Source organism: Methylogaea oryzae, from assembly GCF_019669985.1.
Classification (GTDB): domain Bacteria; phylum Pseudomonadota; class Gammaproteobacteria; order Methylococcales; family Methylococcaceae; genus Methylogaea; species Methylogaea oryzae.
This window is the reverse complement of the sequence record NZ_AP019782.1, coordinates 523423-581093: the sequence shown is the minus strand read 5'-3', so window position 1 is coordinate 581093 and position 57671 is coordinate 523423. Positions and strand designations below refer to the sequence as shown.

The 57671-nt window shown below is 57.9% G+C and carries 54 protein-coding genes (2 of these 54 only partly in view); 9 read left to right on the top strand and 45 right to left on the bottom strand.

The window, feature by feature from the left end:
* Positions 1-1459, top strand: the 3' portion of a protein-coding gene (gene ettA / locus K5607_RS02910; RefSeq protein WP_221048138.1) for an energy-dependent translational throttle protein EttA. Its footprint begins 209 nt before the window's first position; 1459 of the gene's 1668 nt are visible here — the last part of the coding sequence; its start codon lies off the left edge, out of view; the stop codon is at positions 1457-1459.
* A gap of 155 nt (positions 1460-1614) precedes the next feature.
* Here ettA and K5607_RS02905 read toward each other — a convergent pair whose 3' ends face one another.
* Genes K5607_RS02905 through mrcB form a run of 3 tightly spaced genes read right to left on the bottom strand, consistent with a single transcriptional unit; the run spans position 1615 to position 7153 of the window.
* A complete protein-coding gene (locus K5607_RS02905; protein WP_221048137.1) occupies positions 1615-1965 on the bottom strand; it encodes a cupin domain-containing protein in 351 nt (116 codons plus the stop codon).
* Complete coding sequence (locus K5607_RS02900) at positions 1952-4774, bottom strand: 2-oxoglutarate dehydrogenase E1 component (protein ID WP_221048136.1); 2823 nt, start codon at positions 4772-4774, stop codon at positions 1952-1954. Before K5607_RS02900 ends, K5607_RS02905 begins: the two co-directional genes overlap by 14 nt.
* 57 nt (positions 4775-4831) lie before the next feature.
* The gene (gene mrcB / locus K5607_RS02895; protein ID WP_221048135.1) at positions 4832-7153 is read right to left on the bottom strand and encodes a penicillin-binding protein 1B; all 2322 of its coding nucleotides are present in this window, start codon (positions 7151-7153) and stop codon (positions 4832-4834) included.
* 105 nt (positions 7154-7258) lie between these two features.
* Here mrcB and K5607_RS02890 point away from each other — a divergent pair, with 105 nt between their 5' ends.
* Positions 7259-7591: a DUF4156 domain-containing protein gene (locus K5607_RS02890; RefSeq protein ID WP_221048134.1), complete on the top strand. Its 333-nt coding sequence runs from the start codon at positions 7259-7261 to the stop codon at positions 7589-7591.
* 28 nt (positions 7592-7619) lie between these two features.
* On the opposite strand, the gene tilS is transcribed toward K5607_RS02890, so the two are convergent.
* The 7 genes from tilS to K5607_RS02855 form a co-directional block, all read right to left on the bottom strand.
* Complete coding sequence (gene tilS / locus K5607_RS02885; protein ID WP_221048133.1) at positions 7620-8951, bottom strand: tRNA lysidine(34) synthetase TilS; 1332 nt, start codon at positions 8949-8951, stop codon at positions 7620-7622.
* Positions 8952-8963: 12 nt separating this feature from the next.
* On the bottom strand, positions 8964-9932 hold the full coding sequence (gene accA / locus K5607_RS02880) for an acetyl-CoA carboxylase carboxyl transferase subunit alpha (RefSeq protein ID WP_221048132.1): 969 nt from the start codon (positions 9930-9932) through the stop codon (positions 8964-8966).
* Between the two features lie 33 nt (positions 9933-9965).
* A complete protein-coding gene (locus tag K5607_RS02875; protein ID WP_221048131.1) occupies positions 9966-10682 on the bottom strand; it encodes a dienelactone hydrolase family protein in 717 nt (238 codons plus the stop codon).
* A 27-nt stretch (positions 10683-10709) separates the two neighbouring features.
* Complete coding sequence (gene zwf, locus K5607_RS02870; protein ID WP_221048130.1) at positions 10710-12152, bottom strand: glucose-6-phosphate dehydrogenase; 1443 nt, start codon at positions 12150-12152, stop codon at positions 10710-10712.
* 5 nt (positions 12153-12157) lie between these two features.
* Entirely contained in the window at positions 12158-12532 is a 375-nt protein-coding gene (locus K5607_RS02865; protein WP_221048129.1) for a Dabb family protein, read from the bottom strand.
* Between the two features lie 41 nt (positions 12533-12573).
* Positions 12574-13065, bottom strand: coding sequence for a low molecular weight protein-tyrosine-phosphatase (locus tag K5607_RS02860; protein ID WP_054773765.1), 492 nt, complete (start codon positions 13063-13065; stop codon positions 12574-12576).
* Between the two features lie 142 nt (positions 13066-13207).
* The gene (locus K5607_RS02855) at positions 13208-13525 is read right to left on the bottom strand and encodes an HPF/RaiA family ribosome-associated protein (protein ID WP_054773764.1); all 318 of its coding nucleotides are present in this window, start codon (positions 13523-13525) and stop codon (positions 13208-13210) included.
* Positions 13526-13700: 175 nt separating this feature from the next.
* Between K5607_RS02855 and K5607_RS02850 the strand changes: the two genes are divergently transcribed.
* Genes K5607_RS02850 through K5607_RS02830 form a run of 5 tightly spaced genes read left to right on the top strand, consistent with a single transcriptional unit; the run spans position 13701 to position 16212 of the window.
* Positions 13701-14015 (top strand): DUF6763 family protein, encoded by a 315-nt coding sequence (locus K5607_RS02850; protein ID WP_054773763.1) that lies wholly within the window; start codon positions 13701-13703, stop codon positions 14013-14015.
* A 10-nt stretch (positions 14016-14025) separates the two neighbouring features.
* Entirely contained in the window at positions 14026-14259 is a 234-nt protein-coding gene (moaD, locus tag K5607_RS02845) for a molybdopterin converting factor subunit 1 (RefSeq protein WP_054773762.1), read from the top strand.
* Between the two features lies 1 nt (position 14260).
* Entirely contained in the window at positions 14261-14731 is a 471-nt protein-coding gene (locus K5607_RS02840) for a molybdenum cofactor biosynthesis protein MoaE (RefSeq protein WP_221048128.1), read from the top strand.
* A 32-nt stretch (positions 14732-14763) separates the two neighbouring features.
* The gene (locus tag K5607_RS18270; protein WP_082411555.1) at positions 14764-15288 is read left to right on the top strand and encodes a DUF2782 domain-containing protein; all 525 of its coding nucleotides are present in this window, start codon (positions 14764-14766) and stop codon (positions 15286-15288) included.
* Positions 15289-15291: 3 nt separating this feature from the next.
* Entirely contained in the window at positions 15292-16212 is a 921-nt protein-coding gene (locus K5607_RS02830; RefSeq protein ID WP_221048127.1) for a homoserine kinase, read from the top strand.
* Positions 16213-16230: 18 nt separating this feature from the next.
* On the opposite strand, the gene K5607_RS02825 is transcribed toward K5607_RS02830, so the two are convergent.
* Positions 16231-17190, bottom strand: a complete 960-nt coding sequence (locus K5607_RS02825) for a YbgA family protein (protein WP_054774081.1) — start codon at positions 17188-17190, stop codon at positions 16231-16233.
* A gap of 63 nt (positions 17191-17253) precedes the next feature.
* Here K5607_RS02825 and ubiG point away from each other — a divergent pair, with 63 nt between their 5' ends.
* Positions 17254-18021, top strand: a complete 768-nt coding sequence (gene ubiG / locus K5607_RS02820; RefSeq protein WP_156302703.1) for a bifunctional 2-polyprenyl-6-hydroxyphenol methylase/3-demethylubiquinol 3-O-methyltransferase UbiG — start codon at positions 17254-17256, stop codon at positions 18019-18021.
* Here the strand turns inward: ubiG and K5607_RS02815 are convergent.
* Positions 17963-18448, bottom strand: a complete 486-nt coding sequence (locus K5607_RS02815; RefSeq protein ID WP_054774082.1) for a hypothetical protein — start codon at positions 18446-18448, stop codon at positions 17963-17965. The genes ubiG and K5607_RS02815 overlap by 59 nt on opposite strands.
* 158 nt (positions 18449-18606) lie before the next feature.
* On the opposite strand from K5607_RS02815, the gene K5607_RS02810 reads away from it, so the two are divergent.
* Positions 18607-19383, top strand: coding sequence for a response regulator (locus tag K5607_RS02810; protein ID WP_221048126.1), 777 nt, complete (start codon positions 18607-18609; stop codon positions 19381-19383).
* A gap of 13 nt (positions 19384-19396) precedes the next feature.
* Here K5607_RS02810 and grxC read toward each other — a convergent pair whose 3' ends face one another.
* The 33 genes from grxC to K5607_RS02645 form a co-directional block, all read right to left on the bottom strand.
* The gene (gene grxC, locus K5607_RS02805; protein ID WP_221048125.1) at positions 19397-19657 is read right to left on the bottom strand and encodes a glutaredoxin 3; all 261 of its coding nucleotides are present in this window, start codon (positions 19655-19657) and stop codon (positions 19397-19399) included.
* Positions 19658-19711: 54 nt separating this feature from the next.
* Complete coding sequence (locus tag K5607_RS02800; RefSeq protein ID WP_054774085.1) at positions 19712-20299, bottom strand: sugar transferase; 588 nt, start codon at positions 20297-20299, stop codon at positions 19712-19714.
* Positions 20292-21269 (bottom strand): NAD-dependent epimerase/dehydratase family protein, encoded by a 978-nt coding sequence (locus tag K5607_RS02795; protein ID WP_246598938.1) that lies wholly within the window; start codon positions 21267-21269, stop codon positions 20292-20294. The genes K5607_RS02800 and K5607_RS02795 overlap by 8 nt, the downstream gene beginning before the upstream one ends.
* Before the next feature lie 39 nt (positions 21270-21308).
* Positions 21309-22049: a glycosyltransferase gene (locus tag K5607_RS02790; protein ID WP_246598937.1), complete on the bottom strand. Its 741-nt coding sequence runs from the start codon at positions 22047-22049 to the stop codon at positions 21309-21311.
* 96 nt (positions 22050-22145) lie between these two features.
* Positions 22146-23066 (bottom strand): glycosyltransferase family 2 protein, encoded by a 921-nt coding sequence (locus K5607_RS02785; RefSeq protein ID WP_221048124.1) that lies wholly within the window; start codon positions 23064-23066, stop codon positions 22146-22148.
* Positions 23067-23096: 30 nt separating this feature from the next.
* Positions 23097-24395, bottom strand: coding sequence for a glycosyltransferase family 4 protein (locus K5607_RS02780; RefSeq protein ID WP_156302452.1), 1299 nt, complete (start codon positions 24393-24395; stop codon positions 23097-23099).
* A gap of 94 nt (positions 24396-24489) precedes the next feature.
* A complete protein-coding gene (locus K5607_RS02775; protein ID WP_221048123.1) occupies positions 24490-27444 on the bottom strand; it encodes a glycosyltransferase in 2955 nt (984 codons plus the stop codon).
* Between the two features lie 232 nt (positions 27445-27676).
* Positions 27677-28273, bottom strand: coding sequence for a DUF5989 family protein (locus K5607_RS02770; protein WP_054773630.1), 597 nt, complete (start codon positions 28271-28273; stop codon positions 27677-27679).
* A 1-nt stretch (position 28274) separates the two neighbouring features.
* On the bottom strand, positions 28275-30110 hold the full coding sequence (locus K5607_RS02765) for a carbamoyltransferase family protein (RefSeq protein ID WP_221048122.1): 1836 nt from the start codon (positions 30108-30110) through the stop codon (positions 28275-28277).
* The gene (locus tag K5607_RS02760; RefSeq protein ID WP_221048121.1) at positions 30107-31954 is read right to left on the bottom strand and encodes an SGNH/GDSL hydrolase family protein; all 1848 of its coding nucleotides are present in this window, start codon (positions 31952-31954) and stop codon (positions 30107-30109) included. The genes K5607_RS02765 and K5607_RS02760 overlap by 4 nt, the downstream gene beginning before the upstream one ends.
* 82 nt (positions 31955-32036) lie before the next feature.
* A complete protein-coding gene (locus tag K5607_RS02755; protein ID WP_221048120.1) occupies positions 32037-32960 on the bottom strand; it encodes a class I SAM-dependent methyltransferase in 924 nt (307 codons plus the stop codon).
* Positions 32947-33405, bottom strand: a complete 459-nt coding sequence (locus K5607_RS02750; RefSeq protein WP_054772501.1) for a hypothetical protein — start codon at positions 33403-33405, stop codon at positions 32947-32949. Before K5607_RS02750 ends, K5607_RS02755 begins: the two co-directional genes overlap by 14 nt.
* A 16-nt stretch (positions 33406-33421) precedes the next feature.
* Positions 33422-37357, bottom strand: coding sequence for an asparagine synthase (glutamine-hydrolyzing) (gene asnB, locus K5607_RS02745; protein ID WP_221048119.1), 3936 nt, complete (start codon positions 37355-37357; stop codon positions 33422-33424).
* Positions 37358-37413: 56 nt separating this feature from the next.
* On the bottom strand, positions 37414-38607 hold the full coding sequence (locus K5607_RS02740; protein WP_221048118.1) for a glycosyltransferase: 1194 nt from the start codon (positions 38605-38607) through the stop codon (positions 37414-37416).
* Between the two features lie 106 nt (positions 38608-38713).
* Positions 38714-39847 carry a DegT/DnrJ/EryC1/StrS family aminotransferase gene (locus K5607_RS02735; protein WP_221048117.1) on the bottom strand — a complete coding sequence of 378 codons (1134 nt, stop codon included), beginning with the start codon at positions 39845-39847 and terminating at the stop codon, positions 38714-38716.
* The gene (locus tag K5607_RS02730; RefSeq protein ID WP_221048116.1) at positions 39844-40872 is read right to left on the bottom strand and encodes a dTDP-glucose 4,6-dehydratase; all 1029 of its coding nucleotides are present in this window, start codon (positions 40870-40872) and stop codon (positions 39844-39846) included. Before K5607_RS02730 ends, K5607_RS02735 begins: the two co-directional genes overlap by 4 nt.
* Positions 40869-41564 (bottom strand): WbqC family protein, encoded by a 696-nt coding sequence (locus tag K5607_RS02725; RefSeq protein ID WP_221048115.1) that lies wholly within the window; start codon positions 41562-41564, stop codon positions 40869-40871. Before K5607_RS02725 ends, K5607_RS02730 begins: the two co-directional genes overlap by 4 nt.
* A gap of 11 nt (positions 41565-41575) precedes the next feature.
* Positions 41576-42781, bottom strand: coding sequence for a M20 family metallopeptidase (locus K5607_RS02720; RefSeq protein ID WP_246599004.1), 1206 nt, complete (start codon positions 42779-42781; stop codon positions 41576-41578).
* Positions 42782-42826: 45 nt separating this feature from the next.
* Complete coding sequence (locus K5607_RS02715) at positions 42827-44224, bottom strand: NAD(P)-binding protein (RefSeq protein WP_221048113.1); 1398 nt, start codon at positions 44222-44224, stop codon at positions 42827-42829.
* 22 nt (positions 44225-44246) lie between these two features.
* Positions 44247-45020, bottom strand: a complete 774-nt coding sequence (locus K5607_RS02710) for a class I SAM-dependent methyltransferase (RefSeq protein WP_162232243.1) — start codon at positions 45018-45020, stop codon at positions 44247-44249.
* A gap of 514 nt (positions 45021-45534) precedes the next feature.
* A complete protein-coding gene (locus tag K5607_RS02705) occupies positions 45535-46239 on the bottom strand; it encodes a class I SAM-dependent methyltransferase (RefSeq protein ID WP_162232244.1) in 705 nt (234 codons plus the stop codon).
* Between the two features lie 301 nt (positions 46240-46540).
* Positions 46541-48394: an asparagine synthase (glutamine-hydrolyzing) gene (gene asnB / locus K5607_RS02700; RefSeq protein WP_221048112.1), complete on the bottom strand. Its 1854-nt coding sequence runs from the start codon at positions 48392-48394 to the stop codon at positions 46541-46543.
* A gap of 49 nt (positions 48395-48443) precedes the next feature.
* A complete protein-coding gene (locus K5607_RS02695) occupies positions 48444-49508 on the bottom strand; it encodes a radical SAM/SPASM domain-containing protein (protein WP_221048111.1) in 1065 nt (354 codons plus the stop codon).
* A 24-nt stretch (positions 49509-49532) separates the two neighbouring features.
* Positions 49533-50552 (bottom strand): radical SAM/SPASM domain-containing protein, encoded by a 1020-nt coding sequence (locus K5607_RS02690; RefSeq protein WP_221048110.1) that lies wholly within the window; start codon positions 50550-50552, stop codon positions 49533-49535.
* Positions 50553-50726: 174 nt separating this feature from the next.
* Positions 50727-52109, bottom strand: a complete 1383-nt coding sequence (locus K5607_RS02685; RefSeq protein WP_221048109.1) for an ABC transporter ATP-binding protein — start codon at positions 52107-52109, stop codon at positions 50727-50729.
* An 18-nt stretch (positions 52110-52127) separates the two neighbouring features.
* Complete coding sequence (locus K5607_RS02680) at positions 52128-52937, bottom strand: ABC transporter permease (RefSeq protein WP_054772518.1); 810 nt, start codon at positions 52935-52937, stop codon at positions 52128-52130.
* A gap of 150 nt (positions 52938-53087) precedes the next feature.
* Positions 53088-53459 (bottom strand): MarR family EPS-associated transcriptional regulator, encoded by a 372-nt coding sequence (locus K5607_RS02675; protein ID WP_246598935.1) that lies wholly within the window; start codon positions 53457-53459, stop codon positions 53088-53090.
* Positions 53460-53556: 97 nt separating this feature from the next.
* Positions 53557-54171 (bottom strand): adenylyl-sulfate kinase, encoded by a 615-nt coding sequence (gene cysC / locus K5607_RS02670; RefSeq protein ID WP_054772519.1) that lies wholly within the window; start codon positions 54169-54171, stop codon positions 53557-53559.
* Complete coding sequence (gene rfbD / locus K5607_RS02665) at positions 54168-55073, bottom strand: dTDP-4-dehydrorhamnose reductase (protein WP_221048107.1); 906 nt, start codon at positions 55071-55073, stop codon at positions 54168-54170. The genes cysC and rfbD overlap by 4 nt, the downstream gene beginning before the upstream one ends.
* Positions 55070-55615, bottom strand: a complete 546-nt coding sequence (gene rfbC / locus K5607_RS02660; protein WP_054772520.1) for a dTDP-4-dehydrorhamnose 3,5-epimerase — start codon at positions 55613-55615, stop codon at positions 55070-55072. Before rfbC ends, rfbD begins: the two co-directional genes overlap by 4 nt.
* A gap of 5 nt (positions 55616-55620) precedes the next feature.
* Entirely contained in the window at positions 55621-56496 is an 876-nt protein-coding gene (gene rfbA / locus K5607_RS02655; RefSeq protein ID WP_221048106.1) for a glucose-1-phosphate thymidylyltransferase RfbA, read from the bottom strand.
* Positions 56497-56500: 4 nt separating this feature from the next.
* The gene (gene rfbB, locus K5607_RS02650) at positions 56501-57559 is read right to left on the bottom strand and encodes a dTDP-glucose 4,6-dehydratase (protein ID WP_054772521.1); all 1059 of its coding nucleotides are present in this window, start codon (positions 57557-57559) and stop codon (positions 56501-56503) included.
* Positions 57560-57629: 70 nt separating this feature from the next.
* Positions 57630-57671: the 3' end of a thioredoxin domain-containing protein gene (locus tag K5607_RS02645; protein ID WP_221048105.1), read on the bottom strand. It continues 2043 nt past the right edge of the window; 42 of the gene's 2085 nt are visible here — the last part of the coding sequence; its start codon lies beyond the right edge, outside the window; the stop codon is at positions 57630-57632.

Below are 57671 nucleotides of genomic sequence, written 5' to 3'. Positions count from 1 at the left end.
GGTGGGCTACCTACCGCAGGAACCGCAGCTGGACCCGGCCAAGACCGTGCGCGGCAACGTGGAAGAAGCGGTGGCGGAAATCAAGCAGAAGCTGGCCGAACTGGACGCGGTGTACGCCGCCTACGCCGAGCCCGACGCCGACTTCGACGCCATCGCCGCCAAGCAGGCCGAGCTGGAGGCTTTCATCCAGGCCTGCGACGGCCACGAACTGGACCGCAAGCTGGAAATCGCCGCCGACGCCCTGCGCCTGCCGGACTGGGACGCGGACGTGACCAAGCTGTCCGGCGGCGAGAAGCGCCGCGTGGCCCTGTGCCGGCTGCTGCTGTCCAACCCCGACATGCTGCTGTTGGACGAGCCCACCAACCATTTGGACGCGGAATCCGTCGCCTGGCTGGAGCGCTTCCTGCACGACTACCCCGGCACCGTGATCGCCGTGACCCACGACCGCTACTTCCTGGACAACGTGGCCGGCTGGATTCTGGAACTGGACCGCGGCCACGGCATCCCCTGGGAAGGCAATTACTCCTCCTGGCTGGAGCAGAAGGAAAAGCGCCTGGAGATAGAAGAAAAGCAGGAAACCGCCCGCATCAAGGCCATGAAGGAAGAGCTGGAATGGGTGCGCACCGCGCCCAAAGGCCGCCACGCCAAGAGCAAGTCCCGTCTGGCGCGTTTCGACGAATTGGCCTCCCAGGAATCGCAAAAGCGCAACGAAACCCAGGAAATCTACATTCCGCCCGGCCCGCGCCTGGGCGACGTGGTGGTGGAAGCGGAAGGCCTGAAGAAAGGCTTCGGCGACCGGCAGCTCATCGACGGCCTGGATTTCCGCCTGCCCAAGGGCGGCATCGTCGGCGTCATCGGCCCCAACGGCGCCGGCAAGACCACCCTGTTCCGCATGATCGCCGGTGCCGAACAGCCGGACGCCGGCACGTTGCGGGTGGGCGACACGGTGCAACTGGCCTACGTGGAGCAGTTCCGCGACGGCATGGACGACAAGAAAACCGTGTGGGAAGAGATTTCCGACGGGCTGGACATCATTACGGTGGGCACCTACCAAACCCCGTCCCGCGCCTACTGCGGCCGTTTCAACTTCAAGGGCGGCGACCAGCAAAAGCGCATCGGCGACTTGTCCGGCGGCGAACGCAACCGCGTCCATTTAGCCAAGTTGCTCAAGGCCGGCGGCAACCTGCTGCTGTTGGACGAACCCACCAACGACCTGGACGTGGAAACCCTGCGCGCCCTGGAAGAAGCCTTGCTGGCCTTCCCCGGCTGCGCCGTCATCATCTCCCACGACCGCTGGTTCCTGGACCGCGTCGCCACCCACATCCTGGCTTTCGAGGGCGATTCCAAAGTGGTGTGGTTCGAGGGCAACTATGCCGACTACGAGGCGGATCGCAAGAAACGCCTGGGTGTGGACGCGGACACCCCGCACCGCATCAAGTTCAAGCCGCTGGAGCGCTAGCAGCCAAGCCTCCCTCCCGCCGGGAAAGCCGCCGCGAAGCGGAATAATTAAGGCTGCTTGCGGGGGTAGGGCGAAGGGGGATTAAAAGGCCGCAGCTTTTCGATCCCCTCCTCCCTGCCTGCTCCCTAAGGGAGAGCGCAGCGAGGGTTTAGGCGCTAATCCGGGTGCTGGCCGCAATGCAGCGCCAGCCACACCGTTTCCCGCGCCGGGTCGGTCCACTCCACCCGGTGACGGCAGTGGGCGGGCAGCCAAACGTAATCGCCCGCCGTCAATTCCAGGCAGTCCGCCTCGCCTTCCACACGCAGGCGCGCCGCGCCGGACAGCAACGACACCCACTCGTCCCAATCCTGGTCGTACCACTGGCCGGGCGGAGTGACATGCCCCTGGGAAACGATGCGTTCGACGCGCACGCCGGGCGCCCGCATGAGGGTTTGGAAACATTCCTGCTGCGGGTCGTGCTCGACGCCCGCCAAGTCGTACAGGTTGCCGCGCCTAATCGAGGGCATCCGCCACCAGCTGCCGCTGCTGCTCCATGTGCAAGCGATGGCTGCCCACCGCCGGGGCGGCGGACATGGGCCTGCCGGCGTAGCGCAGTTCCACGCCGCCGCCGACGGAATCCAGGAAGCGGTGCTTGATTTGGTGCCAAGCGCCTTGGTTTTCCGGCTCTTCCTGGCACCACACCAGCTGTTTCATATTGGGGTAACGGGCCAGGATGTCCTTGAACTGGGTTTGCGGGAAAGGATAGAGCTGTTCCACCCGCACGATGGCGATGTGATTGGATTTCAGCGCCCGGCGCGCGTCCAGCACGTCGTAATAGACCTTGCCGGCGCACAGCACCACCCGGGTCACGGCCTGCGGATCCAAGGGGTCGATTTCGTCCAACACCGGCTGGAACGCGCCTTCCGCCAGCTCGGCCAGGCTGGAAACGGCCTGCTTGTGACGCAACAGGCTCTTGGGGCTCATCACCACCAGCGGCAAACGGCAAGGCCGCAGCACTTGGCGGCGCAGCAAATGGAAAATTTGCGCCGGCGTGGTGGGCACGCACACCTGGATATTGTGCTCGGCGCACAGTTGCAGGTAGCGCTCCAAGCGCGCCGAGGAATGCTCCGGCCCTTGCCCCTCGTAACCGTGGGGCAGCAGCACGGTGAGATGGCACAGCAATCCCCACTTGGCTTGGCCGGAGCTGATGAACTGGTCGATGTACACCTGGGCGCCGTTGGCGAAATCGCCGAACTGGGCCTCCCAAATCACCAAGGATTCCGGCTCCGCGGTGGAATAACCGTACTCGAAACCCAACACGCCCGCTTCCGACAGCAGGGAGTTGAACACCTCGAAACGCGCCTCCCCTTGCGTCACCGTGCGTAGCGGCGTGTAGGACTGGCCCGTTTCATTGTCGTACACCACCGCGTGGCGGTGGAAAAACGTGCCGCGCTCCGAATCCTCCCCCGACAAGCGCACGCTGAGTCCTTGCGCCAGCAAGCTGGCGTAAGCGAGGGTTTCCGCGTATCCCCAGTCCAGCGGCTCCTCGCCCAGCATCATGCGCCGGCGCGCATCGCGGATGGCGACCACGCGGGGATGGGCGACAAAGCCCTCGGGCAAGTCCAGCAACCGCTCGCCCAACGCGCGCAGCGTCTCCGGCGCGACGGTGGTATCGGCCGGGGCGTCCCAGCCATAGCCGAAATAGGGCCGCCAACTGCGCTTGTAGTGCTCGGGGTTGGGGACGATTGGGCGCGACACCACGTCCGCCGTTTCCAGCGCTTGCCGATAGGCCTGCTCCATCTCCGCCGCCTCGCCCGGCACGATCACCTCCTCCCGCTCCAGGCGTTCGGCGTACAAGCGCCGCACCGAGGGATGGTTGCGGATGAAGCGGTACATGAGCGGCTGGGTGGCGGCGGGCTCGTCCGCCTCGCTGTGCCCCTGGCGGCGGTACCCGATCAAGTCGATCACCACGTCCTTGTGGAAGGTCATGCGGTAATCCAGCGCCAGCTGGGTCACGAACAGCACCGCTTCCGGGTCGTCGGCGTTCACGTGGAATACCGGCGCCTGCACCATCTGCGCCACGTCGGTGCAATAAGGCGTGGAGCGGGCGTCGTTGACGCGGCTGGTGGTAAAACCGATCTGGTTGTTGATGACGATGTGCAGCGTGCCGCCGGTGTGGTAGCCGCTGGTTTCCGCCATGTTGAGGGTTTCCATGACGATGCCCTGGCCGGCCATGGCGGCGTCGCCGTGGATCAGCACCGGGAGCACCTCCTTGAGGCGGTTTTCACCCAGCCGGTCCTGCCGGGCCCGCACCGAACCCTGCACCACGGGATTGATGAATTCCAAATGGGAGGGGTTGAACGCCAGGGCCAGGTGGACGATGCCGCCGCGGCTGGCCACGTCGGAAGAAAAACCCATGTGGTATTTCACGTCGCCGGACGTGGCCTGGGACGCTTTCTCCGCCGTGCCCTCGAACTCGCGGAACAACTGCGCCGGTTGCTTGCCGAGGATGTTCACCAGCATGTTGAGCCGGCCGCGATGGGCCATGCCGATGACCATTTCGCGCGTGCCCTGCTCGCCGGCCCGCTGGATCAGCTCGTCCATGAGCGGGATCAGGCTTTCGCAGCCTTCCAGGGAAAAGCGCTTCTGGCCGACGTATTTCTGGTGCAAATACTGCTCGATGCCCTCGGCGGCGGTCAGCATGCGCAGCAGCCAGCGCTTCTTGGTCAGGTCCAGCACCACACGGCCGCGGGCCATTTCCAAGCGGTCCTTGATCCAAAACTTGATGCCGGTGTCGGCGATGTGCAGGTACTCGCTGCCGATGCTGCCGCAGTAGGTTTCCTTGAGCAGCGCCAGGATTTCCCGCAGCGGCAGGCGGTCCGGGCCGTAGAGCGTGCCGGTGTCGAACACCGTGTCCAAATCGGCCTCGCTCAGGCCGAAATAGGCCAGTTCCAAGTCGGGCACGGCCGGCTTGGGCAAGTATTTAAGGGGATTATTGTCCGCCGCCTGATGGCCGCGCAGGCGGTAGTGGTAGATCAGCCGCGCCACGCCGGACTGCTTGCGGATGTTTTCTTCCGACAGGGTGAATTTCAGGTCGCCCCGGTAGCGGACGGCGTTGGCCTCCTTGGCCTCCTGCACCAGCCGCTTGCGGATCTTGCTGTGGGCCACCTCCGGCTGGCCGTGGGCGCTTTCGTGCAGCACGGCGAAGTGGACGCGCCAGCTTTCCTCCACCGAGTCCGGATCCCTCAGGTACTGCTCGTACATCTGCTCCAGGAAAGCGGCATTGGCGCCGGAAAGGGCGGAGTCCTGCTCGAGTAGATCGGTGGGATGGCTCATGGGGCGGCAGCGATATGAATCCGTGGATTACGCCATGGTAATGCAAGTAGCCCTTTTTCAGAACAACGACTGCACCGCGTCCAACGCCCGCTGGGCCGGTCCCACGCAATCGGCCGTTTCCTGCGGCGCGGAGCCGGCCACATAGGCCAGTTGCCGAGCGCCGGGACAGCTTTCCGCGGCGCGTTTGCCGCTGGCCGTGTCGGTCCACACCAGTTCGATTTTCTCCGGCGGTGTCGGCTCCAGCGGCTCGCGGCTGAAACGGCGGAAAGCGTCGATCCAGATGGGCAAGGCGCCGCGCGCGCCGGTCAGCTTGGCCGGCTGGTTGTCGTCGCGCCCCACCCACACCACGCCCACGTAGTCGCCGCTGAAACCGGCGAACCAGCTGTCGCGCAGATCGTTGGTGGTGCCGGTCTTGCCGGCGACGTTGAAATCTTCCGGCAACACGGAGTAAATCGAACGGGCCGTGCCCTCCCTCGCCACTTCCTGCAGCACGGTGTTGAGCACGTACACCGGCGCCGCGTCCACCCCGGCGTGCACGTCCAAGCCGTAGCGCTTGAGCGGCTGGCCTTCGCTGTCCAGCACCGCCAGGATGGAGCGCAGCGGTGTGACGAAGCCGTCGTCGGCCAGGGTCTGGTACATCTGCGCCACGTCCAGCACGGACATTTCCGCCGCGCCGAGCAGCAGCGACGGGAAGGCGTCCACCGGGCGGTTGACGCCCAGGCTGCGCAAGGTCTTCACCGTGTTGGGCACGCCCAGGTCCAGGCCCAGGCGCACGGTGGCCAGGTTGTAGGATTCCGCCAGGGCTTGATGCAGCGGCACCAGGCCGTGCTCCTTGCCGTCGTAGTTTTTCGGCACCCACAGGCCGCCGCCCTCGTTCTTCAGGTGAATGGCGTTGTCCTTGAGCAGGGTGCCAGCGGTGTAGCGACGCGATTGCTCCAGGGCGGTGAGGTAAACCACCGGCTTGTACAGGGAGCCGATGGAGCGCACGGCATCCACCGCCCGGTTGAAGCCGGCGTCCTCCGGATCGCGCCCGCCCACCAGGCCGGCCACCTCGCCGTTGACCCGCTGGGTAACGATGGCGGCGGCTTGCAGCTGCTCCAGCCGATTGGCTTTTTCCAAGCGCGGCAGGGTGTCCTCCACCGCCGCTTCCAATTGGCGCTGCACTTCCGAATCCAGGGTGGTGATGATGCGCAGGCCGGTGGAGGCCAGGTCCTCGTCCTTGTACTCGTCGTGCAGCTGGCGCCGCACCAGGTCGAGGAAGGCCGGGTGGCGCGCCACCGAGCGGTGGGTGGCTTTCACCACGTCCAAGGGCTGGCGCTTGGCCGCTTCCGCGTCGCCTTCCGGGATGACGCCGGTGGCCACCATGGTGTCCAGCACCAGATTGCGGTGGCGCAGGGCTTTCTCCGGATCGCGGCGCGGATCGTAGTGGGCCGGGCCGCGCACCAGGGCCACCAGCATGGCCATATGCTCCAGCTTGAGGTCGTGCAGCGGCCGGCTGAAATAGAACTCGCTGGCGAGGCCGAAGCCGTGGATGGCGCGGGCGCCATCCTGGCCCAGGTAGATTTCGTTGAGGTACGCTTCGAGGATTTCGTCCTTGGGATAGCGCGCGTCCATGATCAGCGCCATGAAGGCTTCGTTGATCTTGCGCCCCAGGCTGCGCTTGGAAGTGAGGTAGAAATTCTTCACCAGCTGCTGGGTGATGGTGCTGCCGCCCTGCACCAGCCCCATGGCCTTGGTGTTGGCCCACATGGCGCGAGCGATGGCGCGGGGCGAAACGCCGTGGTGGTGGTAAAAATCGCGGTCCTCCATGGCCAAAAGGCCCTGGATCAGCAGGGGCGGCACTTCCGCCAGCTTCACCAGGATGCGGTCTTCCTTGCGGCTGGGGTAGAAACTGCCGATCTGCACCGGGTCCAAGCGCACCAGCGCCGCGTCCTTGCCGTTGGCCAGGTCCTGCATGGCGGCGACCCGGCCGCCCTCCAGCACCACTTTGACGCGGCGATTGGCCTCCTCCTTGTCCCAGAAACGGAACGGCCGGCTGCTGAGCCAGAATTCGTCGCCCCGCCGCACGTAACTGGCCGGGGTGGTCAGGCGCGTATCGAGGCGGTAATGCAGATCGTCCAAAGTGGCTTGCAACCGCTCCGGCGTCACCGGCGCGCCGGCGTACAACTCCAGCGGGCGGGCATAAACATAGGACGGCAGCTCCCAACGCTGGCCCTGGAACTGGTAGCGCACGGTGTAGTCCAGGTAGCCCAGGTAGGCGAGGAACAACAGCAGGCCCAACGCGTAGGCGGGCCACAGCCTCAGCCAAAAGGACGGGCGTCCGCCGCGGGGTTTGCGAGCGGGCGGCGGAGGAGGTGCGGCTTTTTTTCTTGGGGGCATGGGGTCAACCGATAAGGCGGCGGCAAAGGGCCGGGACGGGCCGCGCCGTTACGCCGCTACTGACATTCAAGTTACAATGGCTCAATCGTTCACAAGGAGACTGTCATGCAATTCACCGCTATTCGCCGCCTGGCCGCCGCCCTGGCGTTGACCGCGCCGCTGGCCGGTTGCTCTTTCGTCGACCTGACGCCCGGCGGCGACAAAGTGCGCGTGCTGAGCCTCAACGAAGTGGGCCGCTGCACGCTGTTGGGCCGCGTCAGTTCCAACACCAAGGCCTCCATCGGCTTTATCGCGCGCAGCAAGGAAGCGGTGCAGGAAGAGGTCAACCGGCTGTCGCGCAATAACGCGGCGGATATGCACGGCGATACCATCGTTCCCCTGGGCCCGCTCATCGACGGCGAGCAGGGCTTCAACGTCTATCGCTGCATCAATCCCTGATCCGCCCTTTGCGGCGGGCTCACGAACGCTAGCGGGCATAGCTTAACCCATGCCCGCTCCAGCTTAGCGTGACGCCGCTCCCAGGCCCGGCGAAAGGCTCGCACAACCACAAATCCCCCACCGCAGCCAAGCAGCCGTCGACATAAACCAGCGGCACGCGCTCGCGCACCCAAGGCGGCAACAGCGCCGACTCCTGAAACAGCTTTTTCAACGCATGGCTGCCCTGCCGGCCCGGCAGGCGGCAGCGCTCTCCGCCCCGGCGATAGCGCACCTGCATGGCCCCATGCCAGCCTACCGGCAGCGGGCCGTCGCCGCTGAGCAACCGCAACACGCCGTTGCCCGGCAAAACCAGCGGCCGGCGGCCGTCCCAAGGGTAAACCACCTGCGCATCCAGCGGCGGTAGGGGGCGCAAGGCGTATAGCCGATCGCGGTAGCGCCGCACCTCCCCCTCCCGCCAAGCCACGTGGGGATTGCGGTGTTCGGCGGCGGTCAGGACCTCGGCGACGATGCGCTGCAGCACCGCCGCCGACGGCGCGCGAAACCCGGCATGCCGCAACCAATGGCGCAACGCCAAACGCTGCTCCGGCGCTTGCCATCGGCGCAGGCAGGCCACGCTCAAGGTTCCTTCCGGCCCGCCCGCGCCGGCCGCCAGCAGCAAATCCTCAGCCAACCGCTCTAACTGGCTCTGGGCTTCGGCGCAATGGCGCGCCGTGCGCCCCAAAGTGGCCGCCACGCCCGGCCAGCGGCCGGCCAGCAAAGGCATCACCTCGCGGCGGATAAAGTTGCGGTCATAGGAAGTGTCCCGGTTGCTGGGATCCTCCACCCATCGCAAGCCGTGAGCCTCGGCGTAGCCTTGCAACGCCTCCCGGCTCCACGCCAGCAAAGGCCGTAGCAGCCTGCCTCTGCCCAGCGCCATGCTTTCCGGCATGGCGGCTAGCCCGGCCAGCCCGGCGCCGCGCAGCAATTGCAGCAACACCGTTTCCGCCTGGTCGTCGGCGTGCTGCGCGGTGAGCAGGGCCTCGCCTTCTTCCAGCAACGCCTCGAAAGCCCGGTAGCGGGCATCGCGCGCCGCCTCCTCGGGGCTTTGCCCGGGCGCCGCCCGGGCATCCACCCGCATCAGGCGGAACGGGACATTCAACTCACTGCAAGCCTTCGCGCAGTGCTCGGCCCAGGCTTCCGCCGCGGGCTGCAAGCCGTGGTGCACGTGCACCGCCGCAAAACGAAAGCGCCCGTCGGCCAAGCCGAGACGGGCGCATTGGTGCAGCAGGACGTGGGAATCCAGGCCGCCGCTGTAACCGATCCAATAGCGGTTGGCGAGCCCCGAGGCCGTCAGCCTACCCGCCAGTTCCGCCGCATCCATGGCGAAAGCGGATTAGGAGTTGTCCCCTTCCAGGTACACGCCGTAATCCATCAGGCGTTCGTAACGGCGTTGCAACAGCACCTCCAGGGATTGCTCCTGCAGCTCCTGCAAATGGCGCTTGAGGGCGGTCTTGAGGTTGTAAGCCATTTTGGCGCGGTCGCGATGGGCGCCGCCCAGGGGCTCCGGCACGATCTCGTCGATCAGGTTGAGTTCCTTCAGGCGGTCCGAGGTGATGCCCATGGCTTCGGCCGCCAACTCGGCCTTGTCGGCGCTCTTCCACAAAATGGAGGCGCAGCCTTCCGGCGAAATCACCGAATAAGTGGAATATTGCAGCATCAGCAAGCGGTCGCCCACGCCGATGGCCAGGGCGCCGCCGGAACCGCCTTCCCCGATCACCGTGCAGATGACGGGGGTGCGCAGTTTGGACATTTCGAGCAGGTTGCGGGCGATGGCCTCGCTCTGGCCGCGCTCTTCCGCGCCGATGCCGGGATAAGCGCCGGGCGTGTCGATGAGACAAATCACCGGCAGGCGGAAGCGCTCCGCCAGCTTCATCAAGCGCAGGGCTTTGCGGTACCCCTCCGGACGGGGCATGCCGAAGTTGCGATAGATTTTTTCCTTGGTGTCGCGGCCTTTTTGCTGGCCGATAACCATGATCGGCTGGTCGTCCAGGCGGGCCAAGCCGCCGACAATGGCCGGATCGTCGGCGAAAGCCCTGTCGCCGTGCAGTTCATGGAACTCGTCGCACATCGCCTCGATGTAATCCAGCGTGTACGGCCGCATGGGATGGCGCGACACCTGGGAGATTTTCCAAGCCGACAAGTCCGAGAACAATTGCTCGGTGAGCTTGCGGCTTTTCTCCTCCAGCTTGCCGATCTCGTCGGAAATATTGATCTGGTTGTCGAAGCCTACGTGGCGCAGTTCTTCGATCTTGGCTTCCAGCTCGGCGATGGGTTGTTCGAATTCGAGAAACTTGAGATCCATTTTGTACTTATATGTAGTGCGGGCAATGGGAGGTCAATCGAGAACTTCCGCCAGGAAATTCACCAAGCTCCGCCAGGAACGGCGATCAGCCGCAGCATTATATACCGTGCCGAAGCCGGGATCATTGGCTAAGGGATTGGTAAAAGCGTGAACCGTGTTGCCGTACACATGCACCTGCCAATCGGCGCCGGCGGCGGTCAGTTCCTCCTTCAAGGCCGTCACGTCTTCCACCGGCGCCATGGGATCGTCGTGGCCGTGCAGCACCAGCACCTTGGCCTGGATGGCGTTGCCGTCGGTATTGCCCGGCGGCTTGAGCAGGCCGTGGAAGCTGACCGCGCCGCGCAAATCCGCCCCGCTGCGGGCCAAGTCCAACACGCACAGCCCGCCGAAGCAAAAGCCCATGGCGGCGACGCGGGCTGCATCCACTTCCGGCTGGCGGCGCAGCGCTTCCAGGGCGCAGGCCATGCGCCGCTGCAACAGGGCGCGATCCTCCATGAACGGCATCATCAGCGCCGAGCACTCTTCCGCGCCCTCGCCCACCCTGGCATCGCCGTACATGTCCAGGGCGAAGCCGGCATAACCCAACTCCGCAATACAGCGCGCCTTGTCCATGACGAATTCGTTGCGCCCGGCCCACGGATGGGCGATGAGCACCCCCGGCAGCGGCCCCGGCTTGGCGTCGTCGTAGGCCAGATAGCCTTGCAGGCGCGTGGCGCCGTCGCAATAATCGATGGTCTTGGTTTGCAGCATAGGGCTCCCCTCAAATAAAAACGGCGTTCAATCGGCCAGGGAGTTGCGCCAAAACCGCCCCTCTCCCTCGAACAACCGGCGGCTGTCCTCCGGCCCCCAAGTGCCGGCGGCGTAAGTGTCGATGCAGCCGCGCTCCCGCCCCCACGCTCGCAGCACCGGCTCGATCACCCTCCACGCCCACATCACCTCGTCGTAGCGCAGGAACAGGGAGTGGTCGCCTTCGATCACGTCCAACAGCAAAGCCTCGTAGGCCTCCAGATGGTAAGCGGCGCAGCCGCAGGTTCCGGCGTCCAATTGGCTGTGGCGAGTGGTCAGTTTGAGCCCCGGCTCGCGCACTTGCACCTCGGCGCGCAGGCATTGTTCCGGCTGAATGCCCATCAGCAGCCAGTTGGGCTCCCGGCCCACGCCGGTGGACTGGAACAATTGCTGCGGCGGCTGCTTGAAGCGCACGGCGATCAGGGCGCTGTTGGCGGCCATGCGCTTGCCGGTGCGGATGTAAAACGGCACGCCGCGCCAGCGCCAGTTGTCGATGTGCAGCCTCAAAGCGGCATAGGTTTCCGTGACGCTGCCGGCCGCCACGCCCGGCTCCTCCAAAAAACCCGGCATCCCTTGCGCGGCGGCGTACTGGGCGCGGTAAGCGCAGGATGCCGCCTCGCTCTCGGCGATGGGCCGGATGGACTTGAGCACCTTGACCTTCTCGTCCCGCACCGACTCCGCGTCCATGGCGGCGGGCGGCTCCATGGCCACCAGGGTCAACAGTTGCAGCAGGTGGCTTTGCACCATGTCGCGCAAGGCGCCGGTGTTGTCGTAGAAATCGGCCCGCCCCTCGACGCCGGCGAGTTCGCCGTGGGTGATCTGCACGTGGTCGATGTAATTGCGGTTCCACAACGGCTCCCAGATCAGGTTGGCGAAGCGGAACACGAAGACGTTCTGGACGGTTTCCTTGCCCAGGTAATGATCGATGCGGAAGATCTGTTCTTCGCGGAAATGGCTGTGCAGCAAACGGTTCAAGCCGTCCGCGCTGTCCAGGTCGCGGCCGAAGGGTTTTTCCACCACCAGCCGGCGCCAGCCTTGCGACTCGTCCGCCAGCCCCGCCGCTGCCAGGTTTTGCGTCACGACGGGGAATTCGGCCGATTTGACCGCCAAGTAGAACACCGCGTCGGCCGAAATCGCCGCTTGCAACCGGCGGTAGCTGTCGGCATCGGCCAAATCGCCGCGGAAGTATTCCAAGCGCTCGGCGAAACGCTCCAGCGCGTCGATATCCATGCGATTGCCGTAACGGGCCTGCAAGGCCTCCACCGCCATGCCGCGCCAACTCTCGTTGTCGTAGGGCCGGCGGCCGAAACACACCACGCTGAAATCGACCGGCAAGCGCCCCGCCGCCTCCAGACGGTACAGGGCCGGCAACAATTTAGTGCGCGCCAGATGCCCGGTGGCGCCGAAAATCACGAAACGACAAGCCCGCGCCATGGCCGTTACTCGACGAAGTCGTAAACCACGAGTTTTTGCACCAGCGGACGCATGTCGTCCACGGCTTTCCGGTGAGCCGGATTGGCGTTGTAATCCTCCAACGCCTTTTTGTCCTTGAACACCGCCGCCACCGCCACGTCGTAGGAATCGTCCGCCAGGGCATGGGGGCTGGGCACGGCGGCGCCGACGCTGTAACTCACCACGCCGGGCAGCTTGGCCAAACCGCGGCTGATTTCCACATAGCGGCTGCGCGCCGAATGACTGCCCGGCTCCTTCAACCAGGCGACCACCACGTGATGCACCTGCCCCGGCTCGGCCCAAGCGCTACCCATGCCGCCCAGCAGCGCCAGCGAAACCAACCCTCCGTAACAGCGTTTCATAAGCCCCTCCGAGAAATCGAATCGGCCGCGCAGCAGCCGGGTCAACGCCGCAACAAGTCCTGCAACTCGTCCAGCAAGCCTTTGGAAGCGTCCTCCACCATGTCCAGCACCCGCTCGAAGCCGTTGACGCCGCCGTAATAGGGATCGGGCACCTCGCGGGTACTCAGGTGCGGCGCGTAGTCCAAGAAGTATTTCACGCTGGCCTCGGAGTCCGGCGGGCGCATTTCCATCAAGTCCGCGTAATTGCTCGCGTCCATGGCCAGGATATGGTGGAAATGGTAGAAATCGCCGTGATCCACCCGCCGCGCCCGCAGCAAGCTCAGATCGATGCCCCGCGCCAGAGCCGCCTTGCGCGACCGGAGATCGGGCGCCTCGCCCACGTGATAGGCATGGGTGCCGGCGGAATCCACCCGCAAATAAGGACTCAACCCCCGTTCGTCGGCCAAGCGCCGAAACACGCCTTCCGCCGTGGGCGAACGGCAGATATTGCCCATGCAGACGAACAAAATCCCGATGGTTTCTTTGTCTTTCATAATCGACCGACTACTTCGGAACCCCAAAAAACACGGTACGGAAAGCGTAGCACGAAACCCGCCCGCCCCAGGAACGCCAAGGCCAAAACAACAAAAAGGCCCGCACTGGCGGGCCTTTTTCCATCCGGCGTCGGAGTCGACTCTAGCGGTGGATGTACGCTTCGAGCTGGCGCTTGGCGGCGTCGAAAGCGTCGCGCAGGGCGACGTAGACGTCTTCGTGGGCCTGCTTATCGTGATGGTCGCGGCTGACGACGATCTGCTTCTGCGGCACGCTCAGGTCGATGCGGACATGGAACAAATTGCCTTGGTGCTGATGATGATGTTCGGCTTCCACGACCACCTTGCAGCTGATGATGCTGTCGCACAGTTGCTCCAGCTTGGCGGTTTTTTCGCGGATTTTGCCTTCAACGGCATCGGAGTGCGGCAGGCCGCGAAAGGTGATCTCAAGAGGTACTTGCATAGCTCATCCCGACGTTTAATAAACGGTCTTCAGTTTCAACCATTATGGTCTTGCAGCTAATGATACACCAAACCGGCCGCAAGCCGCGCCTAGCCCGTGACAGCGGCACGGAATCGTAGTAAAAATGCCCCCTGCGGCCCCGCCGCCTTGCCAGCAATCAGCACGGGATACCACCATGTCTATCAGCGAACAACCCATCCTCGGCCAGTGGTATCAGGACCCGGCTTCCGAAAGAAGCTTTCGGGTGGTCGCCCAGGACGAAGAAAGCGACTCCATCGAAATCCAATACGCCAACGGCGACATCAGCGCCTTGGACTACGCCTCTTGGACCGACTCCGAATTCGACTCCATCGAAGCCCCGGAAGATTGGGCCGCGCCCTTCGACGACGTGGAAATCGACGATTTGGGCTACAGCGACCCGGACCTGCACGGCCCGGATCTGCACGACATCACCCTCACCGACCTGCTCAACGAAGACGATCAGCTGTAAAGCCGCGTCCATGAGCATTCGCGTCGTCTATTTCGCCAGCCTGCGGGAAAAAATGGGGCGCACCGAGGAGAGCTTGGTGGCCGAGGGCATCGGCACCGTGGCCGACGTGTGGCGCGCCGTGGACCAGAACCGCCCCATGCCTTCCCACCTGCTGTGCGCGGTCAACCAGGACTATGCCAAGCCCGAGACCCCGGTGCGCGACGGCGACGAAATCGCTTTTTTCCCGCCGGTTACCGGGGGCTGAGATGGCCGTCCGCCTGCTGCACGGCGCTTTCGATCCTTGGGAGGCGATGCGCCGCCACGAAGAACGGCAAGCCGGCTTGGCGGCCAAATACGGCGCCACCGCCAGCTTCGTCGGCACCCTGCGGGATTTCAACGAGGGTGCCTCCGTCAGCGGCATGTTCCTGGAACACTACCCCGGCATGACCGAAAAGCAGCTGGAACGGATCGTCGCCGAAGCCGCCCAGCGCTGGCCGCTGCTGGACAGCCTCGTCCTCCACCGGGTGGGCCAGATCGAACCGGGCGCAGCGATCGTCCTGGTGGCGGTGTGGACCTCCCATCGGGGCGACGCCTTCGACGCCTGCCGCCACATCATGGAAGCCTTGAAGAGCCAAGCGCCGTTCTGGAAAAAGGAAAGCCTGGAGCAAGGCGACCGTTGGGTGGAACGCAACAGCGACGGCTACGCGGCGAAAGCGGACAAAGCCGCCTTGGTGTAAACTGGCTCCAGCATCCCCAGAGAGCCACGCCCATGAAAGCCGCTGCGAAGCAGAACAACACAGGCTTATCAAAAGCCGCCGCAACGCGGAAAAATTCAGGCTTCAAAGCCGGCCGCCGCGCCCTCCTGCCGACCGTGCTATTGGCCGGCCTGTTTCCCCTGGCTGTCCTGGCCGCTCAACCGGCCTATGCGCCGCCGCCGCCGGACATCGGCGCGGCCAACCCCGCCGAGGATGAAAAAATCCCTCCCGAAAACCTGCAACCCGTGGACGACAGCGTTCGCGTGGTGCAACCGGAAGCGGTGCCGGAGCAGCCGGATTTGCCGGCGCCGGTGCAAAACGGGGAAAACATCGAGCCGGACATCACCATCGTCAAGCGCGGCAAGGACACCATCCAGGAATACCGCGTCAACGGCAAGCTCTACATGGTGAAGATCATCCCCTCCATCGGCCCGGCCTATTACCTGCTGGATACCGACGGCGACGGCAATATGGACGTACGCCGCAGCAACCTGGAAAGCGGACTGAAAACGCCGCAATGGGTGCTGTTCAGCTGGTAGACCGTGTCCGCCTACACCGCCCTTTGCCCCACGGCCCTGCAAGCCTTTCTCGCCGACCATGCCGTCGGCGCGCTGCTGGATAGCCGGCCGATCCACGACGGCGTCGAAAACAGCAATTACCGCCTGCGCACGGAACGGGGCGAATACGTCCTCACCCTGTTCGAATCCCTGACCGCCGCCGAGCTGCCGCCCTATTTGGCGCTGATGACGGGCCTGGCGGAACAGGGCCTGCCCTGCCCCCGCGCGGTGCCGGACCGCAACGGCCGGCTGCTGGGCGAGCTGCACGGCAAACCGGCGCTGCTGGCGGCGAGGCTGCCCGGCGCCGGCGTGACCGATCCCGCGCCGCACCATTGCCGCGTCATCGGCGCGGCTCTGGCGGTGGTCCACGGCGTCGGCCGACAACTGCCGGCCATGCCCGCCAACCGCTGCGACGGGGCTTGGCGGCGGTCCATCGCGGCGCAACTGCGGTTGCCGCGGGACTGCGCCGCCCTGCTGGCCGACGAACTGGCCTTTCAGGACAAGCAAAATCCCTCCGCCCTGCCCCAGGGCTTGGTGCACGGGGACTTGTTCCGCGACAACGTGCTGTTCGAAGGCGACCGGCTCACCGGCCTGTTGGATTGGTACGAAGCCGGCTCCGGCGCCTGGCTTTACGACGTGGCGGTGACCGCCAACGATTGGTGCGGCGAGGACCCGGACCGTCTCCGCGCCCTGCTGGACGGATACGCGACTATTCGCCGCTTCACCGACGCCGAACAGGACGCCCTGCCCGCCATGCTGCGCGCGGCCGCCCTGCGCTTTTGGCTGTCGCGGCTGCTGGCCCGGCAAACGCCGCGCAGCGGCGAGCTGGTGCAGACCAAAGACCCGGAAGAATTCAAACGCTTGCTGCTGCACCGGCGCGATAGGGATGCCGCGCCGGCGATTTAAACCCGCCCGCGCTGCGCCCTACAACCCATTGCGCAGCATCAGCTCCTCCGGGTGCGGATCCAGATAATACTGGCGCGCCACATAAGCATGGGGATGCCGGCGGAAATGGTGCTTGAGCAAGGTGATGGGCACGATCAACGGCACCCGCCCCAAGCGATAGGCGTCAAAGCACTCCAACAGCTCCGCCTTGTCGCCCGCGTCCAGCTGCTTTTTCAAATATCCCATCAAGTGCTGCAACACATTGGTATGGGACTGGCGGGTGGCTTTTCGTTGCAGGGACGCCATCAGGTCGGCGAAATATTCTTCCGCCAACGGCGCCAAAGGCCGCGTTCCCGTCTGCGCCACGAGCCTTCCCAGGCGGCGGTAGGCCGCCTGGCTGTGGGCCATCACCAGCAATTTGTGGCAACTGTGGAAGTCCACCAGAGCCGCCGCCGTCAACCCCTCCGCCGTCAATTCCAGCCAGCGGCGATAGACGAATACGCGTTCGATGAAGTTCTCCCGCAGCACCGGATCGCCCAGCCTGCCCTCCTCCTCCACCGGCAGGGACGGCAACGCCTCCATCAATACCCGCGCGTAGACGCCTCGGCCGTCGCGGCGCGGCATGCCGCCGTCGCCGTAGACTTTGACCCGCTCCATGCCGCAACTGGGGGATTTGCTTTTGAAGATATAGCCGCACACACCGGCTAAACGCCCGGCGGTTTCGCGCCCCAACGCCGCCAGCCGATCGGTGACGTCCAAATCGGCGTTGCGCACGCCCCTGGCGCGGGGCAGACCGTTCTGTTCCCCCACCAAACGAATCGGTTCGCGCGGCACCCCCAAGCCGATGGCCATTTCCGGACAAATAGGGAGGAACTCGAAATGCCGGCTCAGCGTGCCGTTGATATAAGCGTCCTGTTTATGGCCGCCGTCGTAACGCACCGTGGCGCCCAACAGGCAACTGCTGATTCCGACGAGGATTTTGCCGTTGTCGCCACGCATGAATTCGCTCCCAAAGTCGTTTTAGTCAGTGTAGCCTAGCCGCCTCAACTCAGGAGCCGCGCCGTGACCATCACCGCCCCCAGCATCGATCCGCAGGAAGCCGCTCGATTCGAAAAGCTCGCCGAGCGGTGGTGGGACGCCGGCGGGCCCTTCTGGCCTTTGCACAGGCTCAACGCGCTGCGGACGGATTATTTGCGCAACGCCCTGGCCCGCCGCTTCGGCCGCGACCCGTGCGGCGAACGGCCCTTGCAGGGCGTAAGGGTGCTCGACATCGGCTGCGGCGGCGGCATACTCAGCGAATCCATGGCCCGGCTGGGCTGCGCGGTGCACGGCATCGACGTGGTGGAGCGCAATATCGCCGTCGCCCTGCGCCACGGACGGGACCAGGGACTGGATATCCGATACCAAGCCATCGATGTCGAATCCCTGGCGACGCAAGGCGGCAAATACGATGCGGTGCTGAACATGGAGGTGGTGGAGCACGTGGCCGACTTGCCCGGCTTCATGGCCGCCTGTTCGCGGCTGGTGCGTCCCGGCGGCTTGATGGCCGCCGCCACCATCAACCGCACGCCGGCCTCCTTCCTGGCCGCCATCGTCGGTGCCGAATACCTACTGCGCTGGCTGCCGCGCGGCACGCATCAATGGCGCCGGTTCGTCACTCCGGCCGAGCTGGAAAGCCTGCTAAACGACAACGGCATGGCATTGTCCGCGCGAACCGGGGTGCGGGTGAACCCGCTGACCAAGCGCTTCGATTTGACTCCGAGCCTGGCGGTCAACTACATGCTGATCGCCGCAAAACCCGCAGCAAACGGTCGAACCACGGCCAACTGACGCACCAGCAGTCGTCGCGGCCCGGCCGCATGTGATGGGCATAGTGCCAAGGCAGATGCCGGCGCGCCCAGTCGGCATCCAAATGGGCGCGCCGGTGGCGCTGGTAATAGCAGGCGACACCGAAATAAACGCCCGCCGCATAAGCCGGCGCCAGCCAGAACAGCGGCAGGTGCAATGCCAAGATGACGGCCAGCACCAAGGCTTCCTTCCCCTGCGCGTTCCAGCGCAGCGGCCATTGCCGATAACCGGCGTCCACCATGTCGTTGGCGGCGGCGACGGCATGGTGCTCGTACAAGTGGTAACTCCAAAAGCTGCCGCGCCGGCTCCCCCAGCCGTGCAGCAAATACTTATGCACCGCCCACTCACCGCCGTTTTCGGCCAACAGCCCCACACCAAATCCCAGCAAACTGCTCAACAAAACGTCCATCTTTTTCCTCGGGCCCAGCCTGCGGCAGGCCGCGGCGCATAACGCGGTGTTTATCGATCCGGCCATTCAACCCTTGGTGCGACCTGGTGAATTCTTATACACTTACGCCTCGGCTCCAGCCCTGCGGCGACGTATTCCGCTCTTAACCAAGTCCATCGATGTTTACGAAACATACCGCCCTCATCGCCGACGACTCCGCGCAAGTGCAGCGCATCGTCGCCCGCATTCTCAAGCAGGACTTGAACTTCGGCCACGTATTAATCGCCGCTAACGGCAAGCAAGCGCTGGACTTTTTCGAAACCCAACACGTCGATTGGATCATCAGCGACTGGGAAATGCCCACCATGGGGGGGCACGAGTTTGTGGAAACGCTGCGCAAGCATCCCAGGGGCCGCGAGGTGCCGTTCATCCTCATGACCGGCCATGCCGACAAGGATACGCTGCGGACGGCGATGGCTTCCGGCGTCAACGACTTTATCGCCAAGCCCTTTTCCCCATCCACCCTGATACAAAAAATCCGGCGCATCGCCACCGCCATTGAACGACGGGCCGCGGCGCGCATTGCGCCGAGGGGAAGTTACCAGGCGCAAATCGCTTTTCCGGGCGGCGCCAAATATCCGGCCGAACTGGTGGACATTTCCGATTCGGGCTGCCTGCTGCGCACCGTACCGCTACAGCAAGGCGGTACCGTTTGCGACCCGGCCAAGCTGACCTTGAAACTGGACACCAAAACCGTCGCCGTCAACAGCACCACCATCCGCATCGCCTTGGACGGCGCCGCCGACAAATCGGTGGTGCCGACCATCCTGGTGGCCTTCCAATTTCAAGTCGACAGCGATACCCAAAGCGCCATCAAGCTGTTTATCGCCCAGCAACAGGCGCAGGAATCGGGACAGATGGATGACTCGGCCGGCGATTTCGAGCTGATTTCGTAGCCCCAACGCGGCCTCAGTCCTGCCCCAACAGCGCCTGCAAGCGTCCGGCGCGATCGCAAGCCACCAAATCGTCGTAGCCGCCCACGTGCACGTCGCCGATATAAATCTGCGGTACGGTGCGGCGACCGGTTTTCTCCATCATCGCCAACCGCAGCGCCGGGTCCTGATCAACCCGGATTTTTTCTATCTCGCCCACGCCCTTGGCCGCCAGAAAACGCTCCGCCGCCACGCAATAAGGGCAGATGGCGGTGCTATACATGAGTACTTTGGGCATACAACCTTCCGCTCGGATCGATGGCGCCGCCGGCGACGGCCGCGCCTGTAATCATCAATGCGACACGCCGTCGCGACGCAACACCTTGAAAAACGTCATGGCGAGGATACGCACGTCCAGGACGAAGGAAATATCGCGCAAGTATTCGGCGTCCAGCCCGACCTTGACCGGGATGGGCAGCTCGTCTCGCCCGTTCACCTGGGCCCAGCCGGTGAGCCCGGGCACCAAACAATGCACGCCGCGCTCGGTCCGCAACGCCACCAGATCGTCCTGATTGAACAGCGCCGGGCGCGGCCCCACCAAGCTCATATCCCCCTTGAGGATATTCCAGATCTGCGGCAGCTCGTCCAGGCTGCTCTTGCGCAGGAAGCCGCCGATGGGAGTCAAATAAGCATCGGGATTGGACAGCAAGTGCGTCGCGACAGCGGGGGTATCGATGCGCATGGTGCGGAATTTCGGCATGGGGAACAAACGGTTGTTCCGCCCCACGCGGTTGGACCAATACAACGCCGGCCCCTTGGAGGTCAGCTTCACCGCCAAAGCGATGAGCAACATCGGCAACAGCGCCAACAACAAGCCCCCCGCGGCCAGCAGCAAGTCCATGGCTCGCTTGCCGGCATAGGTCACCGCTTTTTCATGCATGTCCCGACTCCCCCTTAAACCAAGCCGCCGTCTCCGCCAAACCTTGCGCCGCATCGAACGGCGCGCGCCAGTGCAGCTCTCGGCGGATAACGCTGGAATCCAACTCCAGGGATCCCGCCAGCCGTTCGATCTCGCCGCTTTTCCCCAGCAGCCGGCCGGCCAGCGCCAACAACGCCGGCGGACATGGCCATAAGCGCGCGCCCACGCCCATAGCCGAGGCCAGGGCCCGCAACAGCTCCGGCGTCGAAAAGACTTGGTCGTCGCTGACCAGATACGTTTTGCCGGCGGCTTCCGGCCGATCGACGCAGGCCATCAGCGCATCCGCCAAATTGCCCACGTAGACCAGGCTGCGCCGATTTCGCACCGAGGCCAGCGGCAGCGGCACGCCGAGCCGCACCCAACGCAGCAGCCGCAAAAAGTTACCGCCCACGCGCGGGCCGTAAACCAGCGGCGGGCGCACCACCACCACTTCCAAACCGGTTTCGGCGGCTACCCGCCAAAGGGCCTGTTCCGCCTCCCACTTGGAAATCGCGTAGGGATCTTGCGGCCGCGCCGGATCGGCCTCGCGAAACGGCGAGCCGAGGGCGGTGGCCTCGCCGTTGACCTTCGCCGTGCTGACATAAACGAACCGCCGCACGCCGGCGCGAACGGCCGCGCGAGCCAACCGTTCCGTGCCGTCCGTATTGACGCGCCGAAACTCGGCCAAGGGATCCGCCGCGGTTTCGCGCATCACATGCACCCTCGCGGCGAGGTGAATGAGCGCGTCCAGACCGCGCAAGCCGTCCGAAAAATCCTTCCCTTCGGCGATGTCCCCAATGGCGCGCACTTCCGTGGCGGCGCCCAATGACGCGGCCGTCGCCCCGCGCACCAGGGCGACGGCGCTACGCTGCCTGGCCGCCAAAACGCCGCCTAAACGCTGCCCCACCAACCCCGTCGCGCCCGTGAACCCGACCACCGGATAATGTTCCAACAGTTTCAGCCCTCTAGTTTTTACGCGGCGAGCGGCGTTTTACCCCGAACGCTTGCGCCCCATGCGCCAATGCAGCAGAAAAAAGCGCAGCATACTCGTCAAATGCCAGCGTAAATATTTCACGTTACGGTGGCTCGCCCGCTGGGCATTATGAATAACGCGGATATCGCGAACAAGAACGACGCGACGGCCGGCGGCACGCAGGCGCGCGCATATGTCCACGTCTTCATAATAAAGAAAATACCGCTCGTCGAAGCCGCCGATAGCCGCATAGGCATCCCTCGGAAACAGCATGAACATTCCCGCGACCCAATCGGGATAGGCGATATCGCCGTCAAAGCGAATATCCGGAGTTTTTTTTCCGCATAGCTTCAGCGCGATGGAAAGCGGCGTGGGAAAAGGCCGCGCGCTGTCTTCGCGCTCGTTGCGGCTGTTCACCACCTGCGGCGCCAGCAACGCCGCGCCCGTCCGCCGCGCGAACGCCACCAGCCCCGTAAAAGGATCGCCGACCAACCGGACATCGGGGTTTAGGACGCAGAAGTAGTCGCCGCGAGCCGCAGAAAGCGCCGCGTTATGATTGGCGCCGAATCCTTTCGGCGCGGGATTTTCGATCACCCGCACGGGAAACGGCAGCGACGCAGGCAACGCGAAGCCGGCGGGCTCCGGTATATTGAAAGTCACGATCACTTCCAGCGTCGCGGGATCGCAATAACCGGCCACGTCCGCCAGCAGGGCGAGCAACAATGCCCCTTGCCCATGGCTCACGACGGAAACGCTCACCAACGGCGGCCGATCCGGACTCACAGCCCCTCCCCTGCGCGCGAACGCGCCACGTCACGCGGTTCTATTAGAAAGGCGGCCACGAATACACCCCGCTCAGGGCATTTTCCCCGTATCGTTTCGCAAGCCCGCTAAAAAGCCGGAAACCATCATGGTCAAATTTGCGACTCGATCACTCGAGAAAAAGCCGAAATAGATAAACAATTGCAGGCACCGCACCACCTCGGCCGTTTTCCAGCGCAACGGCATGTACGGCCGTCGCTGCAAACGCAGGCTATTCCTAAAAATGTAGTAATAGCGAAACGGGGAATGGCAAGGCACGTTCCGATAGCGCAGGAACCAAATTCGCTTTCGCCTCTCCCCTAAATGGTGAATCATCAAAGCGTCGCACACGCCGTAGAGACGATAGCCCCGGGAGCGAGCCCGAAAACACCACTCCGTGTCGACGTGATCGATGAAAAGACTTTCATCCATGGCGCCGATGGCGTCCAGCGTCGCCATCGGGATCAGCGAACCCGACGCAATCGCGAAATCGATGTCGACAACCCTATGTGGCGCGTCGCAAGCAATCCGTCGAAAACGCAACAGCCCCAACCGGACAAAACCGGAGACCGTCTCGTCCTCCGACGACTTGTAGCGAGGTGCCGCAACGGCGACGCGCGCGCCCTCCCGGCTTTTTTCCTCCGCAACCGCCAACAGGCTTGCGATCATGGCGGGAGCCGGCTCGCTGTCGTGATCGAACAGCACGACATATTTCGCCCCCCGTTCGCGCAAACGGACGATTCCGGCATTCTGAGCGGCGGCGATGCCTTGGTTTTCGCCTAATGCCAACAGCTCGAATTGGCCTGACGCGGGATACGCCCGAATCCAGGCCAGCACGTCTTCCCCCGACCCGTTATCGACGACGACGACCCAATCGACCTGCTCGGCGAGCGATTGGAACAGCCGCGCCAACATCGCCGCGTCCGGGTGATAGGTCACGACGACGGCGCCGACCGCCTTGCCTTTCGCGCTCATGTTCGAATTCCCGATCGGTCACGCATAATGTCAGCCGCCGAATACGCGCGCCACCCGCCGAAAAGCCAGGCGAACCACCTGCTTCATGCCGTCGGACCGGTACCGATAATAAATGCGCTGAACGATGTTTTTGTCGCCATAACGCCCCGGAGGCCGGGTTTTGCCGAGCACCCTGTCCCGGGCGGGCTCGACGCGGCGAATCAAATCGATCAACTGCGCCGTCACGGCGCTCCATCGATAGCTTTTCGCGCAAAGCTGCGATCGTTGCCCGCATTCCGCGCGCCACTGGGAGTCGCGCTTCATCCGCTTGAGCGCGGACACCCAGCCGTCCACGTCCTCGTAATCGACGGACTCGCCGAGCTGCTCATTGGCCACCACGTCGCCGAACGTGTCGCCGCGTGTCGTGATAATCGGCAATCCGCACCACAGATAATCCAACATGCGGGTACGGAAGGCGAACCGCGTCTCCGGATTGTCGAAATGCGCGCTCACGCCCACGTCGGCGTCGAGGAAGTAATTTTGGCGCTGCTCGTAATCCGTCCAACCCAAATTGAAGTGCACGTAACGGTCCCGCAGTCCCAACCGTTCCGCAAGGGCCAACGCGGCGCCGCACATGTCGTGCTCCTGAATCCCCGGATTGGGATGTTTCACGCCGAGGAACACCAAATGGATCGGCTCGCCCTCATCGACCAGCCGGCCCACGGCTTGAATAATGGTCAACGGGTCGAACCACTGGTAAACGCCCCCGCCCCAAATCGCCACAAAGTCGGTATCGGGAATGTCGAACTGCCGCCGCAGCGCCCGGGTCGTTCTCTCCGGCGCGGCATCGGGCAATCCGAACGGCACGATGGAAATCAAATCATTGATGTTGGCGTGACTGGCGCGCGGCCATCTCAGACCGTTGATTCGTCCGGCGACGGCCAAAGCCCCCAGCCAAAAATCGCGCTGCCTCTCGCTGGCGCACAAAAAATGATCCGCATAGCTCAGCTGTTCCGCGGCGACGCCGGCAACGTGCAGACAGTGCGCCTGCCTGGCGTCCTCGGGCATGGCGTCGGATACCTGGTGAAACTCCAACGGAATGGGGCAATACAAATCGGCTATCACCACCCCTTTGAACTGCTTGAGGAATGGATAGCGGGCCAACGCGTCGCCCTGGATGATCACGACGTCGCTGCCGGCGGCGATCTTTCGGAACTCGGCATCGCTAGGCTCAACCAGCGCGAAAGGAACCTCGAGGCTTCCATCGACTTTCGGCGCCGTCACCGTGGTGTCGAAAGTCGAAGACAACGTGGTCGCCAACTCGATGCAACGAATCGCGGGACCGGCCATCCTCTTGCCGATCACGTCATTGCATACGAGCAGGACCCTACGACGCGCCGCCCCGGATGTATCCGCCATATTCAACACTCCGCCTTTTTTATTCTTAGGTGACACTATTCAACAACTCGGTCCATTCCGCCAGATAGCGGTCATGATTGAAGACGTCCATGGCGGTTCGCCTGGACTCGGCCCCCATTTTTTTGACGGCCTCGGGATTGCGCATTAAATACAGAAGATGTTCCCGCAATTCATCGGCGTCGCTGGAATAAAACCCGTTAACCCCGTTTTTGATAAATAAATCAACGTCGTGATTATTCGCATTCACAGTAACCACGCCGCACATCATCGGCTCCGCGCGCGCCCTCGGCATGGGCGAACGCAAGGTGGGATTAAAATAGACGCTGTACTTGCGCAATTGATCCACGTAATTTTTATACTTGGCGAACGCATACACGTTGCCGGAATAATCCACATCCGGCTCGGGGACGGCCAGCTTACTCGGAGAAAACTGCTCAGGGAAATCCTGGTTGAATACCTGCTGGTATAAGTAATACCCACGATAATGAGGCCGCGACGTTACCAACGGGCCAAGCGGAGACAATATCCCCCGTTCGTAAGTCGACGGAGGGAACTCGGCCGGATCGAAACCGTGCCAAATCACCCGGGATCGATGGAATCCCCATTCCTTTTGCGCTTGATGCGAATTGCACACGACCTCCATATCCTTCACGTAATCGACCAGGCGCGCCCGCGCCGGCTCGATCACGGTCATGAGATCGTCGCCGGAATAGCCGGGCGTATACTGCCCATGGAACTGGGGCGTGCCATGGCAAACGGCGATCTTGGGCAGGCTCAGATTTTCCGCGAACCAGCGGAAGGCTGCCCCCCACTCGGGGCCGATCTCCCCGTTGGTGTTTTCATAGGACAGGACGTTTTCGTCGAAATGCAGCAGCGCGAGGTCAAACTCCTCCTCGCGGATCTTGTCCGCCTTAATAAACTTCGCGTTGGGCGGGAACGGGCGCTGACCGAACTCCCACATTTCGCACAGGGGAGAGCCTAATCCGGTGGCCAGATAAAACTCGTGCCCTAGTTTGTACAACTCGTACTGATGCGGAACGTGCCAACGATAAGTCAGCACGCGCAATCGGCGCTTGACGGGTTTGCTGGATGCCGTCCTGGAGATTCGGGAGAAGTAGTCATTTAACTTATCGACGTCCTCATTCCCGGCGACGCTGGCCCCGCAGGCCGCGCCAAATGTCTTCAGCTTGGCAAACGTGCTGAGCGACCAACGGCGAGCGACGAAACCCAATTCGGGATGTTTTTCATATAGTCGCCAGAAATTCTTCAACGAACGGGCGACTTTTTCCGATTCCGGCACGCTCGAGGCATGGGAGATATGCACGGTGAAGGCGTCGTTGGTAAACTTCGGACGAATACCGCGCTTGTACAAGCGATAGCCCATTTCCACATCCTCCCAACCGAATCCCGAGTTGGGATCCATGGAATAGGAAAACAGCGGATCGAACAGGGGCTCGATGATGGCGGATTTCTTGATCGAAAAATTGCGCGTAATGCAGTTTAGGAAACTTTCGAGGTTAACCGGGTCCTGAAGATCCGAAAGATCCAGAGCGCGCCGCGGGTTATTTTCCAGATCGAACAGGAAAGGCAGCGGCGCAGCGTCTTCGCTTTCGATATTCAGCGGACCTATCACCACATCGCCGTCGAGATAGGAATGGGCATCCGCATGGGCTTGAAGAAAGTCGCGGTTCAGCATGCAATCGGCGTCGATCACGATGACGATATCGCCGGTTGCTTCGGCAATGCCTCGATTCCTGGAAACGCAATTGCCGAGATTCTTTTCGTTGCGCAGGATCTTGAACGAGATTCGCCCGTTCGTGTCGTAACGGGAAGACATCTCCTTGAACCCCGCCTCGATCAGGCTCGATTCGTCGGACCGGCTGGCGTCATCGACAAAAACGATCTCAAGCTCGCCTTTGTAGCTTTGCCTGAAATAGGATTCCAACACAGGACCGATTTGCTCGGCCTTCGCGTGCAGAATCGTGACGATGGACATCCGCGGCGTGCGCCTGGCCCTATAGGACTCGATCGCTCGCTCGATTGCCGCGCCGAAGCTCGATTCGTCGATCAACGCGCTGTGCCGGAACAATCCCAGCGCCCGCTCCTCGCCCGCTAGGAGATAATCCGCAAAACTCGGCCAATGGTCCTTATTCGGCGAAGCCGTGCCGTCCGACTCCCGCGCCAAAATGGCCACCGGAACATTCAAGGCACGGGACTGGGCCGCGACTTTCCGAGCAGACTCCGTGGGCAGAGCGGCCGACAACAGCACGATTCGAGGGGATACCTTGGCTAAACTTTCCGAGCCTCGGACGACGGCATAAGGTATCTGCGCCTGCTGGCAGCAAGATACGGCCCACTCCATCGAATCGCCGCCGGTTTCATCCAAATACAACGCCACCTTTTCCGACCCGGGACGATTTTCTTCCGCGGCGCGCCGATAACTGAGCAGGCTGGTTGAACTCTGGAAATTCAGCGACAAATAAAACCCGGGCAGACTTTGCCCTTGCAACCGGCTTTTGACCATTACCGCGCCCAGGCGGCGGCGCAGCAACACATCGCTTCGGCCGGAGGCCGCGCGCCAGATCGCAACGTTGTTCTCCGGCGTGGCGTCGTCGGATTTCAGCGACAGCCATATCCCTCCCTCGACGACGGGAATCGGCCCGGCCAGCTCAAGCCAGCGGTAAGCGTTATCCACCAAGTCGCCGGCAGGCCAACGCTCTTGGTGAATCACGGTACCGTCGGCGGTGTGGACCACCGCGTCGACGGCGCAGGTGTTTTTTCGGCGAAAGGTGGCGAACTGTATGCTGAGCCCCTCGATCTCCCCCGCCAAGGTGTCGAGTCGTTGCGTCACCACAACGCCCTTGAGCAAGTGAATCACGGGGGTATCGTCGGACTCGATGCCGAGCATGCCCGGCAGGTCCTCCTTGCTAACGGCCCCAATACGCTGCCTCACAGCGGTAAGCAAATCTTTAATTGCCATACAGTGTCGCCAATGAAAAAACAAAACCGCAAAGTGGATTCGCGCCGCCACTCGCCGGACGGGCAACCGAAACACCGGTGTCGGGAATTCCTGGATATTTTCCGCATGCCGCGGAAAATCCGACGCCGCCTTAACGCTCGCCCCTTAGGCTACCCAACGCCGGACGCGCCTGTCCGCCGGAAGGACGGCAAGCGCCCCGGCAGCGAGACGCGTTGCCGACTTTTTTCGGCCGCTAAAACAGCGTGTAGATGAAAGGCGCCAAGGCCGATGTTTGCAAGAAAAACAGCGCCACGCCCAAGGAAATCAAGACGATCAAAACCGGCAAAAGTAAAAAATGCCCCTGACGGACAAAGAACAGCAATACCTTGTATAACCCCAGATTCCCGGAGCCGGCCTCGTTAGCCACATCGTAAGGCAGCGTCTTGCCATGCCACCCCTCCATTCCCTCGGTGGGCTGCGCGCCCCAGGCGTATAGCGGATGCGTCCCCCGCCGAGATCTCATAATCGCGCCCACCGGCCATATCAGCCCGTAATAAACCGCGACCAGGATAATCTTCATCAGGCCGTGACCGACCCAGTTACCGAATTTCCGCAACACGCGCTCCGGCAACAACCAAAAATACGGAACGATCAAGGTCACCAACAAAGCGGCGACGCCACCCCACATGGCGGCTTTCCACAACGCATCCCACGCGCCGATGACGATGAAGTATTTGTATGCGCCGACGCCCATCAGGATGAAAGAAATGCCAAAACCGAGCACAAGCAACTGCGTCAGTTCCCGCGACGATTCCCGAAAGCGCCTGCGCGCCAAAAAACCGATTTCCACGTTAGTCAAGGTCGAATCTCCGCAGCCAGGTGTCGCGCTCCTCGTCGGTCATCGGAGCATTGTTCTGTTTGTGTCGCTCGAGCAGGCGATTGCCCGCGACCAAACAATCGATATCCGTCGCCATGAAGCAACGATAGGCGTCCTCGACGGTATTCACTATCGGCTCGCCCCGCACGTTGAACGACGTGTTGATGATCACGCTGCAACCGGTTTGCCGCTTGAACGCCGAGATCACCCCGTAGATGAAAGGATTCCGCGTGGTATCGATGGTTTGAACGCGGGCCGAATAATCCACGTGCGTCACGGCAGGAATTTTGCTGCGCGGCACGTTCAATAGATCGATGCCCCACAACTTCCGCTGTTCCTCGGTGAGCGAAATGCGTTGCTCATCGCGCACCGGATAAGCCAACAGCATATAGGGGCTTTCCTGCGTGATGTCGAAGTATGTGGTGGCGTCCTCCGCAAGAACCATCGGCGCGAACGGACGGAAGCTCTCGCGGAACTTGATCTTGATGTTCATATGCGTCTGCATTTTGGGCGAACGGGCGTCCCCCAGAATCGAACGCGCGCCCAGGGCGCGAGGCCCCCATTCCATGCGGCCCCGAGCCACGGCGACCACTTTTCCCTCGGCAATCAGCTGCGCCATTCGCTCCTGTAGCTGCTGCTCCGGCAGCGACTCCCACACCGCGCCCAGCTTTTCGAGAACACGGTCATCCGCTTCCGATTCCGGAAGAATAGCGGGACCGAGAAAGGAACCCTGCATCCCGTCCGGTTTCTCGACAACGCGTTTATTTCCCAACCGCTGGTGCCAATACCATAGCGCCGCCCCCAAACTGCTGCCGGAATCCCCGGCGGCCGGCTGTATCCAGATTTCGTCGAAAATCCCCTGGCGAGACAGCAAGCCGGTGGACACGACGTTAAGCGCCACGCCGCCGGCGAGCACCAGATTTTTGGCACCGGTCTCCGCCTTCACATGACGGGCCATTTTGAGGACGATCTCGTTCAGTACCGCCTGGATGCTGGCGGCAATATCCATCTCTCGCTGCGTGATCTCGGACTCCGGCTCCCGAGGGGCTCCGCCGAAAAGTTCGGCAAAGGCGGCGTTGGTCATGGCAAGACCGCCGACGTAGTCGAAATAGCGCTGGTTCAACTGAACCGAGCCGTCCTCCCCGACATTAATCAATTTATCGAATATAAGATCGACGTATTTGGTCTTGCCGTAAGGGGCCAGCCCCATCAACTTATATTCGCCGCTATTGATTTTAAAGCCGGTGAAAAAAGTGAACGCCGAATACAACAAGCCCACCGAGTTGGGAAACCGAATCTCCTTCAACAACTCGATATGATTCCCCCTTCCCATCCCGTAGGTAGTAGTGGACCACTCGCCGACGCCGTCGATGGTCAAAATCGCCGCCTCCTCGAACGGAGACGGATAGAACGCCGCTGCCGCATGCGACAAATGGTGATCGCAAAACTGAATCGGCTTCTTCCAGTCCAGTTCGCGCGCGATCACCCGGTCGGTCCATAACTTATTGGTCAACCAAGTCGGAAACGCCTCCAAATAACTCTTGAGGCTGTGAGGCGCCGACAGATGGTAAACGGTCATCAACCGCTCGAAGTGGGTCAGCGGGTGCTCGTAAAACACCACATGGTCTATCTCGGACTCGTCGATGCCGGCGGCCCGCAGGCAATAATCGATGGCGTGCGCCGGAAACGACGAATCGCCTTTCTTCCGTGTGAAGCGCTCTTCTTGGGCTGCGGCGATGATTTTGCCGTCACGGACGATTGCTGCTGCGGCGTCGTGGTAAAAAGCGGAAATTCCCAGAATCGTTGTCATAGCCGAACCGCCGGAGTATTGAAGTCGAAATCCACGCGAACCGTGCGCCCACTTTCATCTGGCTTGGCGAACACATAACGCCTGCCGTTGTTGCGCGGATCGGACCCGTCCGAACTGGAGAAAATCAACGCGGATTTCCAATGAGAATACCGCCCTTTGCCCAACTTCCTTATGTCGTCGTGCAGCGCGTGTGGGAACGGCAAAAAGTTTCCATCCTCAAGCAGAACAAAGGGAGACCGCTTGGGCGATTCCTGCGTATCGGCGGAGTCCTCATTCATTGGTAGCGGATAATCGAACGAAAGCCCCTCCGATTGACTAATTTTCCCCGGCTCCAAGATCGTAGAGGACTCGAATCGTTGTTCCTCGACGAATTGGGCCGTTATGCGCAGCGACGTAATCCGCTTATTCTGCAACTCACCCTGCAAAGACAAGCTCAAGGACGCCCCCGAACCTTCCCCCAACAGTACGTAATCTCGACCTTCGTAATTGCCGGAGTCGTCAAGCATCATCGCCCAAACCTTGAATCGGGTAGCCAGGGGTGCGGCGATGCGAATATCGCGAATGGATACAGGCCGCTGAAAATTAAGCGCTACATGAGGCTCCCCGACGGGCATGCGCAGGAGCGTGTCGCGTTCCGGCCACACGAACTCCCACGAGTACTTGGCCACGGAACGCGGCGCCAAAGACGCAGGCATCCAGTCATTAATCGCCGGCACATCATCCGCCGCGGACAACCGTTTATTGCCTAGTGATGTGCGGTAATTCTTTTCCAAAACGTCGGCCACCTGTGACGCGTAGAACTGGGTGGCTCGAGCGCCAGGATGCCCGTTGGCCGGATTAACCCCCCAGGTCAGCTGACTGCCCACGTCGCCTCCGCAACACGCGATGAACGGGGGCAGAAAATCGTGAAACTCAATACCGGCCTCGGAAAACGCTGTCCGTATCGGCGAATATCTAGGCTCGAACATTTCCGCACTGGGAGAATTAGGCGTCGAGACAACGAACATCGGCACCTTGGCTTCATCGAAAAACGCATGTAACTTAGCAAGCAGCGATTTGTACTGAGCAAAGTTCTGCCCTTCAAGAATCTTCAGTTCCCATGTATTGTAGGAATAGCCTTCCGTTTCCTTGCCGGTCGACTCTTGTTTTTTACGAACACGATCAGCCAGCTGAAACGCGAGAGACGGGAAGTAATCACCAAGATAGCTCAACGTGGCGTTACTATCCGCAGCGTGACTTGGCACGAACTGTTTAACTAATCGTTCGCCTGAAGCGTCTTTCATGTCAGCGTCGTTGGTAACATATCCGAAAACCACAACGTCCGGCTTAACGCTCCCCAACAAATTGTCTTTGGAAAGCCACTCCAGTTGGTCTTGCGTGGAAGCGCCGCTGATGCCCGCCGCCACGACATCGACGTCGTGAAACCCGCGCCGCTCCAGGTCCCACTGCAGCTGCCGCCACCACGTCATGTTTAAATTGGTTAACCCGTCCCCCCAAATAAACGAATCGCCGACGACCAATATGCGTCGCCGGCCGGCCTCGGTCCTGGGCAACGGCATACCGGCCGTATGAACCAGTGGATTACGGGCGCTACTCAGGTTTTTCTTATAGTTTTCGCGATTAATCAAATTGTCCTCAGCGACCCAAGTCTGAGACAAAATCTTGCCCTGGGCCGCCCAATAGTCCAAAACCCGATCGGCTACCAGCGCAATCAGGCCCAGTCCCAGCAATGCATAACCGAAATAAGCCAAACCACGTAGCGGAAGGATCGGTATCGGCCTTTTCATCTGCAACCAAGTAATTGCGCGTATGGGTCCTAGCTCGGCCCGCAACTTTTGAAACATTACAAATCTCTACTCAATAGTAAGCCTGATAAATCGCCCCTATACCCGGCGACCGCGGCAAAAAGCGCGTTTGCGTCAATACTCAAGCCGGCTTGACGCCGGTGACGCACGTCAGCCAATCGCTGGGCTGCGATATATCCACCAACCCGGATTCCTGAAACCACCCCATCACCTCTTCCGGCGAGTGAACCCCGTGATAGGTGGGCGAATATCCGTCATACGTATCGAGTATGTCGTTCTCGATGCCCAACCCCTGATCGGAGAATGGAAACGCCTTGGATATCCACCTGATATAAGGGTTATTTTTGTTGCGCGCCGCAAACGGCACGAACCAGCGACACCAGCTATAATACCAACGGCTGGGTATCTTATTGACGAAAGGAATCCAGGCGGCCCGAACCACATAATCCGGCGTATTCGGATAAACCCAGATCGAGATTCTTCCGCCCGGCTTAAGCAAAGGAACCAGCCGTTGAAAATAAAGCTTGGTGTCCGGCGTATGATGCAGCACGCCGATGGAAAATATGTAATCAAAAGTTCCCGGGGCAAACGGAAGATTGCCGATATCCGCCTGCGCAATCCAGACGTTACTTCTGTCCTGGAAGGTTACCGAGGACGACTCGACGGCAAAACTAAGGTCAACGCCGACCACATTTGCGCCCCAGCGGCTGGCAATGTCGCAATACCGCCCCGCGCCGACACCTGCATCGAGCACCAAAGCGCCCTTAAGCTTTTCAGGTGTAAAGCCCGTCTTTTGCACAAATTGGCTTTCGGAAGACTTGTCGTTGCGAAAGATATCCAGCTGCGTCTGGTTGTGAGTGTTCCACTCCAAACTGAATGAGCGAACGTAATTATCGCTGCTAACGAAGCGCGGAATATTTCGCAAAATCTCGTAAGCGCCGGACTTGGAAACAAAGCCGTCTGCCTCGAGTTTCAACGGCTCTTTGGTTTTCGGATCGACAAGAAACGGCGCGACGGCCTTATACGCAAGATTATTTTGAAACATTGCCCGCCCCTCGAATTTCTTTCACGCTATATTCACGGCCATTTTCCAGCGGGCTTGTATTGTCCGTCGTGGAAAAATAAACAAACTCGCCCCAGTGGGAATACCGCCCTTTTCCGTGAAGCCGGATCTCGCCGTGATTCACGTGGGCGGTGGGCAACGGGACCCCATTCTCGAAAACAACCAAGGACGAGTGATTATCCCTATCGGACAAAATGTACTCCGGCACCGGCGACACCCAGCAAAAGCCATCGTCTTTACGGATATCGCGCAGGACGCCTTCGTAAGGGCGCCTAAACTGCCCGGCGACCACCGCAGTGAACGAAGGCGCCGCTATTTTGCGTGACATGACAAGGAAAAAGGCGACCGCCGCCAAGTATATCGATACAACCAGCTCGATAATACCTAACGAACCGTCCGACTTATCCATATGCAGTTCATTTTTCATATCGCTTCCCCAATTTTCACAAATAACTCAGCAACAACTGCGCCTTTTCTTTTTTCGAGAAGAAAACGGAGGAGTTCAACAATGCATCGCTCAATGTTTTTCGCAATGCCGGATTTTCAAGTATCGCCACGCAATGCGTGACCAGTTTTTCCACGTCCCTCACCGGTGCGACGAACCCATTGACACCATGTTCGATCAACTCGCTCACCGCCCCCGTGTCCGTCGCGACGACGGGAACCCCCAAACATTTCGCTTCGACAACGACATTCGGCGTGCCCTCCTTCAGGGAGGTCAATAGCAGCAGCGTGGATACGCTCAGAAGCGCAGGAATATCGCTTCTGCGCCCCAGAAACTTGACGTTATCGCCGATGCCGGCGCTGCGGGCCTCGGCCTCCATGGTGTCCCGCATCGCGCCTTCGCCGACGAGGAGTACCTTGACGTTGCTTAGCTTGGAAATGACACCAGCGCAGGTTTTTATAAAGCCGACGGGATCCTTCTCCTCCGAAAACCGGAAGATGCCAAGGATCACCGAATCCTGGTCGGTCAGTTTCAGTTCATTTCGTATGGCGTCAACCGCCTTTTCATCGGGCCTGACGAATTCGTCCCTATCGGCCGAATTTTTCAATAAGCGCACGCTATCGGCGTCTATCCCGATCCAATTCGCATAGTCGACGTTGCCCGCGACGGAATTGCCGGTGACGACTAGCCTGTTTGCCCGAACCAAGGTTTGATAGGCCGGTAAAAACCACGGGGTATCCAAATAAGAAAAATTGGTCGGATTGTAGTTTCTGAACGAAATCACGGCCTTAGGCGCATTAACGAGTAAAGCAGCGACGGTTCCCACAATATTGGAACGATCTAGTTGGGACACCACCGCGTACGGCTTAAGGTTATCCAATACCGACGCCAGGCGCATTACCTCAAGCCCGATTTCGGATTTGACAGGGTCCACAAGCGCGATCAAGCCGGGATCTGAAGGTATCATCCTTGCGGCCTCCTCCAAGCATACGTCCCGCAAAGAAATCACATGAACGCCACCGCTTTCCAAATTCGGCAAATAGTGTGACGAAGCACCTTCTAGGGAATCCACCACAACCGTCACCGGCTCGCCAATTTCAGCCAGTCCCAATGCAAGATTGCACCACTGTCTTTCAGCCCCTCCGGACGAAAGACCGTGCGTATACAGAACCAGCGTTTTAGTCTCCGGAACATAGGCTGGCGAACGGTTAGCCGCTTCGACCAAACGCCCCAACGCGTCCTGAAATGTCCCGTTCGAATTGACGACAAAGCTCTCCTGCGAAACCTGCAACAGTTTTTCTGTTTCTTCCGTACGAGGCACCAAACAATACTTTGGAAAGAAACGCGCTATCCACGGCGCGGGCAGGTTTGATTGTGAATAAATAACGTGCCGATTCCAAACCGAATATCGCCCGCCCCCCAGCGCCTCTATCTCCTCGTGAGACGTAGGGACGGGCGGCAAAACTCTTAGGTCTTCGAGTAGAATATATTCCGCAGACAATTCCCTATCCTGATCATCGGCAATCGCCAAAAAACCGCCCGCGATATAGCTAGCCTTGTTATCCCACGCACCAACCTGATCCGCTGACCACTCCGCTATGGCGCGGTATCTTAATCGCAAAGCGCAGACTAGTTTTTCGACGGCCCCGAAATAACGGAACTTATAACGCAGGAATACACCCTTCGGCAGACACTTGTTAATCGCCACCAAAGACGCAACTTTGCAAACCCGTGCCTGCCGAATAAACTCGGGGGTAATTTGCGAACCGTCTTCATCACCAACAATTATCGTTGACCCGGAAATTTCGATGCCGGCCAGACGTAATCCGTTAACAATATCCTGGGTGCCATCAATATATCCAAATAACGTCGATTGCTGTTGCACACATCGCCCTTCGCCTTCCTGTTCGATTTTATTCAACAGCAAAGTCAACAGAATTTGCATGTGCCAGCCGACGACTTGCCGCGCATGGGAAACGTCCTCCCGGTAACGCACCGGAGGACTGACCAGTAAAACAGCGGGCGACAACCACTCGAAATAGCGTACGCGAGGCGGCTCTTGGGAGTCCACTAAATCACCGCCAATACATACCGCTCCTTTCAACGTATCGTATTCGGGAAGTTTGGCCGGGCGGTCGCGCAACCATCTCTCCAACATCACCACGCCCCAAACTTGATACAAGGAGAATCCGTCCGCGCTGCTCTGCTGGTCAACAAATGCGCGCGCGCGTTTCTCGCCCAACCAAGAGCCCAACTTACTTTCCGGGCTAAGCGCCGAACTCAAGGCCTGAATCATGGCGGGTTTTCCCCAATGTGCCGTCAGGGGCAGACCGAAACCTTTCTTCGGCATATCGATAATGTCGCGCGGGAGATACCGATAGGCGATTTCCTTTAATAATAATTTTCCCTGGTGATTCTTCGTCAAATATTCGACCGGAAGGCGTTCTGCGAATCGCGCCAACTCGACATTCAGAAAAGGCGTGCGAACCTCCAACGAATGCTGCATGCTCATGCGATCGACTTTCGGAAGCACTGCGCCAGGCATGTAGTTTTCCGTATCGGACGCCCTCAACCTGCAAAGTAGCGGCACATCGTTAGTATCGATCTCCCCCCTTAGACGATTTAAATGTTTAGCAGCCCCTTCCGGAACCAATCCAATCAGACGATTTAACTGTTCAGGAGTAAAAATTAAGATCCGGTTCGAATAATAGGCTCGCCCTGGATGCCAATTAGAGTCGTGATAAAGCGTGCGATTGTCGAGTTCGTCTCTGAGGGTTTCAAAATAACGTCCATAACCGCCGAACAACTCATCACCGCCGTCGCCCGACAATGCGACAGTTACATACTGACGTGCGAATTGCGACAACAGATAGGTTGGGAGACAGGAACTGTCCGCATTAGGCTCGTCCAGGTATTTACCGGAGTGCTCAAGAAAATCCGTTGCCGAAGGCATTAATATTTGATCGCGATGCTCCGTCCCCAGATGTTTCGCGAAAAGCCGGGCGATTTCATGCTCACTTTCATCAGCCCCTTCGAATCCGATGGAGAACGTCTGCAACGGTACACCCAGCTTTCGACGCGCCAACGCACAAACCGTCGAAGAATCGACCCCGCCGGAAAGAAACGCTCCCAAAGGCACGTCGGCAATCAATCGACGCTGCAAACTCCGCACCAGTATGTCTTCGAGTTCGTCCGCGAGTACCTCCCTTGAGGAGGTGCTGAACCCGGAAGACCCCGGGGAGAATTGGAAATAACGTTGAATTTCCGGGGACTTACCTTCCTTGATTCTCATCCAATGACCGGGAGGAAGCTTGTGCACGTCACGGTAGATACTGCGAGGAGCCCCGACATACTGAAACATCAGCAATTCCGCCAGCGCATCCGCGCTTACGTCGCCGCTAAAACCGGGAACTTCCTCCAAGCACTGCAACTCCGACGCGAATGCAATAGCTCCGCCCTGACACTGCATGTAATAAAGCGGCTTTTCCCCGAACGGGTCACGCGCCAAAATAAGCTCGCCGGACGGCTGATGGAAGGCCGCAAAAGCGAACATACCGTCCAACCGCGCGAGCGTATCCAAGCCCCAAGTAGCGAGCGCGGCCAGTAAAACTTCCGTATCGGTGCGACCGTGAAACGATATCCCTTGAGCAGAGAGGTCTCTTTTTAGCTCAAGAAAATTATATATTTCACCGTTAAACGAAATTACCCATTCACCATCATTCCATCCCATGGGTTGGCGGCCCGCGTCGGAAACATCAATAATCGACAAGCGGCGATGTCCCAAGACACAGCGCCCCTTGTCGTCACCCCAAACGCCGTCCGCATCGGGTCCCCGATGGACCATGCGGTCAGTCATGCGATTGACAAGCCTAAGTTGATCTTCCTTTTCCGCTATCAGGCTGCCGAATGAATATATTCCCGCGATGCCGCACATATTTACCTAGTCATTCAAGTAGTGAAAATCAAAAGCATCTTGCCGCAGAGCCCTTACTAAACTTGGCCCAATCTTTCCAACAAACTCGCGGCCATGCTTTTCGGCGAAAGGTATTTTTCCGCGTACTCCCTGCTCCGTAATCCCATATCCGTTAAAACCTCCCGGTTGTTCTCCAGCGTAATCAACTGATCGGCGACCTCGTCAGCGGTGGAGACATCGAATCCCGGCAACACCTCGGGAAAACGGGAGGAAAAACTCTCGTTCCTAAAGTTGGCCATAACGGGCCGTCCCAACGCGTAGGCATCCGACGTTACCAGACCCGGCAAAGTCGCGCTGAACTGATCGCAAATCAGATCTGCGGACGCCATATTTTCGTAAAACTGCCACGTGGGCATTTCGTCGTACCAACACACCCGATCGACGATACCCAATTCGTCGATCAATTGGCACGCAGCCTCAACGTCCTGTCCTTTTCTTATCAAACTCAATTTACCCTGTCCGCCCAGCCGACAATACCCGCCGAACCCTTTTAACAGGATATCCGTACCCTTGAAGTCCTGGGCGCTTAGTTTTGGATGGCAATCCGGCCGAAACGAAACTCGACTACCGCAAAAAACACTTAATTTTTCGTTGTTTGGCATAGGTTGTGGATCGATACCATCAACATTGGCAAACCAAATATCTAGCCTTTTTTTATCAGTCACGCCCAAAGTATCGAGAATATAATCATTGCCCGGCACTAGCCCTCGAGCGGGGTGAGTCACAATCGCAGCAGACGCAATGCCGTCCCGTTGCCGAGCGACCTGATTGGTCATCAGACGAAGATTGCGCCGTCCTCTTACCGAACATTTGAAATCCATATCCCACATGCTCGATCTAGTGACAATCGAGTCGAAATTAGCCGAATAGCTAACATCAGAACCCGTCAAGAAAATCACATGCGGCGACTTCAAGTAACACGCTAACGACGGACCAACATCGTTCAAAATCGCCAGATCCACTTGATAAGTGAGCTGGTGGACTAAATCATCCACAAGCTCCGTCTCATACAGCAAATCACTTTCTGTGATATGCGAAAAGTCAAAAACCCAGTGAGGGTAGTTGTCCGCCCACTCAGGATACAACGACTCCGGTCTGTGAAGAGCATCTTTGCTATTTATAATCAGACGTACACTATGCCCTAGCTTTTGAAAGCCTTCCGCGTAACGCAGCAGCGAATTATTTGTATTGCCAAATATAGCGATATTCATTTTTTATTTTGCAAAATCCCCGAAAAGGCACAGTAAGGATCACGGCATTTGTGACCAATTTGCCTTAAGCCTTCGCACGAGAGTTACCACCTTTTATCTACCTAGCTTAAGCAGATACCGCTCTGGCGAGTGTTTCGGTCACGACGTCCACGAAGTGGATAGGCATCGTGGGATAAAAAGGCAGCGAAAGTGTCTCATCACCAATACGCTCAGCGTTTGGGAAATCCCCCCGCCTGTAACCTAATGCCTTAGCAAAATAACTTAGCAAGTGGATCGCACGATAATTGACAACAGTGCCGATACCGTTTTTGTTCAATTCGTCTACAACATGATCTCTAATTGCGGAGTTTACCCACACCGGGTAAAGATGTCGTGCATGCGTAGCGTTATTACGACTAGCTGGCAAACGAACCCCCTCTATACGGCCAAGCTTCTTTTCATAGATAGCCGAAAGCTCGTGTCGAGAGTCTAATTTCTTGCGAAGCCTCCGCATCTGTGGGAGTAATAACGCGGCTTGGATATTATCCATATTGTATTTCCAGCCCATATCTACCATATCCCAATGGCTATAACCCTCCCGCTGCCGATCCGCCGCCGTCTTGGTCATACCATGAAGGCGCAAAACTTTTAGGCGATCTACCAATTCATCGGAATCGGTGACGACAGCGCCTCCCTCGCCACAAGTTAAATTTTTCGTGGCATAAAAACTAAAACACGCTGTGTCCGCGAGCTCTCCGGGTCTAACGCCGTCTCTTTCGCCTTCAACGCAATGAGCGCAATCTTCAATAATTTTCAAATTGTAGCGGTCTGCGATACGCCTGATTTCGATCATATCGCACATCAAACCATAGAGATGGACGGGAAGAATCGCACGTGTCTTGTCTGTTATCGCCGCCTCGATTTTCCCCGCGTCGATATTTCCGGTATCTGACTCCACGTCGACGAACACTGGCGAGGCTCCGGCCTCGATAATAGCCGTCGCTGTCGCTATAAACGTCATCGGCGTGGTGATGACTTCGTCTCCTGGCCCAATTCCTAGTGCTAACAACGACATATGTATAGCACCCGTACAGCTAGTTACCCCTAGCGCATGCTTACGCCCCAGGTAGCCGGCAAACTCCTTTTCAAAACGGTCCACCGTGTCCCCTGTTGTTAGGATTGGCCCAGCCAATACCTCGGCAACGGAGTCTAATTCCTCCTGCCCCAGGTCGTGCATATAAAAAGGAATTTTATGACTCAATGTAATTCTCTTTTACCGTCTGCCGTAACAATGGGAATATGCCGCATCCAACGTTGGTGCTCCCACCATTCTCGATTTGCCACGTACCAATCGACAGTTTTTCTCAAACCGTCTTCAAAGCTCGTACTGGGCCGCCACCCTAACAGGCTTTCAGCCTTGGATGCATCGCACGTATGGCGGAACACTTGCCCGGGACGGTTTCCGACAAACTCTACGTCGCAGTGCGCTTCCCCCATAATGCTTTTCAAAATTTCAGCGATCTCCAGAACGCTTACGTCGCGCTTGGTGCCCAGGTTTATAACCTGACCGATTACACTCTGCTTGTCGGAATGTAAAACCCGATCCAGCGCCTCGCAATGATCGTCGACAAACAGAAAATCTCGCCGCGCAGAACCGTCGCCATGTACGGTCATCGGCTCGCCTATGATTGCGCTAGTTATAAAGCGAGGGATCACTTTCTCCAAATGCTGATAAGGCCCAAAATTGTTAAACGGACGGATAATAACAGCAGGAATATTATAGGTCTGCCAGTACGAGTACACGAGCCGATCGGCTCCGCATTTTGCCGCAGCGTAAGGGCTCATCGGGTTTAGCGGATGGTCCTCATCCATTACCTCACCAACAGCCGTTCCATAGACTTCAGACGTTGAGATATGTACAAAAAGCTCTATCCGTTCTCGATTCCTCAATACCGCATTCGATACAACTTGAGTACCAAGGACATCCGTTTCAAAAAAAAGACGATTATCAAAAATGGAACGCGTGACGTGCGACTCCGCCGCAAAATGAAACACTATATCGGCTTTACCTACCAAAGCATCGACTAGGTCCGCATTCATGACGTTGCCGTACCAAAACTCGAATCGCTCTGAACTAAAACCGTTCTCCGGAAGATTCTGCACGCTACCGGCATAGGTTAGCGCGTCCAACACAATCAAGCGGTAGTCTGGATACTTGTTATAAAGATATCTAACAAAGTTGCTACCAATAAATCCAGCCCCCCCGGTGATCAATATATTCTTCATGATTTTTCCGTTAATACAGTTATACTCTGGTCGCCAACATTCATTACAAGGTCGAGAATAGATAAATAGGGTAGAAATTCGCCATGCAACTGAGGGTAAATCGGATGCCGATAAGACTGCCAAATCACCGACAGTCCCTCCCTCGCAAATAAGCTTGTATCCAGATAGCTTTGCGCAGAATCCCCGGACAAGTAGCAACTTGCCTGAAAATGGCGGCATATGTCCAGCAGACGCCCGCTCTGCCCCCCTTCAATCCCTAAACGAGATGCCCGCTCGATTTTTCTACTAATTCCGATCCAATCACAAATCAACTCGACGGTAGCGATGTCAAGCTCTACGAGTGAACTCCACCGTCGCATCAACAACTCTTCGAGTTGCGGCAAATAAGTCTGAACATAAGGCGCCTTAGCATAGCTTTGAGCAATGGCCGCGACATGCTTCCGCCCCCATGGAGAACGATTGTCGATTTCAACGTCCAAGATTTTTTGCCCGTGGCGGCCTGAATTTAAAACAGGCACCGTAAGCCAAATTGGACCCGTAGCCGATTTTATTCTATTCCGGTTACGCCATCCGTGCTTGTCGTATTGAACATCATCATAATAGACAAATACATCACTTCGAAGCATCTGATCGAAAAAACCTAGCCATGGCAAATAACCCGGCTGCAAAATAACCACTGTCCTGTGCGTCATATAACTCACGCTCACGAAGACAACGAACCGGATTGCTCCGACGCAATCTCACACCACGCAATTACCAGCTCAACCAAATTCCTCGCCACAACCGGCATATCGCTCAAACGATAGCACTCGTCAATCCCGTGAGGGTTCCATCCTGCGCCAGGCCCATAAAGACAAATATTATTTGTACGAAAATGCCGCATATCACAATGTCCTGTAACGGTCTGTGTGCGAACCTCCTTTCCGGAATTTTTTTCGACGATAGGCTTTAACTTCGAAATTAATTCACTATCACTAGGAACCATAACCGCTGGCGTTTCAAGAAATCCCTGCCTTACATCTATTCTATCTGAGATATCGCTAGCTATTTGTTTTACTATCCGTAATACTTCGGACGGTTGTAGCTCGGGGCCAAAGCCTATCTGGATCTGCAAGCTAGCCTCTGCCGGTACAGATCCATGCCAGACCCCGGAATGGAAGGAACCCACATTCACAAAGCCAGGCTTATCTACGCTTCCGAAAGATTTTGAGCTTGAACTGACATCGTTTATCCAAGCACGCAGCCTTTCGATGAATTCACAACCAAGATATATCGGATTAACTCCGCGATGCTCAACACACGCAGCGACCGCGGTTCCAGATATAGAAACATCAAGCCATAACTGACCTAGATGACCATAAATTATTCGCTCAGGCCATGTGCCATCGCATATAACAATTCCTTCCGCACCATACCCTGCGTTTACAAGAGACAGACTGCCATCGCCACTGGTTTCATCATCAACCACGACGTGCAAAATAAGGTCGCCCTTGAGCCTGATCCCGAGTTTCTGCAAACACTCCGCAACCATCAAAATCACGGCGATCCCAGCCTTATCATCTTGCGCCCCTCGGCCATAAATGATTCCATCTTCCACTACGGCATCATAAGGGGGACGCGTCCAAACACCCTCCACTGGGGTAATGTCCGCGTGCGCGTTGAGGGCTAGCGACCGGCCGCCGGCGCCAGCGCCAGCGCCTTTAATTCGAGCGGCCAGATTGACTGACTGAGCGTCGTCGCGTGAATAGACCTTGGACACTTCGAGCCCAAGAGCAACCATCTTGTCCTCTACTATATGCTGGCACGCTGCCTCCCCGCCTCGTAGAGATGGTGCTCGAATCAGTCCCTGAAGAAATTCAGTATAAGCATCCTTGAGGCTTGAAAGCGCCTCAACAATATCGCTAACCATTTCAATCACGCGTCCCAACAAATATCTAACACGTCACAACGCCCATCATAGACGATCCAATTTTCGATACAGATCGGCGATTACCTCAGGCTGAAAAAACAGATCAGGCTCGGAGAGTATCCCTCCATGGACAAGGTTAGCGATATCCAGCTCTACAATAGCGTTGCGGACCCGATCAACCTCTTCAATTACCGCGCAACTCATGCCGGGAAACCCGGCTTGCAATATCTCCGCGCGCGCAAAACAAATATCATCTGGAGATGAGACGAGGCCAAAAGCCAATATTTCCCGTTTTGCCTGTTCAGCAAGATCGTCGGCGGACCGTTCAATTCCCGTATCGACAAGCAGCTCGACACAGATGGGATATCCGGTCGCTCTTACCGAATCTGGGCAAAAAGCAGCAAAATTCGTAATCCGATAGGTTGAGTACGGCGAGTCGGCACAAAAGAAACAATAAAGATCCCCCATTTGCGGCGGCTCTTTGAGAAGCATACTGACGATGACGGTTTTTCTTCGTGGCTTTGGCAGTCCAACAAGCGGCATCCCGAGCAACGCTGAAAGCGGCATGGATCCTGCCGTCCAAACTAAAGCCTCTACATTGTCGACCGTCTCCGTCGCTGTATTACTCTCTATAACCACATGAGATACGCGTCGGTTTTCCCGCTTGAGTTGACTAATTTGCGAACTCGTTAGCAACTCGATATTTAGATTGCGTAACCGCACAAGCAACGCGTCAATGATGCGGCTTATACCGTATTGCTTTGGATAATAACTCCGTATACCCGACGAGTACTTTAAAGGCAAACGCCGTTGCTCAGGAAACGCAAGCCGATTCCGAAGAAGAGGCGCGTCGATTAGACCGGAAAACGTCTCCTCGTCAAACATGGTGACTCGGTCTAGTAGCGGCAATCGGCGCGCCATAACCGCTAGTTCGCTAACGGCGAAACCGTGAACTTTCTCTGCAATCGGAGCAATTACTCGCTCAGCGATTAATGCGCCAAACCGATTATTTGCATAATCAAACAGTGTGTTTGTGGTAGGACTTTTTTGATGCTGAAGGTTGAAAAAAAAGTCGGCAACGTAAGCACGATACTCCGATTCATCGAACGCACGCAGATCCGGATATTGTGTATGCTTCTGAAGCCGTCCCTTAAAAAAAAGCCCAGAAAGATCCCGACGCTCGCCCGAAAGGCAATGCCATTGGTCAAACGGAAGAAGCTCGAAAAACATTTCGTCGACTGCGGAAATACCTGTCTCGGTAATCCAATGCATTCCGCAATCGAAGTGTCCGTTGTCTCCATAATCGAATGTAGCGTATAACCCCCCTAGCCTGGAGGATCGCTCAACGACCAGGATACGAGCGGCGGGATACTTCAGCCTCATAAAAAGAGCCGCGAATAAACCTGCCAAGCCTCCGCCAGCAACTACCACCGCTTTTGACATAGTAAAAATTATTTAGATAGGGTTATCTTGCCACAACATAAATGGAGTGACAAAGATCGGGATATTCGGTGCCAAGCAATTCTAACCCGCGCAGCTGATCTTCCCCAATTATTCCCTGACGCAACATGGCGTCGAAATGGAAATTAGCGAAGGGTTTTACCACTAGTCCGCCGCGAGCAAGGATTTGCGCACCACCGCCTTCGATATCTCGATCAAAACTGACGCGATCGTAGCTGCGTCGATGCCCGTGAATGCGTTCGCTCTCGGTGATTTCACCCAACTCACCTACGACGCCGATGGCGCGACCAAGTTGGCGCGATAACGCGCGGATATTGGGTACGACGAGAAATAGCCTGCCAGTCTTGGGATTCAACCAAAGGCGAAGACGCTCAATTAAGCTGCGAGGATCAACGACATGCTCAAGGATATACGAAGCCACAATAAGATCGAAGCGATCATCCGGCTCGTACTCTTCAAATAGCGAGTGGTGAAATTCTACCGTGTCGGGTACTACTTTGCGAGTTGCTTCGATAAAATCAGCAGCAGCCTCTACTACGACATGACGTCCGGCGATGGTAGAAAGCAAGGATGTCATATAACCATCTGAACAGCCTAACTCAAGCACTGACGGCCTTGCGTCAACATGGCCCCGTATAACGTTGAGCGCAGCACGACGTACGGCGTGCTCTATCGGCGAACCGAGATGCTCATAATTTTTACTCGCCGCATCGACAAATTCTCGCTCGGAACTATGATCGACGATAGGTTCATGAATATTTTGAGGCGTATTTGTCATTATTTTGTCACTTCCCATTTATGAAACCATTAGCCAGGGCCCTAGGTTGCCACAATTGCCGGTTTTCTACAAAAAATCCAGAATCCCGCCAACGATAATAGATCACTTCGGTACCGCCATGCAGGCACCTCTCGTCTTCGCTGCGACAGGCGCCCCCCCCTCGGCCACCTCGTCCGGCCCCTTTAGCTCCAACCAAGCATAAGCTGCGATAAGCTGCGCTGGACAAGCCGAAATTAAACGGCGACACTCGAACCACTCCGACCGAAACCGAGACAGACTATCGAAACGCTTTGGATAGATCGCCGACAACACGGCCAAGCCGACGAGACGGGCCGGCATGGCGCTCATGCCGCAATAAGCTTGAGACGAGCGGAACATTGTTTCGCTGCACACTCCGCCCACGCATATCAATTGAGAACGTTGAAATCCGCGACACAAAGGAACGATGCCCACCATCGTAACCCTCGCAGCCGCCAACCCACGTAACCTTTAATCCCGTCGTTGAAAGGAGCCTTTATTCGCAAACCGCATAGAGAAACCAAGCGTAGTCCTCTAATTCATCGCCGATTTCTAAAAAAGCCGAAAGAAGTTCGTCGCTCCAATCGTTCATTTGCTTGCTAGATAGCGGTTTTAAGAAACAACCGCGCAACTCTATTATATTGTAGCCTGCCGATCTAAGTTCGCTGCGAAGGAGGTAACGATCGTAATTCCGCAGATTGCCCACCTCGATATCACGGGAATTCGCATCCCCTGGATGAGCCTCCATCCCCAAAAGGGTACCAATGCGGCGATGAAGAGAGTAACTATTAGGCACAGTCACGATCAAACGGCCGCCAGGAAGCAACCAATCGCGGACCCGCTTAAGGAAGGGCACAGGCTCTTTAATATAACGGAGGACATCGCCGGCAATCACACTGCTATACTCACGATTTGGACAGAATTGTTCAAACATAGCATGATGTATCGTAACGTTAGCATTGCCGTGGTAGTAATCTAAAGCCGCGTCAACATGCCTTTTCGATCCCTCTACGATATCCACCTGCCATCCACGAGCGAGCGACGGCGCCGTCCAACAGTCATCAACAAACCCTAGATCAAGAACAGAAGGCCCGCGCAGAAATTCGAAGCATCGACCAATAACTAAATCCTTAGTTCGGCGATCGATTCCTTTTTGCTGCTCAGAATAATAATAATTTTCGCCTTTAATATCGTGTTGCATATTACCCATCCTCAACACCGCTCGGCACTATTCAAAAAAATGGCAACCACAGAGACATGAAAAAACCATATCAATGGCGCACCTAGGCCGTCCAACAAGAGTTCGTCGGCGAGAATCATTGCTACGACATCGCTCAACCCGGAAACACACCTACCGCAACTCCGACTCTAGCCGAAACACAGGAAGCGAGGCTAAAAGCACGCTCATCGTGTCAAGCCAAAGTTCCTCTAACTCGGCAACACAACTCAAACAACGGTGTTCGGCAACGGCATTTGCGGCCAATGTTGGAGTACGGTTATCACTAAAAATAAGTTTCCCACCATCTTTGAAACATCATGAGATTCCATATGCGCGCCCCGTAATTAGCCGTCCTGGAGTAATGCGCATCTAGTATCTTCTTTACCTCTTCCCAACGTATTAATCCATGTAAAGCCAAGCGCTCCGGAGATAAAACCTCTTCGACAAGGCAACGTAATTCGCTCAGTAACCAATTGTCTATCGGCAATATAAAGCCTTCCTTTGGGCGATCGATCACCCCATCGGGGATCAGCCCTCGGACTGCCTCTTTAAGGATATGCTTGCTACGACCGTTCTTGATTTTCATCGAACCCGGCAAAGTAGCCGCAAACTCCATCAGCCTGTAATCCAAAAAAGGCGGCCTCACCTCGACCGAATGCGCCATCGATAGCCGATCGACAAATGCGAGCACTTGGTCTGGGAGCAGCAAACGAAAATCGCAATTCAACGCCCGATTGAGCGGGTCATCGGTACCCGAACTGCTGTAAACGTCCCCGATCCAACGTTCCGTACTTTCCCCCGAGCACAGCGCTAGCATTTTGTCGCTGAGCAATGCCTGTTTGTCTAAATCACTAAAAAGATAGAGACTAGCGCGTCGCTTAATCTCATCACCCCGCGCCTCCATTTCCGCCAAATATTCCGGGCGCTCAAGAAATGGCTGAAGCAGCCCCTGCTCTTTTGTCGACAGCGTCGACAACCTGTTGCGCAAACGAGGAAAATGATGAAGCGGCTGCGCTAGCCGGTGGGCGAGGTAGCTGCCGAAAAGTTCATCGGCACCATCCCCCGATAGCGCCACTTTGACGTGCTGTGAGATCAAGCGGGTAACGAAGTAAGTCGAAGTTACCCCGGAAAAGGGTTCGTCGAACGCCCCTAATACCGCGTCAAGACTATCGACAACATCCTGGTGCGTCAGCACGAATTCGTGATGGTCGGTATCGTACTGACGAGCCACCTCGCGCGCGAAAACTTGGTCGGCGGCCTTATTATGAAAATCATCGGCGTACACCAATGAAAAGGTCTTCACCCTATAACCGCCGATACGACTCATCAAGGCAACGACACTTGAGCTATCGACTCCGCCGGATAGATACGCGCCGAACGGGACGTCCGCCTCCATGCGTAAACGAACGCTGTCTTCCAGCAACGCCCTTATCCGCTCTGCCGCCGTTTGTTCGTCAATGGCAGGATCTTCGGCGAATCGCAACGTCCACCACTGTTCGCGCCTCAATATTCCTTGTTCATAAATCGCGCGCTCCCCTGGCCGTAACTGCTCGATACCGTCAAAGGCACTCCAGGGAGCGGGAATATTTTTGAAGCTAAAGTAGTGATAAAGCGCCCGATAATTTGGCCTCCGTTCTACAGACGGATGGGCGAGGAGCGACTTAATCTCCGACGCAAATAACAGCCGGCCGGCAAACACACCGAAATACAGAGGCTTAACCCCAGCCCGATCACGCGCAATCAGAAGCTTTTGGCGCCGTTTATCCCAAAGTGCGATGGCGAACATCCCGTTTAGCCGGTGCAGGAAATCGTCGCCGAATTCCTCATAGAGATGAACCAGTACCTCGGTATCGGAATGGTGGGAGCGAAACTGATGACCCGCAGCCACAAGCTCAGTTCGAAGCTCAGCATGATTATAAATCTCGCCGTTGAACACGACCCCGATAGCGCCATCCTCGTTGAAGACCGGTTGCTGGCCAGTTTCCAAATCGACGATAGCCAACCTTCGCATACCCAGAGAAACGTCCGGCGCGTCCCAATGCCCCGCATCGTCCGGCCCTCGATGGGTAATGGCACTGCTCATGCGCCTTAACGCCTCACGCTCAGGCGCCCCGGTAAAACCACAAATTCCACACATTAAGGAATTACCTAATAATTTGGCGGACGGATGAAGACAGCATCGCTAATTATTGTTCGTCGAACGTGGCCGACTGGAAATCATCGTCGACTCCCAGTCGTTGCAACGTCGCCGCTCGCTGTTTTTCAGCACCTTTCACCACCTTCCAATAATTGTGGTGCCATGAACGGTATTTCCAATCCGGACAAGTGGAGCACATAGATATTTCCCCTCCCCGGTTCGCCAAATGCATTTCGCGATAATGGCGGAAGCCCTCGCCATGCCAAATATCTTTAATGCTATGTTCGGTCACCAGCCCCATACTTGTATTCGCCGCGATATCGTAACCACACACCATAACATTGCCGCGACTATCGATATTAAGGCGCTCAAATATGAACGGACACGGAACATTGTCGGTATCTAGATAGGGAGACGGGTCTGCCGAGCGGGAACCATCCAGCGATGTGTTGACGCCCCACGTCAAAAATTTACGCTTAATAAAATTGTCGACGCCAATTTCCTCGCGCCAAAACTTCTCCACTGCGTCAATATCGACACCCTGCTGATTTACTCCAGAAGCCACGATTTTCGACGCACCGCCAATACTATTGCGAATATCGATCATGCCTTTTGCATTACGCAACAATCGCTCCCAATTAAGCCCTTTACGAACCACGCTATAAGTCTCAGCGTCTCGAGCGTCGACGGAGAACTCGATCATGTCGACTCCCGCATCAAGCAAAGCTCGCGAGTTCTTTTCGGTGAACGCGGAACCGTTGGTAATTAGCCCAATCTTGCAACCAACACGTTTGGCATAGGTCAGGAGCTCAACCGCATGGGGATGAAGCATAGGCTCGCCACCACCGGAAATCCTAAGATAAGCGCCATATTGGCCGGCTTCATCCGCAATCTTCTTAAATACGTCGTCCGGCATATATGGCACGTCCTTATAACTATCCCTAATATTGGAATTCGTATAAGGGCAGTGCGGACATTCCGCATTGCACGGGTAAACAAACGACAACACCAACATCATCGGAAACTCAGCCGCTTCTGGGCGCAAGCCATATTGCGCGACATGATCGGACGGACCAGAAGATACCTCGGACGATGACGAAACTTTGGCTGCCATATCGGATGAATTAGTCATAAATTTTTAGCTCGCCGATGACTTAAGTGGCTTGACTTTAAAATCGGTCAACTCGGAATTATACCAAAACGGCCTCCCCCCGGGCGTGTCGCTTTTTTCATACTCGGCTCCAGCGGTTTGCCAATCGCGACAACCTTTGCAAACAGCCGGGATATCCTGCCAACGATGTTCCCGGTGAGGACGGCGAAGCTGTTCGCCAAGACGCGCCCATAGCTCTTTAACGGAAAACTCACCAGCATTACCCACCTTAAGCATCCCCTCGTAATCGACTGCGCAAGCGACCACCGACCCATCTTGATGAATCGCCATCGTATTGTTTCCCCAAGGGCAGGCGATTCTAAAACTCGTTTCGTGGTCGATATGCTCAGAGCGAATCGATCCGGTGGCCGTCCATTCGAGCTTGGGCCGCACCTTGACCTCAGCCCCTCGCTCCTGCCAATATTTTCGAAACTCCTCAACCTCATGTTCGTTCTCTTCCATAAGAGAAAACTGACAGATAATTAACGGATAATCTTTATTGCTCGCGGCCTTACGTCGAAGCAGCTCTTCTATGCCTCCATAGGTTCTTTCCCACTCACCTAAATATCGAACCTTCTCGTAAACTGCCTTCGAGTATCCATCCACACTAATGATAAAACGCTTCAGTGGGGAGTTCAAAATCCGATCAATATGGTCGCCGCGCAAAAGCAATCCACCGTTTGAGTTTAGTACCAAATTGGCACAGCCGGCCTGAGCGGCATAGTCGATACGGTCCCAAATCTCCTCACCCATTACTAACGCTTCACCGTAAAAGGTTGGCCATATCTCGGTGCTAGGTGATTCTCTTCCAACTTCTTCGACAATTTTGTTCCATAGCGCTCGGCTCATATGCCGCTTGGGACGTTGCAGCTCCTTATGAGAGCAATGTATGCACTGTTGATCACAAGAAGAAGTATTTTCAATTACCAACTGCGGAGGGAAAGGATGCTCCTCGAGCTTAGCTTCAATGCCAAGAAGCTTAGCTTCAGTTTCAGCACGCATAATCATTAACCTCTTTATAAATCCAAGCCAAAAACCAGTGAACTAACAGGCACACACTAGATCGCCCCCCCCGAGAAGCGTGACAATACATGCACTCCCCTACGACGGATGAACAAATCCCAGGCGTCGTTACGCAAGCAGGTGATGGGACACACACACCAAAGAACAAAATGCCCCTCCTTAGTTCAACACGCTAATATCGAGCTCCACTGGCAACGTAACATAACCATCAATCATTCCATGTTGTCTCGGCGACATTCTAAACTCATATACGAACGGTATTACGTCCACAGACTGCCACTCCGCCCCGGACACAACGGGAGGATGAGCCAAACCACATGACAAAACGTAGCTGCCATGCATCAACGGCAGCTTTAGTTTCCAGTTAAAAGCATATAGCTTTCCCTTTTCGTAGATACGATGCATTTCATTTTTGAGCCGCGTATCAAAAAACAATACGTCGGTACCCTGCAAGGTACGAACCTTAAATGCCACATCCAAATTCTCCAACGTTTTGTGCATCAAAACGCTAAGCTTAACCAGCACTTCGTCGTCGAAATCGAAATCCGAAGTGTAATCTCCGTTCCTCAGCATCTGCACATTAACGACCTCAGCATCGCCGTTACTAACACGATTATAATCGGCTCTTTTCTTAAAAGCCTCTTGACCGATAGTAATATCATTAAAATCGCTATTGGCGAAATCCTTATTAAGAACTACCGGTACCGCTTGCTCGACGCTCGATGGTTCCTTTTCATCCGATTCCGCTCCAACATTAGAGCCACCCGCCAGATTCCTGTCTTCAAGCTGCAGTTTTACGTACTTATCGGTAACTGCGGCGGCCGAACCAAAACCACTAACACGCCCCCCATCAATCAAAACTGCGCGTTTGCAAACCTGCCTAACCGCGCCAATATCGTGGCTTACGAACAGCAACGAAACACCTGAATCAACGAGCTTATTGATTCGAGCCATGCATTTCGCCTGAAAAAACATATCGCCAACCGACAAAGCCTCATCGACTATCAATATCTGCGGCTCGACGGCGGTTTGAACAGCGAACGCCAACCTCATCATCATTCCGGAACTATAGGTTTTAACCGGCTGATCGAGAAAATCCCCGATATCGGCGAAACCAGCGATATCGTCAAACCGATTGAGCGTTTCCTCGCGGGTTAAACCGAGAATTTGCGCGTTGTGAAACACGTTCTCCCTCCCGGTAAACTCCGGGTTAAAGCCGCTACCCAGCTCGAGTAACGCGGTAATCCGGCCAGAGGTTTCAACAGCTCCTTCTGTGGGGGACAAGGTTCCCGCGATGATTTGCAACAAAGTGCTTTTGCCAGCGCCATTTCTCCCCAAAATACCCACCGCCTCACCCGGTAGCACCTCAAAGCTGACGTCTTGCAGCGCCCAATGCTCTCGGTACAACTGCCGTGGCTTTTTGTGATTTAGTATCGGCGAAAAACGGTCCCACAGCGCCTGTTTAAAGCGGTCCTGGGGATTCTGAAAAATCCGGTAGCACTTACCGATATTTGAAAGTCGAATTGCCGGTTGAGTACTCATGATCTTTGAGCCGCGCCTCTATATAACGTCAGCGAAAGCCGGCCGGGACCGTTCGAACACCCACAGCCCGCACCAGGCGACGCACGTGGACACGACAAGATTTGCGCCCCAAGGGATAGGGCGCAACAATTTTCCGGAGAGCAGAACATTGCGCATTTCTTCTATTCCATAGGTCAGCGGGTTGAACACCATTAGGTCCTGGGCGAACTCCGGCGCCGATGCCGTGGCATAAAACACCGGGCTAAGGAACAGCAGCATGGACATCAAAATCCCGATGAACTGCTCTATATCCCTAAAAAAAACTCCCAGTGCAGCAAGCAGCCACGAGAAGCCGATCGCATACAGCATGATCGGCATTATTACCAACGGCGCGAATATGACCGTCCAGTGAATCGCCAATTTGTCGACCACGACAAACATCAACAACAAAAAGAATCCGATTGATGCGTTTACCAATGAGGTGAACAGATTGCCAACCGGGAGCAATTCGAGCGGGAAAACGACTTTTTTTACGTAGTTAGGATTGTTGACGATTATCCCGGGAGCTTTGGATACGGTTTCCGAGAACATGGCGTGCACGATCAACCCGCAATAAAGCATTTCAACAAACTCCCACATATCCCCCTGCCCACGCCAACGGGACTGAAAAATCACGCCGAAAACGAAGCTGTATACGGCGAGCATCATCAAGGGATAAATGACGACCCAAACGAATCCGAGCGTGGTCGCCTTGTATTTTGCCTGTAATTCTCGCCGGACCAGCGAGCGAAGTAGATCCCGGTTTTCGTAGAGACTGGTTATTCCACTGGCGACAGAAAAGGGTTTCATTAAAGTCGTGCGTTTCTTTAAATTATTGATCGGTTGGAAAAATACTCGGCGCGGTGTTCGCTTAGGAATGCTGGCCTCAAAAGCTACGTCTACCGAATATAGCGCGGGTTTTCTCTCAACGGAAATACCGCGCTGACGCCGATGTCGTCACTACAGCTGCTCCTGGGGAGACGCCACCTTCTCCAAGGAAGACGGAATCGGTTCAACCGGAGATTCCAAAGCGACCGCCTTGGCGTCTTGATGGAGCTCTTCGATCTCCGCCCGCAAAGCCTCATACTCCGACAACTTGATTTTGAGAAACTCCACGGTCAAGCGGGCTTTTTCCTCCAACCCCTGGGGCGTCAACAGGTATACATAGGCCAACTTGTTGTCGCTATTGCGGAAATTGCCCGTTTTGACCAGCCCTTTTTCCATCAATGCGCGCAAGCAATAATTGGTCTTGCCCACGCTGATACCCAACTCTTTGGCCAGAGCCCGTTGGCTCAGCTTTGGGTCGGCCGCTAGCCGTTTCAGAATTTGCAAGGAATGTTCTTTGGGGACCATGGAGTCATAACGTTCAACGAATGAACGCAGTCTAGCAGGGGGCGCACTCAGACCACAACCCTTTTACGAAGGTGTGTCAGCCGATTGCGGCCAAGGGAGGAATCATGCCGTTGGCGAGTAAATACTCACAGATCTGGGCGATGCACGCCTCCGGGGCGTTGCGCCCCGACTCCACTACCAACTCAGGGAGTTCCGGCGGTTCGTAGGGCGATGAGATGCCCGTGAATTCGAGGATCTTTCCCTCGCGCGCGTTTCGGTACAGGCCTTTCGTGTCGCGCCGCTCGCAAACTTCCAGGGAAGCATCGCAGTAGATTTCCACGAAATCGCCCTGTTCCATCAAGGCTCGCACGAAGGAGCGGTCGCTACGGTAGGGCGAAATAAACGCCGACAGGACGATGACGCCGGCATCCACGAACAGTTTGCACACCTCGCCCACGCGGCGGATGTTTTCGCGTCTATCCTGCTCGCTGAAGCCAAGGTCGGAACACAGGCCATGGCGCACGTTGTCGCCGTCCAACACGTAGGTACGCAGGCCCCTGGCGTGCAGAAGCGCCTCCATGCCATGAGCCAGGGTGGATTTCCCGGCCCCGGACAGCCCGGTGAACCATAGGACGAATCCCCGATGGCCTCCCAACCGTTCCCGCTCCTCCCTCGTCACGCCGCTGGTTTGCCAGACGATGTGCCGGCTCAATCCTTTGCCTCGGCATCCAAACAGTACATCAGGCTGTCCAGCCAATTCGGCATGGTCACGCCGAATCCATGCGCCAAACGCCCTGCCGCCAAACGCGAATTGGCCGGCCGGGTGGCGGGAGTCGGATAGTCGGCGGTACCGATGGGCGTCACGCGCTCGACCGCCAAAACCTCACGCTCGGCGGCAAGGCGCACAATCGCCTCGGCGAATCCGCACCAGGATACGGAGCCCTCGGCAGCAAGATGGTAGATGCCACTCAGACCGGATTTGGGACGAGGCGTAGCATCGCCGGCGGAATGCTCGTACCAGCGCGCGACGACGATCGCCGTCGCTTCGGCGATCATCCGGCTCCACGTGGGCGCCCCCACTTGATCGGCCACCACGCGCAGCTCCGCCCGCTCGCGGGCCAAGCGCAGCATGGTCAATAAAAAATTGCGGCCGCGCAGGCCATACACCCAGCTGGTGCGGAAAATGAGGTGCTCCGCCCCTGAGCTCGAGACGGCGCGCTCGCCCGCCAGCTTGGTTTGGCCGTAAACGCTGACCGGATTCGGCGTATCGTCTTCGGCATATTCGCCTTGCTTGGCGCCGTCGAAGACGTAATCCGTGGAGTAGTGGATCAAGCCCGCGCCCAATCGCCGCGCCTCCTCTGCCAGGATGCCCGGCGCGATACCGTTGATCGCCATGGCCAATTCCGGCTCGCTTTCCGCCTTATCCACGGCCGTATACGCGGCGGCGTTCACGATCAAGCGAGGGGCGACATCGCGAACCACGCGGCGAATACCGTCCGCATCGGCCAGGTCCAAAGCGTCCCGACCGACGGCCACGACCTTCCCCAACGGCGCCAACGCGCGCTGCAGTTCCCAACCCACCTGGCCGTCCTTGCCGGTCAGAAGTATGTTCACGGAAACACCTCGGCTCCGCCGAAAGCGACCCCGGCTTGGTCTTTGGCCGACAGGGAAGGCTCGCCGGACAACGGCCAGGCTATCCCTAGATCGGGATCGTTCCATGCGATGCTGCGCTCGTGCTCCGGCGCGTAATAATCGGTGGTCTTGTAGAGAAACTCGGCCGACTCGCTCAACACCAGGAAACCGTGGGCGAAGCCAGGCGGCACCCACAACTGGCGCTTGTTCTCCGCCGAAAGACGTTCGCCGACCCAACGGCCGAAGCTGGGCGAGCTTTTCCGCAAATCCACCGCGACGTCGAACACCTCGCCCGCCACGACGCGGACCAACTTCCCTTGAGCCTGCTTGATTTGATAATGCAGGCCGCGCAACACGCCTTTGGCCGAACGGGAGTGGTTGTCCTGCACGAACGGAAGCGCTGCGCCAACAGCCTGCTCGAACGCTTTTTGGTTGAAGCTTTCGAAGAAGAAGCCGCGCTCGTCGCCGAAAACCTTCGGTTCCAGCATCAGCACGTCGGGAATAGCGGTGGCTGTGATGCGCATGGCTCTCAGTACACCTTGTCCTGCAACAGGCGGAGCAAGTAACCGCCATAGCCGCCCTTGGCCAAGGGCTGGGCCAAGCGCTGCAAGGCTTCGTCGTCGATCCACCCTTGCCGCCAGGCGATTTCTTCCGGGCAAGCGATTTTCAGGCCTTGGCGTTTTTCGATGGTTTGGATGAAGGTGGAGGCTTCCAGCAAGGAATCGTGGGTGCCGGTGTCCAGCCAGGCCATGCCGCGCCCCATGACCTCCACCGTCAGCTCGCCTTGCGCCAGGTAATGGCGATTCACGTCGGTGATTTCCAACTCGCCCCGAGGCGACGGCTTGAGATTGGCGGCGATATCGCACACCTGGGTGTCGTAGAAATACAAGCCGGTGACCGCGTAACGGGACTTCGGCTTGCTGGGCTTTTCCTCGATGCTGATGGCGCGCCCCTGGCGGTCGAACTCCACCACGCCGTAGCGTTCCGGATCGCTCACCGCATAAGCGAAAACGCTGGCGCCGTGGGGCCGGCTCGTCGCCGCCTGCATCTGCTCGGCCAGCGTATGGCCGTAAAAAATATTGTCGCCCAGCACCAGGGCACTGGGACCGTTGCCGACAAAATCGCGGCCGATCAAAAACGCCTGGGCCAAGCCGCCCGGCTCCGGCTGCACCGCATAGGAAAGAGACATGCCCCACTGCCGCCCGTCGCCCAGCAACTGCGTAAAGCGGGGCGTGTCTTCCGGCGTGGAGATGATCAGCACCTCCCGTATCCCCGCCAACATCAGCGTGGAAAGGGGGTAATAAACCATGGGCTTGTCGTAGATGGGCAAAAGCTGCTTGGAAACGACCTGGGTTACCGGATGCAGGCGAGTGCCCGAGCCGCCGGCCAATATGATGCCTTTCATGTTATTAACGTACCGAGTAATTCTGTTGCAACCAATTCCGATATTCGCCGCTGGCCACCCGCTCCACCCAGGATATGTGCTGCAAATACCACTCCACCGTTTTACGAATGCCGGTGGTGAAACTTTCCTCGGGTCGCCATCCCAGCTCGCGCTCGATTTTGCGGGCATCGATGGCATAACGCCGGTCGTGGCCGGGGCGATCCTTGACGTAGGTAATCAGGGAGCGATACGGAGCAGGCGGGTCGGGACGCAACTCGGTGAGCAAGTCGCAGACGGCGTGGACGATATCGATATTGGGCATTTCGTTCCAACCGCCGACGTTATAGGTTTCTCCCGGCCGGCCGGCTTCCAGTATCCGGCGAATGGCGGCGCAATGATCCCCCACGTACAACCAGTCGCGCACGTTCATGCCGTCGCCATAAATCGGCAAAGGCTCGCCCCGCACGGCTTTGAGGATAATGAGGGGAATCAATTTCTCCGGGAACTGGTACGGCCCGTAATTGTTGGAGCAATTGCTGGTCAGCGTCGGCAGGCCATAGGTGTGGTGGTAAGCCCGCACCAAGTGGTCGGACGCGGCCTTGGAGGCCGAATAAGGGCTGTTCGGCGTATACGGCGTGGTTTCGCTGAAGGCCGGGTCGTTGGGGCCGAGGCTGCCGTAGACTTCGTCGGTGGAAACGTGCAGAAAGCGGAACGCCGCTTTATCTTCCTCCGGCAAGCCGGACCAGTAGGCCTTGACCGCCTCCAGCATCCTGAACGTGCCTTCCACGTTGGTGCGCACGAACGCTTCCGGCCCGTGGATGGACCGATCCACATGGCTTTCCGCGGCGAAATGCACAACCGCGCGCGGCCGGTTTTCTTCCAGCAGCCTGGCCACCAGCGCCTGGTCGACGATGTCGCCTTGAACGAACACGTGCCGGGCATCGCCGGCCAAGCTGGATAAATTGTCCGGATTCCCGGCGTAAGTGAGTTTGTCCAGATTCACCACCGGCTCGTCGCTGCCTGCCAGCCAATCGAGCACAAAATTTGAGCCGATAAAACCGGCGCCGCCCGTTACCAGAATCAAATCACCCTCCTCGTATCCCTAAAATGCAATATCCTCGGAATTTTACCATCATCCCGAAAAAGAACAGGCATCAAGTACCGGAGACGAGCAATGCCCTCAGCTGCTGCGGCGA

Bases quoted from the DNA above. Each gene is read 5' to 3' on its own strand.
- K5607_RS02905 (WP_221048137.1), bottom strand. From the start codon at position 1,965: ATGCCCTCGATTAGGCGCGGCAACCTGTACGACTTGGCGGGCGTCGAG.
- K5607_RS02900 (WP_221048136.1), bottom strand. From the start codon at position 4,774: ATGAGCCATCCCACCGATCTACTCGAGCAGGACTCCGCCCTTTCCGGC.
- mrcB (WP_221048135.1), bottom strand. From the start codon at position 7,153: ATGCCCCCAAGAAAAAAAGCCGCACCTCCTCCGCCGCCCGCTCGCAAA.
- K5607_RS02890 (WP_221048134.1), top strand. From the start codon at position 7,259: ATGCAATTCACCGCTATTCGCCGCCTGGCCGCCGCCCTGGCGTTGACC.
- tilS (WP_221048133.1), bottom strand. From the start codon at position 8,951: ATGGATGCGGCGGAACTGGCGGGTAGGCTGACGGCCTCGGGGCTCGCC.
- accA (WP_221048132.1), bottom strand. From the start codon at position 9,932: ATGGATCTCAAGTTTCTCGAATTCGAACAACCCATCGCCGAGCTGGAA.
- K5607_RS02875 (WP_221048131.1), bottom strand. From the start codon at position 10,682: ATGCTGCAAACCAAGACCATCGATTATTGCGACGGCGCCACGCGCCTG.
- zwf (WP_221048130.1), bottom strand. From the start codon at position 12,152: ATGGCGCGGGCTTGTCGTTTCGTGATTTTCGGCGCCACCGGGCATCTG.
- K5607_RS02865 (WP_221048129.1), bottom strand. From the start codon at position 12,532: ATGAAACGCTGTTACGGAGGGTTGGTTTCGCTGGCGCTGCTGGGCGGC.
- K5607_RS02860 (WP_054773765.1), bottom strand. From the start codon at position 13,065: ATGAAAGACAAAGAAACCATCGGGATTTTGTTCGTCTGCATGGGCAAT.
- K5607_RS02855 (WP_054773764.1), bottom strand. From the start codon at position 13,525: ATGCAAGTACCTCTTGAGATCACCTTTCGCGGCCTGCCGCACTCCGAT.
- K5607_RS02850 (WP_054773763.1), top strand. From the start codon at position 13,701: ATGTCTATCAGCGAACAACCCATCCTCGGCCAGTGGTATCAGGACCCG.
- moaD (WP_054773762.1), top strand. From the start codon at position 14,026: ATGAGCATTCGCGTCGTCTATTTCGCCAGCCTGCGGGAAAAAATGGGG.
- K5607_RS02840 (WP_221048128.1), top strand. From the start codon at position 14,261: ATGGCCGTCCGCCTGCTGCACGGCGCTTTCGATCCTTGGGAGGCGATG.
- K5607_RS18270 (WP_082411555.1), top strand. From the start codon at position 14,764: ATGAAAGCCGCTGCGAAGCAGAACAACACAGGCTTATCAAAAGCCGCC.
- K5607_RS02825 (WP_054774081.1), bottom strand. From the start codon at position 17,190: ATGCGTGGCGACAACGGCAAAATCCTCGTCGGAATCAGCAGTTGCCTG.
- K5607_RS02815 (WP_054774082.1), bottom strand. From the start codon at position 18,448: ATGGACGTTTTGTTGAGCAGTTTGCTGGGATTTGGTGTGGGGCTGTTG.
- K5607_RS02810 (WP_221048126.1), top strand. From the start codon at position 18,607: ATGTTTACGAAACATACCGCCCTCATCGCCGACGACTCCGCGCAAGTG.
- grxC (WP_221048125.1), bottom strand. From the start codon at position 19,657: ATGCCCAAAGTACTCATGTATAGCACCGCCATCTGCCCTTATTGCGTG.
- K5607_RS02800 (WP_054774085.1), bottom strand. From the start codon at position 20,299: ATGCATGAAAAAGCGGTGACCTATGCCGGCAAGCGAGCCATGGACTTG.
- K5607_RS02785 (WP_221048124.1), bottom strand. From the start codon at position 23,066: ATGAGCGCGAAAGGCAAGGCGGTCGGCGCCGTCGTCGTGACCTATCAC.
- K5607_RS02780 (WP_156302452.1), bottom strand. From the start codon at position 24,395: ATGGCCGGTCCCGCGATTCGTTGCATCGAGTTGGCGACCACGTTGTCT.
- K5607_RS02775 (WP_221048123.1), bottom strand. From the start codon at position 27,444: ATGGCAATTAAAGATTTGCTTACCGCTGTGAGGCAGCGTATTGGGGCC.
- K5607_RS02765 (WP_221048122.1), bottom strand. From the start codon at position 30,110: ATGACAACGATTCTGGGAATTTCCGCTTTTTACCACGACGCCGCAGCA.
- K5607_RS02760 (WP_221048121.1), bottom strand. From the start codon at position 31,954: ATGTTTCAAAAGTTGCGGGCCGAGCTAGGACCCATACGCGCAATTACT.
- K5607_RS02755 (WP_221048120.1), bottom strand. From the start codon at position 32,960: ATGTTTCAAAATAATCTTGCGTATAAGGCCGTCGCGCCGTTTCTTGTC.
- K5607_RS02750 (WP_054772501.1), bottom strand. From the start codon at position 33,405: ATGAAAAATGAACTGCATATGGATAAGTCGGACGGTTCGTTAGGTATT.
- asnB (WP_221048119.1), bottom strand. From the start codon at position 37,357: ATGTGCGGCATCGCGGGAATATATTCATTCGGCAGCCTGATAGCGGAA.
- K5607_RS02740 (WP_221048118.1), bottom strand. From the start codon at position 38,607: ATGAATATCGCTATATTTGGCAATACAAATAATTCGCTGCTGCGTTAC.
- K5607_RS02730 (WP_221048116.1), bottom strand. From the start codon at position 40,872: ATGAAGAATATATTGATCACCGGGGGGGCTGGATTTATTGGTAGCAAC.
- K5607_RS02725 (WP_221048115.1), bottom strand. From the start codon at position 41,564: ATGACGCACAGGACAGTGGTTATTTTGCAGCCGGGTTATTTGCCATGG.
- K5607_RS02720 (WP_246599004.1), bottom strand. From the start codon at position 42,781: ATGGTTAGCGATATTGTTGAGGCGCTTTCAAGCCTCAAGGATGCTTAT.
- K5607_RS02715 (WP_221048113.1), bottom strand. From the start codon at position 44,224: ATGTCAAAAGCGGTGGTAGTTGCTGGCGGAGGCTTGGCAGGTTTATTC.
- K5607_RS02710 (WP_162232243.1), bottom strand. From the start codon at position 45,020: ATGACAAATACGCCTCAAAATATTCATGAACCTATCGTCGATCATAGT.
- K5607_RS02705 (WP_162232244.1), bottom strand. From the start codon at position 46,239: ATGCAACACGATATTAAAGGCGAAAATTATTATTATTCTGAGCAGCAA.
- asnB (WP_221048112.1), bottom strand. From the start codon at position 48,394: ATGTGTGGAATTTGTGGTTTTACCGGGGCGCCTGAGCGTGAGGCGTTA.
- K5607_RS02695 (WP_221048111.1), bottom strand. From the start codon at position 49,508: ATGGCAGCCAAAGTTTCGTCATCGTCCGAGGTATCTTCTGGTCCGTCC.
- K5607_RS02690 (WP_221048110.1), bottom strand. From the start codon at position 50,552: ATGATTATGCGTGCTGAAACTGAAGCTAAGCTTCTTGGCATTGAAGCT.
- K5607_RS02685 (WP_221048109.1), bottom strand. From the start codon at position 52,109: ATGAGTACTCAACCGGCAATTCGACTTTCAAATATCGGTAAGTGCTAC.
- K5607_RS02680 (WP_054772518.1), bottom strand. From the start codon at position 52,937: ATGAAACCCTTTTCTGTCGCCAGTGGAATAACCAGTCTCTACGAAAAC.
- rfbC (WP_054772520.1), bottom strand. From the start codon at position 55,615: ATGCGCATCACAGCCACCGCTATTCCCGACGTGCTGATGCTGGAACCG.
- rfbA (WP_221048106.1), bottom strand. From the start codon at position 56,496: ATGAAAGGCATCATATTGGCCGGCGGCTCGGGCACTCGCCTGCATCCG.